The sequence below is a fragment of the Atlantibacter sp. MEI4A-1023 genome (genome assembly GCF_056155425.1).
The window spans coordinates 1555664-1613137 of the sequence record NZ_CM149568.1 but is presented as its reverse complement, the minus strand read 5'-3'; the positions used below and the strand labels follow the sequence as shown (position 1 = coordinate 1613137).

The 57474-nt window shown below is 55.8% G+C and carries 55 protein-coding genes, 5 tRNA genes and 1 other RNA gene (2 of these 61 only partly in view); 16 read left to right on the top strand and 45 right to left on the bottom strand.

The genetic code is table 11. The annotated features are described in order from the left end of the window. Together bioA and ACVV26_RS07815 are read left to right on the top strand one after the other, a co-directional pair. Window positions 1–61, top strand: partial view of an adenosylmethionine--8-amino-7-oxononanoate transaminase gene (gene bioA / locus ACVV26_RS07820; RefSeq protein WP_474800836.1) — the final stretch only. The gene continues 1229 nt to the left of window position 1, outside the view; only the last 61 of its 1290 coding nucleotides appear in the window; the start codon falls outside the window, past its left edge; it ends in the stop codon at window positions 59–61. A 65-nt stretch (window positions 62–126) separates the two neighbouring features. Beyond that, complete coding sequence (locus ACVV26_RS07815; protein ID WP_474800835.1) at window positions 127–603, top strand: kinase inhibitor; 477 nt, start codon at window positions 127–129, stop codon at window positions 601–603. Between the two features lie 87 nt (window positions 604–690). Here the strand turns inward: ACVV26_RS07815 and ACVV26_RS07810 are convergent, their stop codons facing one another. The 8 genes from ACVV26_RS07810 to hutI all read right to left on the bottom strand — a co-directional run bounded on the left by ACVV26_RS07810 (window position 691) and on the right by hutI (window position 8473). After that, complete coding sequence (locus tag ACVV26_RS07810) at window positions 691–1182, bottom strand: Hcp family type VI secretion system effector (protein ID WP_474800834.1); 492 nt, start codon at window positions 1180–1182, stop codon at window positions 691–693. Beyond that, window positions 1183–1446 carry a hypothetical protein gene (locus ACVV26_RS07805; RefSeq protein WP_474800833.1) on the bottom strand — a complete coding sequence of 88 codons (264 nt, stop codon included), beginning with the start codon at window positions 1444–1446 and terminating at the stop codon, window positions 1183–1185. It abuts the gene before it with no gap. Beyond that, entirely contained in the window at window positions 1424–1942 is a 519-nt protein-coding gene (locus ACVV26_RS07800) for a DUF2778 domain-containing protein (RefSeq protein ID WP_474800831.1), read from the bottom strand. The genes ACVV26_RS07805 and ACVV26_RS07800 overlap by 23 nt, the downstream gene beginning before the upstream one ends. Window positions 1943–2179: 237 nt before the next feature. Next, window positions 2180–3700: a histidine ammonia-lyase gene (gene hutH, locus ACVV26_RS07795; RefSeq protein ID WP_474800830.1), complete on the bottom strand. Its 1521-nt coding sequence runs from the start codon at window positions 3698–3700 to the stop codon at window positions 2180–2182. Further along, complete coding sequence (gene hutU, locus ACVV26_RS07790) at window positions 3700–5385, bottom strand: urocanate hydratase (protein ID WP_312981006.1); 1686 nt, start codon at window positions 5383–5385, stop codon at window positions 3700–3702. The genes hutH and hutU overlap by 1 nt, the downstream gene beginning before the upstream one ends. Before the next feature lie 127 nt (window positions 5386–5512). Beyond that, window positions 5513–6250, bottom strand: coding sequence for a histidine utilization repressor (locus tag ACVV26_RS07785; RefSeq protein WP_474800829.1), 738 nt, complete (start codon window positions 6248–6250; stop codon window positions 5513–5515). 16 nt (window positions 6251–6266) lie between these two features. Beyond that, entirely contained in the window at window positions 6267–7235 is a 969-nt protein-coding gene (gene hutG, locus ACVV26_RS07780) for a formimidoylglutamase (protein ID WP_474800828.1), read from the bottom strand. Then, window positions 7232–8473, bottom strand: coding sequence for an imidazolonepropionase (gene hutI / locus ACVV26_RS07775; protein ID WP_474800827.1), 1242 nt, complete (start codon window positions 8471–8473; stop codon window positions 7232–7234). Before hutI ends, hutG begins: the two co-directional genes overlap by 4 nt. A 196-nt stretch (window positions 8474–8669) precedes the next feature. On the opposite strand from hutI, the gene ACVV26_RS07770 reads away from it, so the two are divergent. Continuing rightward, a complete protein-coding gene (locus ACVV26_RS07770) occupies window positions 8670–9977 on the top strand; it encodes a putative acyl-CoA thioester hydrolase (protein ID WP_474800826.1) in 1308 nt (435 codons plus the stop codon). Window positions 9978–10052: 75 nt separating this feature from the next. Here ACVV26_RS07770 and pgl read toward each other — a convergent pair whose 3' ends face one another. Continuing rightward, on the bottom strand, window positions 10053–11048 hold the full coding sequence (pgl, locus tag ACVV26_RS07765; protein WP_474800825.1) for a 6-phosphogluconolactonase: 996 nt from the start codon (window positions 11046–11048) through the stop codon (window positions 10053–10055). A 154-nt stretch (window positions 11049–11202) separates the two neighbouring features. Here pgl and ACVV26_RS07760 point away from each other — a divergent pair, with 154 nt between their 5' ends. After that, a complete protein-coding gene (locus ACVV26_RS07760; protein ID WP_474800824.1) occupies window positions 11203–12021 on the top strand; it encodes a pyridoxal phosphatase in 819 nt (272 codons plus the stop codon). On the opposite strand, the gene modC is transcribed toward ACVV26_RS07760, so the two are convergent. The 4 genes from modC to ACVV26_RS07740 form a co-directional block, all read right to left on the bottom strand. Then, window positions 12022–13080 carry a molybdenum ABC transporter ATP-binding protein ModC gene (modC, locus tag ACVV26_RS07755; protein WP_474800822.1) on the bottom strand — a complete coding sequence of 353 codons (1059 nt, stop codon included), beginning with the start codon at window positions 13078–13080 and terminating at the stop codon, window positions 12022–12024. A 2-nt stretch (window positions 13081–13082) separates the two neighbouring features. Then, window positions 13083–13772: a molybdate ABC transporter permease subunit gene (gene modB, locus ACVV26_RS07750; protein ID WP_474800821.1), complete on the bottom strand. Its 690-nt coding sequence runs from the start codon at window positions 13770–13772 to the stop codon at window positions 13083–13085. Then, window positions 13772–14545: a molybdate ABC transporter substrate-binding protein gene (modA, locus tag ACVV26_RS07745; RefSeq protein ID WP_474800820.1), complete on the bottom strand. Its 774-nt coding sequence runs from the start codon at window positions 14543–14545 to the stop codon at window positions 13772–13774. The genes modB and modA overlap by 1 nt, the downstream gene beginning before the upstream one ends. A 130-nt stretch (window positions 14546–14675) precedes the next feature. Further along, entirely contained in the window at window positions 14676–14825 is a 150-nt protein-coding gene (locus tag ACVV26_RS07740; protein ID WP_125292480.1) for an AcrZ family multidrug efflux pump-associated protein, read from the bottom strand. A 125-nt stretch (window positions 14826–14950) separates the two neighbouring features. Between ACVV26_RS07740 and modE the strand changes: the two genes are divergently transcribed. The 7 genes from modE (at window position 14951) to gpmA (ending at window position 22704) form a co-directional block, all read left to right on the top strand. Continuing rightward, entirely contained in the window at window positions 14951–15742 is a 792-nt protein-coding gene (gene modE / locus ACVV26_RS07735) for a molybdenum-dependent transcriptional regulator (protein WP_474800819.1), read from the top strand. Between the two features lie 77 nt (window positions 15743–15819). Then, window positions 15820–17289 (top strand): molybdate ABC transporter ATP-binding protein ModF, encoded by a 1470-nt coding sequence (gene modF, locus ACVV26_RS07730; protein WP_474800818.1) that lies wholly within the window; start codon window positions 15820–15822, stop codon window positions 17287–17289. A 202-nt stretch (window positions 17290–17491) separates the two neighbouring features. Then, complete coding sequence (gene galE / locus ACVV26_RS07725; RefSeq protein WP_474800817.1) at window positions 17492–18508, top strand: UDP-glucose 4-epimerase GalE; 1017 nt, start codon at window positions 17492–17494, stop codon at window positions 18506–18508. 9 nt (window positions 18509–18517) lie between these two features. Beyond that, a complete protein-coding gene (galT, locus tag ACVV26_RS07720; protein ID WP_474800816.1) occupies window positions 18518–19564 on the top strand; it encodes a galactose-1-phosphate uridylyltransferase in 1047 nt (348 codons plus the stop codon). 2 nt (window positions 19565–19566) lie between these two features. Further along, window positions 19567–20715, top strand: a complete 1149-nt coding sequence (galK, locus tag ACVV26_RS07715) for a galactokinase (protein ID WP_474800815.1) — start codon at window positions 19567–19569, stop codon at window positions 20713–20715. Continuing rightward, window positions 20709–21749, top strand: a complete 1041-nt coding sequence (gene galM / locus ACVV26_RS07710; RefSeq protein ID WP_474800813.1) for a galactose-1-epimerase — start codon at window positions 20709–20711, stop codon at window positions 21747–21749. Before galK ends, galM begins: the two co-directional genes overlap by 7 nt. 202 nt (window positions 21750–21951) lie before the next feature. Further along, complete coding sequence (gpmA, locus tag ACVV26_RS07705) at window positions 21952–22704, top strand: 2,3-diphosphoglycerate-dependent phosphoglycerate mutase (protein WP_125292487.1); 753 nt, start codon at window positions 21952–21954, stop codon at window positions 22702–22704. A gap of 62 nt (window positions 22705–22766) precedes the next feature. Here the strand turns inward: gpmA and aroG are convergent, their stop codons facing one another. Further along, window positions 22767–23819, bottom strand: coding sequence for a 3-deoxy-7-phosphoheptulonate synthase AroG (aroG, locus tag ACVV26_RS07700; protein ID WP_474800812.1), 1053 nt, complete (start codon window positions 23817–23819; stop codon window positions 22767–22769). Window positions 23820–24137: 318 nt separating this feature from the next. Between aroG and ACVV26_RS07695 the strand changes: the two genes are divergently transcribed. Further along, on the top strand, window positions 24138–24626 hold the full coding sequence (locus tag ACVV26_RS07695; protein WP_474800810.1) for a protein YbgS: 489 nt from the start codon (window positions 24138–24140) through the stop codon (window positions 24624–24626). Window positions 24627–24722: 96 nt separating this feature from the next. Next, the gene (gene zitB, locus ACVV26_RS07690) at window positions 24723–25667 is read left to right on the top strand and encodes a CDF family zinc transporter ZitB (protein WP_474800809.1); all 945 of its coding nucleotides are present in this window, start codon (window positions 24723–24725) and stop codon (window positions 25665–25667) included. Here zitB and pnuC read toward each other — a convergent pair. Both pnuC and nadA read right to left on the bottom strand, forming a co-directional pair. Continuing rightward, complete coding sequence (gene pnuC, locus ACVV26_RS07685; protein WP_474800808.1) at window positions 25664–26380, bottom strand: nicotinamide riboside transporter PnuC; 717 nt, start codon at window positions 26378–26380, stop codon at window positions 25664–25666. The two genes, zitB and pnuC, sit on opposite strands and share 4 nt — an antisense overlap. A gap of 46 nt (window positions 26381–26426) precedes the next feature. Further along, window positions 26427–27470: a quinolinate synthase NadA gene (gene nadA, locus ACVV26_RS07680; protein ID WP_474801781.1), complete on the bottom strand. Its 1044-nt coding sequence runs from the start codon at window positions 27468–27470 to the stop codon at window positions 26427–26429. A gap of 363 nt (window positions 27471–27833) precedes the next feature. Between nadA and ACVV26_RS07675 the strand changes: the two genes are divergently transcribed. Continuing rightward, window positions 27834–28394 carry an Ail/Lom family outer membrane beta-barrel protein gene (locus ACVV26_RS07675; RefSeq protein ID WP_474800807.1) on the top strand — a complete coding sequence of 187 codons (561 nt, stop codon included), beginning with the start codon at window positions 27834–27836 and terminating at the stop codon, window positions 28392–28394. A 55-nt stretch (window positions 28395–28449) separates the two neighbouring features. Here the strand turns inward: ACVV26_RS07675 and ACVV26_RS07670 are convergent. From ACVV26_RS07670 to mngA, 19 genes are all read right to left on the bottom strand, one after another. Beyond that, window positions 28450–28574: non-coding RNA, RtT sRNA (locus tag ACVV26_RS07670), on the bottom strand. 30 nt (window positions 28575–28604) lie between these two features. Further along, window positions 28605–28680, bottom strand: a tRNA-Lys gene (locus tag ACVV26_RS07665). Between the two features lie 34 nt (window positions 28681–28714). After that, window positions 28715–28790: transfer RNA gene (locus ACVV26_RS07660), tRNA-Lys, on the bottom strand. Between the two features lie 138 nt (window positions 28791–28928). Then, a tRNA-Lys gene (locus ACVV26_RS07655) sits at window positions 28929–29004 on the bottom strand. 3 nt (window positions 29005–29007) lie between these two features. Further along, window positions 29008–29083: transfer RNA gene (locus ACVV26_RS07650), tRNA-Val, on the bottom strand. Between the two features lie 126 nt (window positions 29084–29209). After that, window positions 29210–29285 (bottom strand) — tRNA-Lys (locus ACVV26_RS07645). 159 nt (window positions 29286–29444) lie between these two features. Beyond that, a complete protein-coding gene (gene cpoB, locus ACVV26_RS07640) occupies window positions 29445–30245 on the bottom strand; it encodes a cell division protein CpoB (protein WP_312984221.1) in 801 nt (266 codons plus the stop codon). 9 nt (window positions 30246–30254) lie between these two features. Continuing rightward, a complete protein-coding gene (gene pal, locus ACVV26_RS07635; RefSeq protein ID WP_161659777.1) occupies window positions 30255–30779 on the bottom strand; it encodes a peptidoglycan-associated lipoprotein Pal in 525 nt (174 codons plus the stop codon). Between the two features lie 34 nt (window positions 30780–30813). Next, window positions 30814–32106: a Tol-Pal system beta propeller repeat protein TolB gene (gene tolB, locus ACVV26_RS07630; protein ID WP_312984223.1), complete on the bottom strand. Its 1293-nt coding sequence runs from the start codon at window positions 32104–32106 to the stop codon at window positions 30814–30816. 132 nt (window positions 32107–32238) lie between these two features. Then, the gene (gene tolA / locus ACVV26_RS07625) at window positions 32239–33501 is read right to left on the bottom strand and encodes a cell envelope integrity protein TolA (RefSeq protein ID WP_474800806.1); all 1263 of its coding nucleotides are present in this window, start codon (window positions 33499–33501) and stop codon (window positions 32239–32241) included. Between the two features lie 39 nt (window positions 33502–33540). Beyond that, window positions 33541–33969, bottom strand: a complete 429-nt coding sequence (tolR, locus tag ACVV26_RS07620; protein ID WP_312984226.1) for a colicin uptake protein TolR — start codon at window positions 33967–33969, stop codon at window positions 33541–33543. A 3-nt stretch (window positions 33970–33972) separates the two neighbouring features. Beyond that, window positions 33973–34665 (bottom strand): Tol-Pal system protein TolQ, encoded by a 693-nt coding sequence (gene tolQ / locus ACVV26_RS07615; RefSeq protein WP_144129014.1) that lies wholly within the window; start codon window positions 34663–34665, stop codon window positions 33973–33975. After that, window positions 34662–35066 (bottom strand): tol-pal system-associated acyl-CoA thioesterase, encoded by a 405-nt coding sequence (gene ybgC, locus ACVV26_RS07610; RefSeq protein WP_125294501.1) that lies wholly within the window; start codon window positions 35064–35066, stop codon window positions 34662–34664. Before ybgC ends, tolQ begins: the two co-directional genes overlap by 4 nt. A gap of 134 nt (window positions 35067–35200) precedes the next feature. Then, window positions 35201–35494, bottom strand: coding sequence for a cyd operon protein YbgE (gene ybgE / locus ACVV26_RS07605; RefSeq protein ID WP_125294502.1), 294 nt, complete (start codon window positions 35492–35494; stop codon window positions 35201–35203). Further along, complete coding sequence (gene cydX, locus ACVV26_RS07600) at window positions 35494–35607, bottom strand: cytochrome bd-I oxidase subunit CydX (RefSeq protein ID WP_064718024.1); 114 nt, start codon at window positions 35605–35607, stop codon at window positions 35494–35496. The genes ybgE and cydX overlap by 1 nt, the downstream gene beginning before the upstream one ends. 13 nt (window positions 35608–35620) lie before the next feature. After that, a complete protein-coding gene (gene cydB, locus ACVV26_RS07595; RefSeq protein WP_312984230.1) occupies window positions 35621–36760 on the bottom strand; it encodes a cytochrome d ubiquinol oxidase subunit II in 1140 nt (379 codons plus the stop codon). 15 nt (window positions 36761–36775) lie between these two features. After that, a complete protein-coding gene (gene cydA, locus ACVV26_RS07590) occupies window positions 36776–38377 on the bottom strand; it encodes a cytochrome ubiquinol oxidase subunit I (protein WP_474800805.1) in 1602 nt (533 codons plus the stop codon). A gap of 662 nt (window positions 38378–39039) precedes the next feature. Beyond that, on the bottom strand, window positions 39040–41679 hold the full coding sequence (gene mngB, locus ACVV26_RS07585) for a mannosylglycerate hydrolase (protein ID WP_474800804.1): 2640 nt from the start codon (window positions 41677–41679) through the stop codon (window positions 39040–39042). Window positions 41680–41691: 12 nt separating this feature from the next. After that, window positions 41692–43614, bottom strand: a complete 1923-nt coding sequence (mngA, locus tag ACVV26_RS07580) for a PTS 2-O-a-mannosyl-D-glycerate transporter subunit IIABC (RefSeq protein ID WP_474800803.1) — start codon at window positions 43612–43614, stop codon at window positions 41692–41694. A 189-nt stretch (window positions 43615–43803) separates the two neighbouring features. On the opposite strand from mngA, the gene ACVV26_RS07575 reads away from it, so the two are divergent. Next, window positions 43804–44520, top strand: a complete 717-nt coding sequence (locus tag ACVV26_RS07575; RefSeq protein WP_474800802.1) for a GntR family transcriptional regulator — start codon at window positions 43804–43806, stop codon at window positions 44518–44520. A gap of 82 nt (window positions 44521–44602) precedes the next feature. Here ACVV26_RS07575 and sucD read toward each other — a convergent pair whose 3' ends face one another. From sucD to sdhC, 8 genes are all read right to left on the bottom strand, one after another. Beyond that, window positions 44603–45469: a succinate--CoA ligase subunit alpha gene (gene sucD, locus ACVV26_RS07570; protein ID WP_474800801.1), complete on the bottom strand. Its 867-nt coding sequence runs from the start codon at window positions 45467–45469 to the stop codon at window positions 44603–44605. Beyond that, complete coding sequence (sucC, locus tag ACVV26_RS07565) at window positions 45469–46635, bottom strand: ADP-forming succinate--CoA ligase subunit beta (RefSeq protein WP_125294508.1); 1167 nt, start codon at window positions 46633–46635, stop codon at window positions 45469–45471. The genes sucD and sucC overlap by 1 nt, the downstream gene beginning before the upstream one ends. Window positions 46636–46744: 109 nt before the next feature. Next, on the bottom strand, window positions 46745–47971 hold the full coding sequence (odhB, locus tag ACVV26_RS07560; RefSeq protein ID WP_474800800.1) for a 2-oxoglutarate dehydrogenase complex dihydrolipoyllysine-residue succinyltransferase: 1227 nt from the start codon (window positions 47969–47971) through the stop codon (window positions 46745–46747). Between the two features lie 14 nt (window positions 47972–47985). Next, window positions 47986–50793 (bottom strand): 2-oxoglutarate dehydrogenase E1 component, encoded by a 2808-nt coding sequence (gene sucA, locus ACVV26_RS07555; protein WP_474800799.1) that lies wholly within the window; start codon window positions 50791–50793, stop codon window positions 47986–47988. Window positions 50794–51014: 221 nt separating this feature from the next. Then, window positions 51015–51731: a succinate dehydrogenase iron-sulfur subunit gene (locus ACVV26_RS07550; protein ID WP_312984242.1), complete on the bottom strand. Its 717-nt coding sequence runs from the start codon at window positions 51729–51731 to the stop codon at window positions 51015–51017. Between the two features lie 16 nt (window positions 51732–51747). Continuing rightward, window positions 51748–53514, bottom strand: coding sequence for a succinate dehydrogenase flavoprotein subunit (gene sdhA, locus ACVV26_RS07545; RefSeq protein WP_312984243.1), 1767 nt, complete (start codon window positions 53512–53514; stop codon window positions 51748–51750). Continuing rightward, the gene (gene sdhD / locus ACVV26_RS07540; RefSeq protein WP_312984245.1) at window positions 53514–53861 is read right to left on the bottom strand and encodes a succinate dehydrogenase membrane anchor subunit; all 348 of its coding nucleotides are present in this window, start codon (window positions 53859–53861) and stop codon (window positions 53514–53516) included. Before sdhD ends, sdhA begins: the two co-directional genes overlap by 1 nt. Further along, window positions 53855–54259: a succinate dehydrogenase cytochrome b556 subunit gene (gene sdhC / locus ACVV26_RS07535; protein WP_167509313.1), complete on the bottom strand. Its 405-nt coding sequence runs from the start codon at window positions 54257–54259 to the stop codon at window positions 53855–53857. The genes sdhD and sdhC overlap by 7 nt, the downstream gene beginning before the upstream one ends. Window positions 54260–54898: 639 nt before the next feature. On the opposite strand from sdhC, the gene ACVV26_RS07530 reads away from it, so the two are divergent. Continuing rightward, window positions 54899–56185, top strand: coding sequence for a citrate synthase (locus ACVV26_RS07530; protein WP_474800798.1), 1287 nt, complete (start codon window positions 54899–54901; stop codon window positions 56183–56185). Window positions 56186–56225: 40 nt separating this feature from the next. On the opposite strand, the gene nei is transcribed toward ACVV26_RS07530, so the two are convergent. Together nei and ACVV26_RS07520 are read right to left on the bottom strand one after the other, a co-directional pair. Then, the gene (nei, locus tag ACVV26_RS07525) at window positions 56226–57017 is read right to left on the bottom strand and encodes an endonuclease VIII (protein WP_474800797.1); all 792 of its coding nucleotides are present in this window, start codon (window positions 57015–57017) and stop codon (window positions 56226–56228) included. Window positions 57018–57026: 9 nt separating this feature from the next. After that, on the bottom strand, window positions 57027–57474 hold the 3' portion of the coding sequence (locus ACVV26_RS07520) for a DUF2891 domain-containing protein (RefSeq protein ID WP_474800796.1). It continues 548 nt past the right edge of the window; only the last 448 of its 996 coding nucleotides appear in the window; its start codon lies off the right edge, out of view; it ends in the stop codon at window positions 57027–57029.

Sequence of the window (57474 nt, the reverse complement as noted above, 5' to 3'; positions counted from 1 at the left end):
GTTGAGTCGGTTAACTGCCGCCGTGGTGAAAGCTGTTAATGACCCGACGCTGTTTCGCTGATCTCGGGCCGAATGCACTACACTTCGTGAAGTGAAATTTCATTCAAAACGCTTAAGGAATCCCCTATGAAATTATTCAGTCGGGACATTACGGATGGCGATAAGCTCCCGCTCCGCCACGTGTTTAACGGCATGGGATACGAAGGCGATAATATTTCGCCGCACCTGGCATGGGATGACGTCCCGCCGGGCACCAAAAGTTTTGTGGTGACCTGTTACGATCCCGACGCGCCGACCGGTTCCGGCTGGTGGCACTGGGTGGTGGCGAATTTACCGGCGGATACGCTGGTGCTGCCCCAGGGGTCGGGTTCGGGCCAGGCGGCGTTGCCGGAAGGTGCCGTGCAGACGCGCACCGATTTCGGCAACGCGGGCTACGGCGGTGCGGCTCCGCCGAAAGGCGAATCCCACCGCTATATTTTCACCGTGTATGCGCTGGATGTGGAACGAATTGAGGTAGATGAAGAGGCCAGCGGCGCGATGGTGGGCTTTAATGTCCATTTTCATAGCCTGGGCAGCGCCTCGCTGACGGCGATTTACGTGTAGTAAAACGCTTATTACTGTGTAAAAAGCAGCTAAAATATTCCGTAAAAAAAGCCGGTTACCTTAAGCGTGGCCGGCTTTTCGATAATATTACCCTGTGGCGCGCTCGTTCCAGGCATCGGTATACTGAATATTCCCATCTATAATGCGCCAGGTGATTTTTTCATACTGCAAGCTAACACTTTCAATATGGTTCATTTTATCATTGCCAGCTAACTTCACATTTGGCACACCGCAATTAACGCCAGTCACCCTGACATTTTCCATTGATACGGTGTAATAGCAAACTTCCTGCCCTGCATCATTAATATGATAGAAACGCATCTCCGCGCTTTTCAATGTCTGCCCCGTTGCCGCAGCCTTGTACAAATAAGGCGTTGAGCTATCCACTTCTTTTTCAAACATCATTGATGAATGCTGGCGTGTTCCCGTTATTTTTCCGGTAGCGCTATCTACAGGCAGATTAATACCGTGGCTCATTCCTATGATTTCAATGCTTCCTTCGCGGTCTTTTACGTCTACCGATCCTTTAACATCCGCGCCGCCGTCATCTTTTAGCCACATATAGGGTGGAATTGGCATTTATTTACTCCTTACTCTACTGATTAACTTCATCGTCAAAATATAAACAGGGGTGATAATTGCTAACATTATAAGCCAATCAATATATGAATAAGCATCGTAAACGGATTCCGCATTAATATCACCGCTAATAAATTTGGCTAATTGTCTTGCAATATCGTTGTCAATATAGAATTCAGGTTGAGGGAAAAAATGCCCCATAATAACGAGTAACATATTGAAGTAACAAACCTTAATAACGCTACAGGCAATGGTTTGAACCATCAGCAACCACCTCAACCCAGCCACGCGCCATAAGAGTGCGCATACAAGGAACTTGTATTAGCGAAGTATTCATCAGCGCATTACGAATCATTGCGAAATCTGAATGATGGGCGATGGTGATGCAACCTTCTGAAACAGTCCCGGGATGCAAACGGAAATTACCTCTCATGACTCCTTTAACCCATGTATAATCATCAATGCCCCAATTGTCTCGCCATAAAGCAAACCAATCCGACTTACCAAAATCCCGTCTACCAATAAGTCTATTTACTCCGTCATGAAATTCTTCTTTCTTTTGGGAGAACCAGTTACCTTCACTACGATCAACGATCCAGTATTTACCTGGCGGTAATGGACCATCGTGGGGGACTGAGCCACAAGCTCCTTTATTTCTGTAAGCGCCTTTTTCCGAGTGCGCCATAAATACTCCAACACCATACAGGTTAAAAGGTGCGTAATCGGCACCGTTTAATATTAACTTTCCGTGTAAAGGCATAGCATATCCAATATTATCAATTTTGATAAACTCTATATTAAAAGCGACTTATTTTAGAAGCCAGATTAACTCGAAATATTATGTGACAGAATGTGATTATTTAATAATTTCGCAAGAGCGTAGTGGCAATTTGGTGCTGTGTGATAAAAATCCGTAATCCCGAGAGATTACGGATTTTTCCACAGCGGCAGAATCTATCTGTCTCTTTACAAACAGGGCCTTGCGCCGCCGTGAGCTTTAAAAGAAATCAGGCAATAACGCCGCCAACCGCCGCTGGCTTAGCAGGGTTATGGCCGCTTCGATATCCGGCGCAAAGTAGCGATCCTGAGCGTAGTAGGTCACTTTATCACGCAGAATATGGCGCGCCTTTTCCAGAATCGGGCTGGATTTCAGCCCCTCACGCAAATCAATTCCCTGGCAGGCCGCCAGCCACTCCACCGCTAACACGCCACGGGTGTTGCTGGCCATTTCCCACAGCCGACGCCCGGCTGCCGGGGCCATTGAGACGTGATCCTCCTGGTTGGCTGAAGTCGGCAGGCTGTCCACGCTCGACGGATGCGCCAGCGCTTTGTTTTCGCTGGCCAGCGCCGCTGCGGTAACCTGAGCGATCATAAACCCGGAATTGACCCCGCCGTTTTTCACCAGGAACGGCGGCAATTGCGACATATGTTTATCCATCATCAGCGCGATGCGCCGCTCAGACAGCGCGCCGATTTCCGCCAGCGCCAGCGCCAGGTTGTCGGCGGCCATCGCCACCGGTTCGGCGTGGAAATTGCCGCCGGAAATCACCTCTTGTTCCTCGGCAAACACCAGCGGGTTATCGGATACCGCGTTGGCCTCCATCAGCAGAACTTCCGCCGCCTGGCGCATTTGCGTCAGGCACGCGCCCATCACCTGCGGCTGGCAGCGCAGCGAGTACGGGTCCTGCACTTTTTCACAGTTGTGATGGGACTGGGAGATGTCACTGTCGTCGGTTAGCACATGGCGGAACAGCGCCGCACTGTCGATTTGCCCTTTCTGACCGCGCACCGCGTGAATGCGCGCATCAAACGGACGACGCGAGCCGAGCACCGCTTCGGTGGTTAATGCGCCGCTGACCACCGCGGAGGCAAACAGATCTTCGGCTTCGAACAGTCCGCGCAGGGCAAATGCCGTGGACGCCTGGGTGCCGTTGAGCAGCGCCAGGCCCTCTTTCGCCGCCAGGGTGATCGGCGTAAGGCCAGCTTTGGAGAGCGCCTCGACTGCGGGTAGCCATTCGCCGTTAACCCGCGCCTGCCCTTCGCCTAACAGCGTCAGGGACATATGCGCCAGCGGGGCCAAATCGCCGCTGGCGCCCACCGAGCCTTTTGCCGGGATACGTGGGTAGACCTCAGCATTCACCAGCGCCTGTAGCGCCTGGATCACCTCCAGCCGGATGCCGGAATAGCCGCGCGCCAGGCTGTTGATTTTAAGCACCATGATCAGGCGTACCAGCGCATCGTCCAGCGCCTCGCCCACGCCCGCCGCATGGGATAACACCAGTGAACGCTGGAGATTTTCCAGATCTTCGCTGGCGATGCGCGTTGATGCCAGCAAGCCAAAGCCGGTATTGATGCCGTACGCCGTGCGGCCCTCGGCGAGAATATCGTTAACGCACTGCACGCTGCGGTTGATGTCGTCAAACGCGCCGTCGTCCAGCGCCAGCGTAACGGGCGCGCTGTAAATCTGGCGCAGATCCGCCAGGCTCAGTTGGCCCGGCGTCAGTCGAAGAGTACGCATTATTTTTTCTCCTGGGTTGCCGGAACCATCGGTAAATTCAGGCCCTGTCCGACAGCGCAGTCAATGGCGCTCGGGTAGCCCGCATCGGCATGGCGCATCACGCCGGTAGCCGGATCGTTGTGCAGGACGCGGGCGATACGCTGGGCGGCCTCGTCGGTGCCGTCGCAGACAATCACCATGCCCGCGTGTTGCGAAAAGCCCATCCCCACGCCGCCGCCGTGGTGCAGCGATACCCAGGTCGCGCCGCTGGCGGTGTTTAACAGGGCGTTAAGCAGCGGCCAGTCAGAGACCGCGTCGGAGCCGTCGCGCATGGCTTCGGTTTCCCGGTTCGGGCTGGCGACCGACCCAGAATCCAGATGGTCGCGGCCAATGACAATCGGCGCGCTGACTTCGCCGCTGCGCACCATTTCGTTAAACGCCAGGCCGAGCTTCTGCCGCCACTCCAGCCCGACCCAGCAGATACGCGCCGGTAAGCCCTGGAAGCTGATGCGTTCGCGGGCCATGTCCAGCCAGCGATGAAGATGCACATCGTCGGTAATCAGTTCTTTAACTTTGGCGTCGGTTTTATAGATGTCCTCCGGGTCGCCGGACAGCGCCACCCAGCGGAACGGGCCGATGCCGCGACAGAACAGCGGGCGAATAAACGCCGGGACGAAACCGGGGAAATCAAACGCGTTTTCCACCCCGCTCTCTTTGGCCATCTGGCGCAGGTTATTGCCGTAGTCGAAGGTCGGAACGCCCTGCTGATGGAAGGCCAGCATCGCTTCCACGTGTTGCGCCATAGACTGCTTCGCCGCCTTGATCACCCGCTCCGGCTCCTGGGTGCCCGCCTGCTGATACGCTTCCCACGTCCAGCCCGCTGGCAGATAACCGCGCAGCGGATCGTGGGCGCTGGTCTGGTCGGTGACCATATCCGGGCGCACGCCGCGAGCCACCAGTTCCGGCAGGATTTCCGCCGCGTTGCCGCACAGGGCGATAGAAACCGCTTTGCCTTCGCCGGTGTAGCGTTTGATACGCGCCAGCGCATCGTCAAGCGAATCGGCCTGTTCATCCACATAGCGGGTGCGCAGGCGGAAATCGATACGGCTTTGCTGGCATTCAATGGTCAGCGAGCAGGCACCCGCCAGGGTCGCGGCCAGCGGCTGCGCGCCGCCCATGCCGCCCAGACCGGCGGTTAATACCCAGCGGCCCTGCAAATTACCGTTGTAGTGCTGGCGTCCGGCCTCGACAAAGGTTTCGTACGTGCCCTGCACAATGCCCTGGCTGCCGATGTAGATCCAGCTACCGGCGGTCATTTGCCCGTACATCGCCAGACCTTTAGCGTCGAGTTCGTTGAAGTGTTCCCAGGAGGCCCAGCGCGGGACCAGGTTGGAGTTGGCAATCAGCACACGCGGCGCGTTGCTGTGAGTGGTAAACACCCCCACCGGCTTGCCGGACTGCACCAGCAGGGTCTGGTCATCTTCCAGCTCTTTTAGCGCTTTCACGATGGCGTCATAGCATTCCCAGTTACGCGCCGCACGACCAATACCGCCATATACCACCAGCGCGTGAGGGTTTTCCGCGACATCGGGATCGAGGTTGTTCATCAACATGCGCAGCGGGGCTTCGGTCAGCCAGCTTTTGGCATTCAACGTGGTGCCTCTTGGGGCGCGAATTTCACCTTCGCGGTATTTATCATGCTGCATGACCAGCTCCTTAAACAGGGTGACAGAATGTAGAGGACTATACTTGTATAGACATTTAAAAAATTTAGCCGTACTTGTGTGATGACCCTGTGCAGATCATCACATAATTAACAAAATGGTTACATCATCAGGACATGAATCGCCCTTGCAGGCGGTAGCGGGAACCGGGGAACAACAGCCGTGCGTGGGAGACAATATGGTTGACCGACCAGGTGCAGCGGCGGATCAGCAGGCACGGCTCGTCGGCATCAATGCCAAGCCAGTCGCGCTCCTGCTGGCTGGCGCGCACCGCCTCGACGATATGCTCGCCTTCGGTGAGCGGCGCGGCCTGCGACAGATAGGCATGCGGCGTGGTGAGGGTGAAATCCTGCGCCAGATAATCCGGGGCCGCGTGGGTATTCACTATCCGATCTTCAATTTGCACCGGTATGTCGTTTTCATAATGCACCAGCAGCGAGTGAAACACCGGCGTGCCTTCCGCCAGGCCCAGCGCCGCCGCCTGACGGACATCGGCGTTGATCCGTTCCAGCAGCAGCACGTCGCTGCGGTGGCGATGGTTACGCGCGGTAATTTCGTCGGCAATGCTGCGGATTTCAAACAGCGCCGACTGGCCTTTGGGCTCGGCGACAAAGGTCCCAACGCCCTGCAAACGCACCAGCAGCCCTTCATCGGTCAACTCGCGCAGCGCCCGGTTAATGGTCATGCGGCTGAAACCAAACTGCTGCACCAACTCCGCTTCGGAAGGGATCCGGTCGTGCGGCTTCCAGATACCGGCGTGAATATTGCTGCTGATCGCCTGTTTCACTTTTTCGTAAAACGGCACCGGTTCCTGCGACGCAGCCAGTCGGGGTTGAGATGAAAACATAGCGAAAGCAGGTTCCTTATGGGTGATTGCCAGCATCAGACCACTGGTGGACGATTTGCCACGCCAGCCGCGCCGCCACTTTTGCGCCGAGACTGTCGCGGTCAAATTCCGGGTTAAATTCTACCAGGTCGACGGCCTGGAGCTTCGGGCTGCGGCACAGCGGTTCCAGCAGGGTTAGCAGTCTGTCCAGCGGAATGCCGAGCCCGGCGGGTGCCGATACCGCAGGCATCTGCCAGCCCGGCAGCGCGTCCAGATCGATGGTTAAATAGAGTTTATCCGCCCAGGCCAACAGCGCGGCAATCTGCGTTGCCGCCGCGGTTTGTTCCGGGCGCTGGCAGTCCGTGTCCCAGATGATGTTGACGTTAAGCCGGGCGGCCTCGTCCAACAGCGCCTGGGTATTGGCAGCGGGATTAACGCCGATACAGGTGTAATTAAACTCACGTCCCTGTTGCTCGCAGTGCAGCGCCAACTGGCGGAACGGCGTGCCGGAGGTCGCCTGGGCGGCGCGGCGTAAATCAAGATGGGCATCGATATTGATAATGGCAATGCGCGCGTCGGGCCAGGCGTCGAGCACGCCGCGCCCGTGGCCGAATGCGGTTTCGTGACCGCCGCCGAACACCAGCGTGCGCATCCCGGCCTGCTGGCACTGTTTTACCGCGTCGCTTAAGGTATCCTGTGCGGCTTCGAGCGCGTCCGGCTCAGCGTGAATGTTTCCCAGATCCACCAGACGGTCGTGGCCGCGATGGCTGGCCATGTTCGCCAGCGCGCTGCGTAACGCATCCGGTCCCTGTTGTGCGCCGGGCCGACCGTGATTGCGCTTTACGCCTTCATCGCAGGCGAACCCCAGCAGGGCGATGCCTTCGGCTTCAGGTTCGAAAACCGTGCGGTGTTGAACGGTTTGAAATACGCGCAGCGCGTTGTCGGCTTCCGCCAGATCGTTGCGCCCCTGCCATAGCGCGGCAGAAGCGGGTTGCCAGAGCGTCACAGGGATTTCCCCTCTAAAAATTGTGCCTCGCCGCGATAAACCCGGCAGTGCAGCGGATTGCGGCAGGGTTCGTAGACCATTTCCACCGGCTGTTCGGCATCCCAGACAATAAAGTCGGCGACGAACCCGGCGGCAAGCTGGCCGTGAGTGTGTTGTTTTCCTAACGCCCGCGCGGCATGGCGCGTCACGCCAGCCCACGCCTCTTCCGGCGTCAGGCCAAACTGCACGCAGGCCATGTTCATTGCCAGATGCAGGCTGCCGAATGGGCTGGTGCCGGGGTTGATATCGGTAGCGACCGCCATCGGCACGTTGTGCTGGCGCAGCAGATCCACCGGCGGGCGTTGGGTTTCACGCAGAAAATAAAACGCGCCAGGCAGCAGAACCGCCACCGTGCCCGCCTGCTGGAGGGCCATTACGCCCTGCTCATCCAGATACTCAATATGATCGGCGGACAGGCCGTGGTATTTCCCCACCAGCGCCGCACCGCCCAGATTAGAAAGCTGCTCAACGTGCCCTTTCACCGGGATGCCCAGCGCCTGCGCGGCGGCGAATACCCGTTTAGTCTGCGCCACGCTAAAACCGACGTTTTCACAAAACGCATCTACGGCGTCGAACAGTTTTTGCTCCCACAGCGCGGGCAAAATCGTCTCGCAAACGCGATCGATATAGCCGTCGGGATCGCCTTTATACTCCGGCGGCGTGGCGTGCGCCGCCAGCAGAGTGGCGCTGATCTCAACCGGGTTGGCCGCCGCCAGCCGTTGCGCCACTTGCAGCATTTTCTGCTCGGCCTCCAGATTCAAGCCGTAACCCGACTTCACCTCAATCGTCGTCACCCCTTCACGCATTAGCGCACTCAGCCGCTGCTGTGCAGTGTGCTGCAACTGTTCGGCAGACGCGGCGCGGGTGGCGTTGACGGTGGCGTTGATGCCGCCGCCCTGGGCGCTGATTTGCTGGTAGGAAACCCCGTTCAGCCGCTGTTCCCACTCCTGGGCGCGGTTACCACCGTAGATCAGATGGGTATGGCAGTCGATTAGCCCTGGCGTGACCAGCCGCCCTTGCAGGTCGATGATTTCGCCAGTGGGGTTATGCAACGCGGGCGTGACGGCCAGGATCGAGCCGCCACGCACAATGAGATCGTGCTGTTCCAGCAGGCCATAAGGCGTATCGACTGACGGGTTGAGCGTCGCGATCCGGCCGTTGCGCCAGATAACATCACCGGGAAGAAGGGATAAGGTCATAATGATCGCTTGTCATGGGTTGTCTATACATTTATTGGCAACCTGGAGGACTTGTCAACCGCGCCGCCGTTCACAGTTCACGAAAGCGCGGATAAAATTAACTTTTTCGCGCTTTAGCTTCCCGTTTTAATCAAGTTAGGTTAAAAAAGCAGGCTATTTCAGCACTCATCCTTTTTTACTCAGCAAGGAGCATCCCTTGAACAGATTTTCGGTTTCTCGTCTGGCGCTGGCTTTTGCCGTTGGCGTGACACTGACCGCCTGTAGCTCAACGCCGCCGGACCAGCGTCCGTCCGAGCAGGTAGCGCCAGGTACCGCCTCTCGCCCGATCCTGTCGGCTAACGAAGCGCAGAACTTCGTCGCGGCGCGTTATTTCTCCGCGATGGACCCGAACGCGGCGCCGTGGTCGCCAGCGAAAATCACCGTTCCCGCCCAGCCTGACTTCGTGGTTGGCCCGGCAGGTACCGCAGGCGTGACCCACACCTCCATTCAGGCGGCGGTGGATGCGGCGATTATTAAGCACACCAGCAACCGTCAGTACATCGCGATTATGCCGGGCACTTATGAAGGCACCGTGTATATTCCTGCTGCGTCCGGCAGCGTGACGCTGTACGGCCTGGGCGAAAACCCGGCGGATGTGAAAATCGGCGCGGCGCTGGATTCCGAAATGGATCGCGCGACCTGGCGTCACACGGTTAACCCGTCAGGCAAATACATGCCGGGCAAACCGGCCTGGTATATGTTCGATAACTGCCAGAACCGCCGCGAGGCCACGGTTGGCCTGATGTGTTCCGCCGTGGTGTGGTCCCAGAACAACGGGCTGCAACTGCATAATCTGACTATCGAAAACAATCTGGGCGACAGCGTGGATGCCGGTAATCACCAGGCGGTGGCGCTGCGTAGCGATGGCGACAAAGTGCAGATCGATAAGGTGAACATTCTGGGCCGTCAGAATACCTTCTTTGTGACCAACAGCGATCTGCAAAACCGTATTGTGAACAACCGCCAGACCCGCACGCTGGTCACTAACAGCTACGTGGAAGGCGACGTGGATCTGGTTGCCGGTCGTGGCGCGGTGGTGTTCGATAACACCGAATTCCGGGTGGTGAATTCCCGTACCCAGCAGGAAGGCTACGTGTTTGCTCCGGCGACTCAGCCGAACATCTGGTACGGCTTCCTGGCGACCAACAGCCGCTTCGTGGCGAACGGCGACGGCGTGGCGCAACTGGGCCGCGCATGGGATATCGAAGCGTCTGAAAGCGGCTATACCGCTAACCAGACGGCCAACGGTCAGGTGGTTATCCGCGATAGCGTGATTAACGAAGGCTTTAACAAAGCGAAGCCGTGGGGCGATGCGCTGGGCTCGAAACGTCCGTTCGCGGGCAACACCGGCACGATGGCGGATGACAAACTGCAGCGCGAGTTGAATGACAACAACTTCAACCGCATGTGGGAATTCAACAACCGCGGCCTGGGTAGCCAGGTGGTTGCCGAGCCGAAACAGTAACAAAAAAGGCGCATGATAAATGCGCCTGATTATTGAGCGGACACGCCACAGGCCTGTCCGCTTTTTTTTATGCCTTTAGCGCGCGTCGATCACTACCCACATCGGGCCCTGGCCCACGGCATAGCGCCCGACATCGCGCAGCAGGCCCTGCGCGCCTTCAATCGCATGAACAGAAATATGGTGCGACTTTTGCCCGGCAGCGATCAGGTATTTACCGCTGTGATCGATATTAAAACCGCGCGGCTGGGTTTCGGTCGGGTGGAAACCTTCCACAGCCAGCACGCTGCCGTCTTCGGATACGCTGAACACCGTCACGATGCTGGCGGTACGGTCGCAGGTGTAGAGGTGGCGGCCATCCGGGGTGATATGAATATCCGCCGCCCAGCGGGTGTCGGCAAAGTCCGGCGGCATAATGTCCAGCGTCTGGATGCATTCAATTTTGCCGTTCGGCGACTGTAGCGCCCAGACGTCTACGGTGCCGTTCAGTTCGTTTACGCTGTAGGCAAACTGATGATTCGGATGGAACGCCATATGGCGCGGGCCTGCGCCTTCTACGGTAGTCAGTTCCGGCGGGGTTTGCGCGGTGAGATTACCATCATCGCTCACGGTGAACAGGCAAATACGGTCCTGTTTCAGCGCCGGCACTAGCAGGGTGCGGTTATCCGGGGAAATGTTCGCCGAGTGGCAACCGTCCAGCCCTTCCACCACGTCAACCACCTCGCCAGGAATGCCGTCGTTAAGCGGCGTTACGCTGACGCAACCTGCGCCGTAGGAGCCGCTGAACAGGAATTTGCCGTGGTGATCGGTAGAAATATGGGTCGGGCTACCGGGCAGTGACGCTTCCGCTTCAAAGTTTAATGTGCCCTCGTCCGGGGAGATGCGGTAAGCGATGACGCGAAATTCGGGGCGCACGCCAACGTAGAGGTAACGCTTATCCGGGCTGATGACCATCGGCTGCACCTGGCCTGGCACATCGACCACCTGCAACAGCGTGAGCTCGCCCGTTGGGTTAAGACGCCAGACGTGGATCTGCTGGCTTTCCGGGCTGGCGGTATAAACGGTTTGTTTCATGAATACTCCTTTCCTCACGTGAGCGTTAAGTCTTCAAAAGGGTAGCGTGTTTTGTCGCAATGTGCCGAAGGCGAAACGGTGATTTTGACCCGGCGCGGTTGCGGTGTACCATCAACCGAACCTTTTATGAACAATACCTGACGGGAATTTGCCCATGCGTTATCGTGTCATCGCCCTTGATTTAGACGGAACCCTGCTCACGCCGCAAAAGACCATTTTGCCGGAATCGCTGGAGGCGCTAAAGCGCGCCCGTGAAGCAGGTTATCAGGTGCTGATTGTCACCGGTCGCCATCATGTCGCCATCCATCCTTTTTATCAGGCGCTGGCGCTGGATACACCTGCTATTTGTTGTAATGGCACTTATTTGTATGATTATCATGCAAAAAATGTCATTTCTTCCAACCCCATGCCCGCCGTTGCAGCCCGGCAGCTGATTGATGTGCTGGAGCAACACCAGGTTCATGGCCTGATGTACGTAGACAATGCCATGCTGTACCAATTGCCGACCGGCCACGTGTTACGCACCGAAAACTGGGCGCGCAGTTTACCGGAACACCAGCGTCCGGTGTTTTTGCAGGTGCCTTCCCTGCGTGAAGCGGCACAGCAGGCCGACGCTATCTGGAAATTCGCCCTCACCGATGCGGATCCCGGCAGGCTGCATGAAGTGGTGGCGCATATCGAAGAAAAATTCGGCTTTGCCTGCGAATGGTCGTGGCACGATCAGGTAGACGTGGCGCTGGCGGGCAACAGCAAAGGCAACCGCCTGGCGCAGTGGGTGGAGTCCCAGGGCATGAGCATGCAGGACGTGGTCGCGTTCGGCGACAACTATAACGACTTAAGTATGCTGGAGCGCGCCGGGCTCGGCATCGCGATGGGCAATGCCGACCAGGCCATTAAAGACCGCGTGAGCACGGTGATTGGCCTCAATACCGAGCCGAGTATCGCCGGGGCGATTTATCAGCATCTGCTGTGATCAGGCGGTAATCGACACGCTTTTGATCTGCGCGTACAGCCACTGGCCCGGTTTGATACTCAATTCATCCCGCGCCCAGGGGCTGATGCGCGCCCACAGCGTCCGGGTGCCAACATCCAGTTGCACTTCCACCTGCCCGTCATCATCCAGCAAATTCACCACTTTGGCCCGCAGCACGTTGCGAATACTGCTGTTGACCGGCGGTTGCAGCACTAAAGACACGTCCGACGCCTGAATGCGAATGCGCAAGGTTGATTGCAAAGGCTTATCAATGCGGTTGACCCAGATATGCTGATCGCCCAGCGCCAGCGCCGTCATCGCGTAGTGGGGATGGTGCTCCAGCACGCTGACTTTCAACACGCTGCTCTGCTGTTCGCGCGGCAGCCACGGATGCATTACCGCGCTGCCCCATACCGATTCCAGGCTGCCAAAGGCTTTCACGCTGCCGTTGTCCAGCACCAGCACGTTATCGGCAAGCTGGACAATTTCTTCCAGCGAGTGGCTGACGTAGAGCATCGGCGTCTGGATTTCTCGCGCCAGCCGCTGAAGATAGGCCAGCAGCTCGCGTTTGCGCGGGATATCCAGCGAGGCCAGCGGCTCGTCCAGCAGCAGCAGTTCCGGTGCGGTTAACAGCGCGCGGCCAATCGCTACCCGCTGTTTTTCACCGCCGGACAGCGAGCCCGGCAAGCGATCCAGAAGCGGTTCAATGCCCAGCAGCGCCACCAGCTTATCGAACTGCCCGGCCATGGATTTCGCCATGCCGTAGCGCAGGTTGCCGCCCACTTTATAGTGCGGAAACAGGCGCGCATCCTGAAACACATAGCCGACCCGGCGCTTTTCCGGCGGCAGAAATATTTTTTGTTCCGTGTCGCTCAATACCCGGTCGTTAAGCACAATCCGCCCGGATTCAGGGCGAGTCAGCCCGCAGATGGCGTTAATCAACGAAGTTTTACCCGCGCCGGAGACGCCGAAAATCGCCGTCACGTCCTGGCCCGGCAGGGTTTCGTTGACGTTCAGGTGGTGGCTGCCCAGGGTCTGGCGAAAGTTAAGTTCCAGCATAATCAGTTCCCCATCCGCTTACGGCTAACGCGGGCCAGCCATTCGGCGATCATCAGCGACATCACCGCCAGGACGATGGAAATCAGGCACAACCGCGCCGCCGCGCTTTCACCGCCCGGCGTCTGGATCAGGGTGTACATGGCGGAAGGAATAGTACGGGTTTCGCCAGGGATGTTGGAAACAAAGGTGATGGTCGCGCCGAATTCGCCGAGCGAACGGGCAAAAGCCAGCACGGTACCGGCAATAATGCCGGGTAAGGTCAGCGGTAACGTGATAGTGAAAAATACCCGCCAGCGGCCCGCGCCGAGGGTGCGCGCCGCCTGCTCAAGTTTTAAATCCACCGCTTCCAGCGCCAGGCGGATCGCGCGTACCATCAGCGGGAATGACATCACGCCCGCCGCCAGCACCGCGCCGCGCCAGCTAAAGGCGAACGTCAGTCCAAACCAGTCGTACAGCCATTGGCCGATAAAACCGCGCCGCCCCATCGCCACCAGCAATAAATACCCGACCACGACGGGCGGGAGCACCAGCGGCAGATGGATCAGGCTGTCGAACAGCGATTTGCCCGGGAAGCTGCATCTTACCAGCACCCAGGCACACAAGATCCCGAAGGGCAAACTAATCAATACTGCAATCGATGAGACTTTGAGGCTCAGCAACACGGCCTGCCATTCGGGTTCCGTTAACATCATTAGTGAGTGGTAAATCCGTATTGTTTAAAGATTGCCGCTGCCTGCGGCCCTTTCAGGTAATCGTAAAATGCGTTTACCTGGGCGTTATTATGCCCGTCGATGATGGCCATGGGGTATTCCACTTTTTTGTGGGAATTCTCCGGGAAGGTGCCCACCACTTTAACGCCTTTACCGGCGACCGCGTCAGAGCCGTAAACGATGCCGAGCGGCGCTTCGTTACGCTCAACCAGCGCCAGCGCGCCGCGTACGTCTTCCGCCGGAGCCAGGCTCGGGCTGACATTATCCCACGCGCCGAGCTTTTGTAGCGCTTCTTTGGCGTAAATGCCAGCCGGGACGTGCTCAGGATCGCCCACCGCCAGACGGCCACCATTCAGCAGGCTCTGCCAGTCGGTTTTCTCGTTAATGGCAATATCGCTCTGCTTGCTCTCTTTGGGTGCAACTACCACCAGGCTGTTGCCCAGCAGCGTTTCGCGGGTGGTGGTGTCGATGGATTTCTTATCGCTGGCGTAGTCCATCCACTTCTGATCGGCGGAGATAAACAGATCTGCTGGTGCGCCCGCTTCAATCTGACGCGCCAGGGTCGACGACGAAGCAAACGAGGAAACCACCTCCACCTGCTTCTCTTTTTTATATTGGGCCGCAATGTCCTGCATCGCGTTGGTCAGGGACGCCGCTGCAAACACGGTGATTTTTCCGTCAACCGCCAGCGCTTGTGTCGCCAGCCCCAGAGACAGTGCAATACCCGTCGTCAGTTTCAACCATTTATTTGCCATGTGCTTCTCCATTGAGCATCGTTATGTAGCCAGCAATATAACGGTGCGCATCAGATTATCAAAGCATTAATCGGCAAAATGTGAAGGGACTTGAGAGAAAACGCCCGGATAAACCGGGCGTTGGGGGGAATCAGTGCTGCTGCTTTGAGCGGTCTTTGTGACCAATAGTGGAGAAGACGTTAAAGACTTCGCCCAGGCCATAAATCAAACCCAGGATGATGGCCATCACCACGGGCACCATGATTACGGCAAACACCAGACTTTTCAACAACTCGAACATGGTAGCCTCCAGAATACAGGGAGCGTTATTTTAACGTCCCTCATAAAAAACGCACTCTCCTTTTTGTGCCATTTGCGTCGCCGTCGGGCTTTCAGTCACAATAGCCGTTTTACCTGGAGCCGGATATGCAAGCGGAAATTCTTCTTACTCTTAAACTCCAGCAACGCCTGTTTGCTGACCCGCGACGCATCGCGCTGCTTAAACAAATAGAACATACCGGATCAATTAGCCAGGGCGCGAAGCTCGCCAACATCAGTTATAAGAGCGCCTGGGATGCCATTAACGAGATGAACCAGCTCAGCGACCAACCGCTGGTGGACCGGGCGACCGGCGGCAAAGGCGGCGGCGGCGCGGTGGTGACAACGTATGGCAAGCGCCTGATCCAGCTCTACGATCTGCTGGGGCAAATCCAGCAAAAAGCCTTTGATGTACTGAGCGACGACAGCCTGCCGCTGGACAGCCTGCTGGCGGCAATCTCGCGGTTTTCACTGCAAACCAGCGCCCGTAACCAGTGGTTCGGCACCGTGACGCACCGCGAGGGTCATTCGGTGCAGGAACATCTCTCCATTTTGCTGGCGGATGGCGTAACCCGTCTGAACGCGGCGATTACCGCCCGCAGCGCGCAACGTCTCGGGCTGGAGACTGGCCGGGAAGTGCTGGTGCTGCTAAAAGCGCCCTGGGTGCAAATTACCCGCGATCCCGCGCAGGCTGCGAACGCAGACAATCAGCTTGCGGGCACGATCGGCGTCGTTGAACACGCTGACGACCAAAGTGAAGTGGTGGTGACTGTAGCGGGTGGGCAACGGGTATGCGCCACGCTGACGGCGCAACAGGTGGCCGAGCTTAAACCGGAAGAAGGCGCTGAGGTGATAGCCTATTTTAATGCCGATTCATTAATCGTTGCCACGCTCTGCTAAAACACAATGCCCGGTTGACAATTCCGGGCGCGCAACGTATCCCTGATGCTTATTTGCTGCAAAAAATGGGATAACACATGTCAGTATTGCAAATTTCGCAAGGCACGTTTCGCATTAGCGATACCCGCACCCTACAGCTTGCCGATATCACACTACGCGCTGGCGAAAGCTGGGCGTTTGTCGGGGCCAACGGCAGCGGCAAATCGGCGCTGGCAAAGGCGCTCTCCGGCGAGTTGCCGCTACTGAAAGGCCAGCGTGAATGCCGTTTCCAGCGCATCGTGCGGCTGTCGTTCGAGCAGTTACAAAAGCTGGTCAGCGAGGAATGGCAGCGCAATAACACCGATTTGCTCGGCCCTGGCGAAGACGATACCGGACGCACCACCGCGCAAATCATTCAGGAAGACGTTCACGATCCTGCCCGCTGCCAGGCGCTCGCGGAACGCTTCGGCATCACGCATTTGCTGGAACGGCGCTTTAAATATCTTTCTACCGGTGAAACCCGCAAAACCGTGTTGTGCCAGGCGCTGATGCCCAGGCCCGATCTGTTGATCCTCGATGAGCCTTTCGATGGCCTGGACGTGAACTCCCGGGAACAGCTTGCCCAACTGCTGGGCCAGTTAAGTCAGGAAGGCCATACCCTGGCGCTGGTGTTAAACCGCTTTGATGAGATCCCGGCGTTTGTGCAAAACGCCGGGGTGCTGGCGGACTGCATATTGACAGAAGTGGGCAACAAAGCGCAGTTGCTGGAACAGGCGCTGATCGCCCAACTGGCGCACAGCGAAAAACTGGCGGGTACCACCCTTCCCGAGCCGGATGTGGCCACGCCGGTGACGCTGGCCCCTGACGCCCCGCGAATTATCCTGCGCGATGGCGTGGTGTCGTATAACGATCGCCCTATTCTGCATAAGCTGAGCTGGACGGTGAATCCCGGCGAGCACTGGCAAATCGTCGGGCCGAACGGTGCGGGGAAATCCACCCTGCTGAGCCTGATCACCGGCGATCACCCTCAGGGCTACAGCAATGATTTAACGCTGTTTGGCCGCCGTCGCGGCAGCGGCGAAACCATCTGGGATATCAAAAAGCATATCGGCTATGTCAGCAGCAGTTTGCATCTTGATTACCGGGTCAGCACCACGGTGCGCAATGTGATCCTGTCTGGCTATTTTGATTCGATTGGGATCTACCAGGCTGTGTCGGATCGCCAGCACAAACTCACCCGCCAGTGGCTGGATATTCTTGGCATCAGCGATAAGGTGGCCGATGCGCCATTCCAGAGCCTCTCCTGGGGGCAACAACGGCTGGCGCTGATCGCCCGCGCGCTGGTCAAGCACCCCACGTTGCTGATCCTCGACGAGCCGTTACAGGGGCTGGACCCGCTCAACCGCCAGCTGATAAGGCGCTTTGTCGATGTCCTGATCGGCGAAGGCGCAACGCAGCTGCTGTTTGTTTCACACCATGCAGAAGACGCGCCGGACTGCATTACCCATCGCCTGACTTTCATGCCGGAAGGTGAAATCTACCGTTATCAATTCGACGCACTGAAATAGCCGATACAGGGGGCTTTACGCCCCCTTTTCAGACTAGCCGCATCTTTCAACGGCTAATCCACTGTTTTAGAATCATTTATTAACGGAATGAATCCGCGTGATATTTTAGTGTAAACGATTCCACTATTTTATCCGATATCACAGTTTACCGCGGTCTGTTATGCTATGGTTAACACATACCATAAGCGTAATGGAGCCAAATATGAGAGTTTTAGTAACAGGTGGTAGCGGTTACATAGGCAGTCATACCTGTGTGCAACTGCTGCAAAATGGCCATGACGTCATCATCCTTGATAATCTCTGCAACAGTAAACGCAGCGTGTTACCGGTTATTGAAACCCTGGGCGGCAAACAGCCAATGTTTATCGAAGGGGATATCCGCAATGAAAGCCTGCTGACCGAAATCCTCCACGACCACGCCATTGATACCGTGATCCATTTTGCCGGTCTGAAAGCCGTGGGCGAATCCGTCGCTAAGCCGCTCGAATATTACGATAACAACGTCAACGGCACGCTGCGCCTGATTTCCGCCATGCGCGCCGCTAACGTAACCAATTTCATTTTCAGTTCTTCCGCCACGGTGTACGGCGACCAGCCGAAAATCCCCTATGTTGAAAACTTCCCGACCGGCACACCGCAAAGCCCGTATGGCAAGAGCAAGCTGATGGTCGAGCAAATTCTTACCGACCTTCAGAAAGCCAATCCGCAATGGAGCATCGCGCTGCTGCGCTACTTCAACCCGGTCGGTGCGCACCCGTCAGGGGATATGGGCGAAGATCCACAGGGCATCCCCAATAACCTGATGCCGTACATCGCCCAGGTGGCGGTGGGCCGCCGCGATTCGCTGGCGATTTTCGGCAACGACTATCCGACCGAAGACGGCACCGGCGTGCGCGATTATATCCACGTGATGGATCTGGCCGACGGCCACGTCGCCGCGATGCAGCAACTGGCGGGCAAACCGGGCGTGCATATTTACAACCTCGGCGCGGGCGTCGGCAGCAGCGTGCTGGACGTGGTCAACGCCTTCAGCAAAGCCTGCGGCAAGCCGGTGAATTATCACTTTGCGCCGCGCCGTGATGGCGATCTCCCAGCCTACTGGGCCGACGCCAGCAAAGCGGACAAAGAGCTGAACTGGCGCGTGACGCGCACGCTGGATGAAATGGCACAGGATACCTGGCGCTGGCAGTCACGCCATCCCCAGGGCTATGCAGATTAAGGAATGCAGATGGAAAAGTTTAACCCGGTCGATCATCCGCATCGTCGTTATAACCCACTGAGCGGCCAATGGATCTTGGTGTCGCCGCACCGCGCCAAGCGCCCGTGGCAGGGCGCGCAAGAGACGCCATCCAGCACGCTGCTGCCATCCCACGATCCCGACTGTTTCCTGTGCCCCGGTAACGTCCGGGTCACAGGCGATAAAAATCCGGATTACACTGGCACATACGTTTTTACCAACGATTTTGCGGCGCTGATGACCGACACGCCGGACGCGCCGGAAAGCCAGGATCCGCTGATGCGGCTGGAAAGCGCGCGCGGCACCAGCCGGGTAATTTGCTTCTCGCCGGATCACAGCAAAACGCTGCCGGAAATGACCGTCGCGGCGCTGGAAGAGGTGGTCAGCACCTGGCAGGCGCAAACCGAAGAACTGGGTAAAACTTACCCGTGGGTGCAGGTATTTGAGAACAAAGGCGCAGCGATGGGCTGCTCCAACCCGCATCCGCATGGCCAGGTGTGGGCGAATAGCTTCCTACCGAACGAAGCGGCGCGGGAAGATAAGCTTCAGCGTGAGTATTTCGCCGGGCAAGGCCGTCCGATGCTGGTGGACTACGTTCAGCGTGAACAGGCGGACGGTAGCCGTACGGTGGTTGAAACTGAGCACTGGCTGGCGGTAGTACCTTACTGGGCGGCCTGGCCGTTTGAAACGCTGCTGCTGCCAAAAGCGCACGTCACACGTATTACCGACCTGAGCGACGAACAGCGCCGCGACCTGGCGCTGGCGCTAAAGAAACTCACCAGCCGCTATGACAACCTGTTCCAGTGCTCTTTCCCCTATTCTATGGGGTGGCATGGCGCGCCGTTTACCGAAGACGACCCCACGCCCTGGCAGTTGCATGCCCATTTCTACCCGCCGCTGCTGCGTTCCGCCACGGTGCGTAAATTTATGGTGGGCTATGAAATGCTGGCCGAAACCCAGCGTGATTTAACCGCTGAGCAAGCTGCCGAGCGCCTGCGTGCGGTAAGCGACATTCACTTTCGCGAGTCCGGAGTTTAATAATGAGTCTGAAAGATAAAACCCAATCTCTGTTTGCTGACGCGTTCGGCTACCCTGCGACCCATACCCTTCAGGCACCAGGGCGCGTCAACCTGATTGGCGAGCACACCGACTATAACGACGGTTTTGTGCTGCCTTGCGCCATTGATTATCAAACCGTGATTAGCTGCGCGGCGCGGGATGACCGCACGGTGCGGGTGATTGCCGCCGATTATGACAACCAAATCGACGAATTTTCTCTGGATGCGCCGATCCTCAGCCATGACTCTCAACAGTGGTCCAACTATGTGCGCGGCGTGGTGAAACACCTGCAGCAGCGCGACCGCAGTTTTGGCGGGGCGGACCTGGTGGTCAGCGGCAACGTGCCGCAGGGCGCGGGCTTAAGTTCATCGGCTTCGCTGGAAGTGGCGGTGGGCACCGTGTTTCAGCAGCTTTACCACCTGCCGCTGGATGGCGCGCAAATTGCCCTTAACGGCCAGGAAGCGGAAAACCAGTTTGTTGGCTGTAACTGCGGCATTATGGATCAGCTGATTTCCGCGCTGGGTAAAAAAGATCATGCCCTGCTGATTGACTGCCGTTCTCTGGGCACCAAAGCGGTGCCGATGCCGGAAGGCGTGGCGGTGGTGATCATCAACAGTAATTTCAAACGCACTCTGGTGGGCAGCGAGTACAACACCCGCCGCGAGCAGTGCGAAACCGGCGCGCGTTTCTTCACCCAAAAAGCGCTGCGTGATGTGAAGATTGAGCAATTTAACGCGGTGGCGAATGAGCTGGACCCGGTTGTTGCGAAACGCGTGCGCCACGTACTGACCGAAAACGCCCGTACCGTTGAAGCCGCAGACGCACTGGCGCGCGGCGACCTGAAACGAATGGGCGTGCTGATGGCGGAATCCCACGCCTCGATGCGCGACGATTTCGAAATCACCGTGCCGCAGATCGATACCCTGGTAGAGATCGTTAAAGCGGCGATCGGCGACGAAGGCGGCGTGCGTATGACCGGCGGCGGATTCGGTGGCTGCATCGTGGCGTTAATGCCGGAAGCGTTAGTCCCGGCGGTTAAAGAGGCTGTCGCTAACCAGTACGAAGCGAAAACAGGCATCAAAGAAACCTTTTATGTGTGCAAAGCATCAGAAGGAGCCGGACAGTGTTAAGAGAAACCACGGCGCTCGCCCCTGACGGGCTGCCTTATCGGCTCACCACCCTGCGCAACAGCACGGGAATGGTGGTGACATTAATGGACTGGGGCGCGACGCTGTTGTCTGCGCGGGTGCCGATGAGCGACGGTACGGTGCGTGAAACCCTGCTGGGCTGCCCTTCCCCGGAAGAGTGGCAAAACCAGACCGCGTTTTTAGGCGCCAGCATTGGCCGTTACGCCAACCGTATAGCCAAATCGACCTTTACCCTGGAGGGCGAAACCGTCACGCTGACCCCAAGCCAGGGCGAGAACCAGTTGCACGGCGGGCCGGAAGGTTTTGATAAACGCCGCTGGCTGATCGAGCGCAAGAATGAATCAGAAGTGGTGTATACCCTCACCTCCCCGGATGGCGATCAGGGTTTCCCTGGTGAAGCGCGCGCCTGGGCGCACTACACCCTGACGCAAGATAACCAACTGGTGATTGAATACCGCGCCACGGTGGATAAGCCCTGCCCGGTAAACCTGACCAATCACGCCTATTTCAACCTGGACGGTGCGCAGGGCGATGTGCGCAATCATCGTCTGCAACTGTTTGCCGACGCGTATCTGCCGGTAGACAGCATGGGCATTCCGACACGCGATCTCACCAAAGTCGCGCTGACCAGCTTTGATTTCCGCCAGCCAAAAGTTATCGCCCAGGCGTTTATGAGCGATGCCGATCAGCAGCAGGTCAAAGGCTACGATCACGCGTTTTTATTGCAGGCCAAAGGCGACCTGTCCCAGCCAGCGGCGCATCTCTGGTCAAGCGATGAAAAGCTGCAAATGACGGTGTATACCACTGCCCCGGCTTTGCAGTTCTATTCCGGGAATTTCCTCGACGGCACACCGGCGCGCGAGCAAGGGAATTATTCCGCCTGGCAAGGTCTGGCGCTGGAAAGTGAATTCCTGCCGGATAGCCCGAACCACCCGGAATGGCCGCAGCCGGACTGCGTTCTGCGTCCCGGCGAAGAGTACCGCAGCGTCACGATTTATCAGTTCACGGCGCAATAACCGCTGAGCCCTCCAAACCCGGAGGGCTTTTTTTCGCCATATCGCTGATATTCTGTTCTTTGCGAGACAAAATCATAACCCTGACGTCACATCCGCCTTACACTCCGCCGCTATTTTCGCTATGTTAGAGAATTAGCGTTGCCGCTGTCGCGAACACGGCAATATAATGATTATCGTTATCATTTAACCCAGGAGTAAATCTATGGCTGTAACTAAGCTGGTACTGGTTCGTCACGGTGAAAGTCAGTGGAACAACGAAAACCGCTTCACCGGTTGGTACGACGTTGACCTGTCTGAAAAAGGCGTTGGCGAAGCGAAAGCGGCGGGCAAACTGCTGAAAGAAGAAGGCTTCAGCTTTGATTTTGCTTATACCTCCGTGCTAAAACGTGCCATCCATACCCTGTGGAATGTGCTGGATGAGCTGGATCAGGCGTGGTTGCCGGTTGAGAAATCCTGGAAACTGAACGAGCGTCATTACGGTGCGCTGCAAGGCCTGAACAAAGCAGAAACCGCAGAAAAATACGGCGACGAGCAGGTAAAACAGTGGCGTCGCGGCTTTGCGGTAACCCCGCCGGAACTGACCCGTGACGACGAACGTTATCCGGGCCACGATCCGCGTTACGCGAAACTGACCGAGAAAGAGCTGCCGCTGACCGAAAGCCTGGCGCTGACCATCGACCGCGTCATTCCCTACTGGAACGAAACCATTCTGCCACGTCTGAAAAGCGGTGAGCGCGTGATTATCGCGGCACACGGCAACTCCCTGCGCGCGCTGGTGAAATACCTCGACAACATGGGCGAAGACGAAATTCTTGAACTGAATATCCCGACCGGCGTGCCGTTGGTGTATGAGTTCGATGAAAACTTCAAACCGATCAAACACTACTACCTGGGTAACGCTGACGAGATCGCTGCGAAAGCCGCTGCCGTTGCCAATCAGGGTAAAGCGAAGTAATCCGCTACTGAATACAAATAAGGCGTGGTAGCAACCACGCCTTTTTTATTTCCGCGATTCGCTTAACCGCGACGCGCTTTCACCGCTGCGGCCAGTTGGTTCAGCAGGATTTCGGTGTCATGCCAGCCGATGCAGGCGTCGGTCACGCTCTTGCCATAAACCAGCGGCTCGCCGCTTTCCAGGCTCTGATTACCTTCTACCAGATGGCTTTCAATCATCACGCCCATAATCGCTTTTTCACCGTTAGCGATCTGATTGCAGACATCTGTACCCACTTCCATCTGCTTATGGAACTGCTTGCTGGAGTTGGCATGGCTGAAATCGATCATCACCTGCGGCGTTAAGCCCGCTTTAGTCAGGCCGGTTTTTACTTCAGCCACGTGCGCCGCGCTGTAGTTCGGCTCTTTGCCGCCGCGCAGAATGATGTGGCAGTCGCCGTTACCGCTGGTGTTCACGATCGCCGAGTGGCCCCATTTGGTCACAGACAGGAAACAGTGCGGCGCGCTGGCCGCGTTGATGGCGTCGATCGCCACTTTGATGGTGCCGTCAGTGCCGTTTTTGAACCCCACCGGGCAGGAAAGACCCGATGCCAGCTCGCGGTGTACCTGAGATTCGGTGGTGCGCGCGCCAATGGCACCCCAGCTCATCAGATCAGCAACGTATTGCGGGGTGATCATGTCAAGGAATTCGCCGGCAGCCGGTAAGCCTGAGTCGTTGATGTCCAGCAGCAGCTTACGGGCGATGCGTAGGCCGTCATTGATCTGGAAAGAGTTATCCATATGCGGATCGTTAATCAGCCCTTTCCAGCCCACCGTGGTACGCGGTTTTTCAAAATAAACGCGCATGACCACTTCCAGCTCGCCTTTAAGGCTTTCGCGCAGGTTCAGCAGACGAGCGGCGTATTCTTTTGCGGCTTTAGGATCGTGAATCGAGCACGGACCAATCACCACCAGCAGGCGATCGTCCTGGCCTTTCAGGATCTGATGAATGGCCTGGCGTGACTGAGAAACGGTTTCAGCCGCTTTTTCCGAGGCGGGAAACTTCTCTAACAGCGCTACAGGGGGTAATAATTCATTGATGGTGTTGATTCGTAAGTCGTCGTTCTGATAATTCATGATCTTTCCAGTGGGGCCCAACAATTTCGAGTAAGTGCAATCCTTCCAATCTATCTCGTCACGTTCGAAGTGTAAACGCGCTTTTACACTTCGGACAGAAAATTCCTGGAAATGACCTAATAAACGCCAGAAAGTAGCGAAAAGCGCGATCGAGTCTACAATTTTTACTTGTAACCACTCTGTTTTTGCCTTTTTCCGAAATTGCATGCTGAGTTATTCCTGAGCTGCAAATTTTTTAACTTAGCTTCAGATTATTGCCAGCACAATCTGACGTAACGTTGGAAGAAAACTTTCCAGCACGATGACTAAAACAGGAGCATGACGATGAACAAACTGACTGCATTGATTCTTAGCGCAACGCTCTCTTTAGCCAGTGGCGCGGCGCTAGCCGCAGAAACGAACGCCAACTCCACTGATAATAACGGCCCGGCCAACGCCGCTGCCAGCGCAGGAGTAGGTACACCGGAAGCGAACCAAAATATCGCTCCGAAAGGTGTTGATAGCAATGACATCAATACCGGCAATAAAAACATGAGCAACTCAGGGACCACCGGCACCAATATGGGGGCTTCCGGCACTGGCACCGGCACCGGCACCGGCACCACCGGTACTGGCACAGGCGGCACCATGCTGCATCCTGACACCAGCAACACCAACAGTGCCACGTCCACCGGCCCAAATTCAGCCGATGAGATCCATAAAAATACCCAGTGTAAGGACGGTAAATGTCCTGACATCAACGACAAAGTCGAAACCGGTCAGGGTGGCGACAACGTCAACCCTAACACTGACGGTACGACTCACTAATTAATAGTGAATGAGACAAAGGAGAGCTTCCGCTCTCCTTTATTTTTGGTAACTTAACCTGATCATTCATGGATGCTAACAAGAAATCAGGTAGCTATGGCCCACTCACATTCGCATTCTCATTCACCCGCTTCCGAAAATAACGGTAACAGCAAAAGGCTGTTGGCCGCCTTTGTGGTTACCGCAGCTTTTATGGTGCTGGAAGTCATCGGCGGTTTGATTTCCGGCTCCCTGGCCCTGCTCGCTGATGCCGGACATATGCTCACCGATGCCGCCGCGCTGCTGTTTGCCTTTCTCGCCGTGTATTTCGCCCGTCGTCCACCGAATAACCAGCATACTTTCGGTTGGCTGCGCCTGACGACGCTTGCCGCGTTTATTAATGCTATCGCGCTGGTGCTGATCACCGTGCTGATCGTGTACGAGGCGTTTGTACGTTTCTGGCATCCGCAACCGGTCGCCGGGAAAACGATGATGGTCATCGCCGTCGCGGGGCTGTTTGCCAATCTTATGGCGTTCTGGATACTGCACCGGGGCAGTGAAGAGAAAAACATGAACGTCCGCGCTGCGGCGCTGCATGTACTGGGGGATTTACTGGGTTCAGTGGGCGCGATTATTGCCGCGTTGGTGATCCTGTGGACCGGCTGGACGCCTGTCGACCCGATTTTATCGGTGCTGGTTTCCTGCCTGGTTTTGCGCAGCGCGTGGCGTTTATTGAAGGAGAGCGTAAACGAACTGCTGGAAGGCGCGCCGAAAGCGCTGGATATCGCAGCGCTGAAGCGCAACCTTAGCCGTTCGATTCCTGAAGTACGCGACGTGCATCATGTACATATCTGGCTGGTGGGAGAAAAACCGGTCATGACGCTGCATGTTCAGGTGATACCGCCCCACGATCACGACGCGCTGTTAGGCCGCATCCATCACTTCCTTGAGCATGAATACCACGTGGAACACGCCACGGTGCAGATGGAATACCAGCCCTGCAACGGGCCGGATTGCCATCTTTACCAGTCAACGCCTGACGCGCATCACCATCATCATTAATTCAGCGCCCGTGAGCCATGCTCGCGGGCCGATTTAATCCACATCCGGCTGCCATTCAGCGCGATAAACGTCAGGATCAGGTATTCCAGCGACATCGCCAGTACACCCTGTAACGCGAAAATCACGACGCTGATAACGTTGATAATGACCCACAGCAGCCAGTTTTCGACGTATTTGCGGGTCATCAGGATCATCGCAACAATCGACAACACCATCATGCAGGAATCCCAGAACGGGAAGGCGTCCGGCTGGAGTTCCGGTTGGATCACGTTCAGGCCCAGCGCCTGCATGATCGAAACCGCAACCCGGGTCAGGAATCCAAACACCGGATCGATATACACGGTCATCAAACCAATCGCTACCACACAGGCGGCCAGCCAGCCCATGGCTTTCGGCATTGGCAGCCAGCGGATTTTCAGCAGCGCTTCGTTGTTATTCGTTTGCCGTGACCAGGCATACCAGCCGTAAATGTTGGCAACGAAGAAGAAAAGTTGCAGCAGCAGGCTGGCGTACAACTGGATCTGGAAGAAAATCACCGCGAACAGCGTGACGTTAATCAGGCCGAAGAAGTAGTTGATGATTTTTTCCAGACTCGCCAGCCAGATGCACAGCAGCCCGGCAATAGTGCCAATCGCTTCAATCCATGACAGAGAATAACCGCCGGTCCCAATTGGAATGTGAACCAGGATATTCTGCACACTAAAAAAGTCCATATTTTCCCCAGAGCGTAGTGTGTTACGCGACGTTCGTTATTCGGTATTAACGACGAAGTGTAGCCGCAAAATCCAACATGCGGTTAAGCGGCACTAATGCCCCTTCCCGCAGCGCGGCATCCACATGGATCTCATGGGCGCTTCCGCCCGCTTCCAACCCTTCAGCGATGGCTTGCAGGCCGTTCATCGCCATCCACGGGCAATGGGCGCAACTACGACAGGTCGCCCCCTCTCCCGCCGTCGGCGCTTCCAGCAACTCTTTCTCCGGGCAAGCCTGCTGCATTTTGTAAAAAATGCCGCGATCGGTCGCGACGATGAGCTGCGGATGCGGCAGCGTTTTGGCAGCGGCGATAAGCTGGCTGGTTGAGCCCACCGCATCAGCCATATCGACAATCGCCTGCGGTGACTCCGGGTGAACCAGCACCGCAGCCTGCGGATATAGTGCTTTCATGCGCGCCAGCGCCTGGGTTTTAAACTCATCGTGAACGATACAGGCACCCTGCCAGCACAGAACGTCTGCGCCGGTCTGCTTCTGAACGTAGTTGCCGAGATGGCGATCCGGGGCCCAGATGATTTTTTCCCCCAGGCTATCGAGATGTTCAATCAACTCCACCGCGATACTGGACGTGACCACCCAGTCGGCGCGCGCTTTCACTGCGGCAGAGGTATTGGCATACACCACCACGGTGCGATCGGGGTGCGCATCGCAGAACGCGCTAAATTCATCAATCGGACAGCCAAGATCCAGCGAGCATTCGGCCTGAAGTGTCGGCATCAGAATAGTTTTTTCGGGGCTGAGGATTTTGGCGGTTTCTCCCATAAAACGTACACCGGCGACCAGCAATGTGGAGGCTTGATGATTTGCCCCAAAGCGCGCCATTTCCAGCGAATCCGAAATGCAGCCGCCAGTCTCTTCCGCCAGCGCCTGGATTTCCGGGTCGGTGTAGTAATGCGCCACTATCACCGCGTCGCGCTCTTTTAGCAGGCGTTTGATTTTCTCTTTATAGAAAACCTTTTCGTCACCGCTTAAAGGGCGTGGCTTAGGCGGAAACGGGTAAATGGCATCTTCGGGTCTAAACATTACGCTCATCATGCAATCTCGTTTTGCTGGCTGAACCATTTGGCGGTTACAAAGCCTGATTCCCGCATAAAATGGCAGGATTGTTTTATATGCTAAACAAGATAGCCGATTGTGCAGCAAAAGTCGTGGGGAAAATGCGCCAGTATGAAAATCAGCCATTTTCAGAGCGATGACGGGTTTATTTTGTTACCCACCATATTTGGGGATGCCTGAAAAGGCGATTTCCAGTCCTTTAAGAATGTTCTGTGTTTAAACATTTAAACATAAAAGTAACAATTTTAGCCGCCCAGGATGAGGTGGCATATTTTACTGAGTAACGGATCGGCTCATCCAGGGAAAAATATGAACGGAAAACTAAAAGGATTAACAAGAATGAAAAAGGTATCTCTGGCGATTTTACTCGCGGGCGGGATGGCAAGTGGCGCGGCACTGGCGGATAACCACACTGTTTCAGTAGGTTACGCGCAAAGCAAAGTAGAAGATTTTAAAAACATCCGTGGCGTTAATGTTCAGTACCGTTATGAATTTGATTCTCCGGTAAGCTTCCTGGGATCTTTCACCTATATGAAAGGCGATGATGACCAGAATTATTATCTCGCCTCTGACTATGTTCAAAACCACGTCGAAGCCAAATATTACTCCCTGTTGGTCGGCCCGGCTTACCGCATTAATGAATATGTTTCTCTATATGCGCTGGGCGGCGTGGCGCGTTCAAAAGCGGAAGGCAATACTACCTGGCATAATGCCGGTGATGGTTACGTAGGCCGCGACGGCATTTCTGAGAAATCCACCTCATTTGCTTATGGCGCAGGGGTGATTTTTAACCCGGTGGAAAACCTCTCGGTTAACGTCGGCTATGAAGGCACGAATGCCGACCTGGAAGGCAGCCGCTCAATCAACGGCTTTAACGTGGGCGTAGGTTACCGCTTCTGATCGGTTTACGCTGCTGCAGATAGCAAAAAAGCGCCTTTAGGGCGCTTTTTTGCACTGGTGGGTCGTGCAGGATGACTCGCTTCGCTCGCCCTTCGGGCCGTCGCCGCAAGCGGCTCCGTTGTCTCACTTCGTTCGACCCGAACCTGCTGCAGGTTCGAATCTTCTGTATCGCAGATAGCAAAAAAGCGCCTTTAGGGCGCTTTTTTACATTGGTGGGTCGTGCAGGATTCGAACCTGCGACCAATTGATTAAAAGTCAACTGCTCTACCAACTGAGCTAACGACCCTTTCGGGAACTGCTGCCGCAGATTATTTTCAGAGTGGTGGGTCGTGCAGGATTCGAACCTGCGACCAATTGATTAAAAGTCAACTGCTCTACCAACTGAGCTAACGACCCATACTGGGTCACATCTGAATGCGGGTAAAACTTTATATTGGTGGGTCGTGCAGGATGACTCAGCTTCGCCTCGCCCTTCGGGCCGTTGCTGACGCAACGTTATCCTTCACGTTTTACTACTGCTATCCACCTGAATATTGGTGGGTCGTGCAGGATTCGAACCTGCGACCAATTGATTAAAAGTCAACTGCTCTACCAACTGAGCTAACGACCCAAGTGGTGGGTGATGACGGGCTCGAACCGCCGACCCCCTCCGTGTAAAGGAGATGCTCTACCAACTGAGCTAATCACCCACTGAGGTACTGATTAATGCGTAAAGTGGTGGGTCGTGCAGGATGACTCGGCTTCGCCTCGCCCTGCGGGCCGTTGCTTGCGCAACGTTATCCTTCACGTTTTGCTACTGCTATCCACCTTGATATTGGTGGGTCGTGCAGGATTCGAACCTGCGACCAATTGATTAAAAGTCAACTGCTCTACCAACTGAGCTAACGACCCACTTTTTGCCACCTCGGGTTTGTTTCATATTCCTCGGCAACGGCGGCATATATTACTGATTTCAGAATCAGGCGCAACAAAAATTTCGATATAGATCACTTAACTGCTTAAGTTTCACACGGTGAGACCAGAAAAACCGCATTCTGGTCGAACCCTGAACTATTGCATTGCACTTAAGCGTTTCTGCGCCTGTTTCGCGCCATCCGTATTGGGATACTTACTGACGACCTGCTGATACACCGCTTTGGCTTTCGCGCTGTCGCCTTTGTCCTGCATGATCAGACCCACTTTGAACATGGCGTCAGAGGCTTTCGGCGATTTCGGGTAATTTTTCACTACCGAGGCAAAATAATACGCCGCGTCGTCTTTCTTACCCTTATTGTAATTCAACTGCCCCAGCCAATAGTTCGCGTTCGGCTGGTAGGTTGAATCCGGGTACTTCTTCACGAAGTTCTGGAATGCCGCAATCGCGTCATCCTGGCGCGATTTATCCTGCACCAGTGCGATGGCCGCATTGTAGTCGGTATTCGCGTCACCGCTCTGTACTGGCGCGCCTGTGCTGGCGGCTGGCGCGTTTGCTGCGCCATCGCCTGAAGGCGCGGCAGTGTTGTTCTGCGCGCTGGTATCGCCGGACTGCGCAGCAGCGCCGCCGTTACTGAGGCTATCGATTTGCAATAACAGCTGCTTCTGGCGCTCCACAACCTGATTCAACTGATACTGGCTTTCCTGAATCTGACCGCGCAGGGAGTCAATATCGTTCTGGTTATCGGAGAGTTGCTGCTGGAGTTGCGTTAAAAGCTGACTGTGAGCGTTAGAAATACGCTCAAGTTGCGTGACCCGGTCTTCAACCGAGCCTGAGCCGACACTACTGATTGGCGCCTGAGCAAAAGCGGCCCAGGGGGCCGCTATGCCAACCAGTAACGACAGACTCATCAGATGACGTCTGAAGTTACTGCTCATGCGATTCTCTTAGTAAACCAGTACGGCACGACGGTTTTTAGCGTAAGCCGCTTCGTCGTGACCCAGTACTGCAGGTTTTTCTTTACCGTAAGAAACGATGGAGATCTGATCAGCAGAAACGCCTTTACCCTGCAGGTACATCTTAACGGCGTTAGCACGACGTTCACCCAGGGAGATGTTGTACTCAGGAGTACCACGTTCGTCCGCATGACCTTCTACGGTGACTTTGTAAGACGGGTTACTACGCAGGAAGTTAGCGTGAGCATCCAGCATTGCAGCGAAGTCAGAACGGATGTCGTACTTATCCAGATCGAAGTAAACGATGTTGTTCTGCTGCAGCTGCTGCATTTGCAGGCGCGCTTGCTCTTCAGAAGACATATTGCCGCTGCCGTTAGCGTCCATACCAGTGCCGGCGCCGTTCAGCATGCCGCCTTCGCTGCCATCGTTGCTTGCGTTCTTGTTAGAAGAACACGCTGCGATTGCCATTACAGGCAGAGCGATCATCAGCCCTTTCAGCACTTTGTTCAGTTGCATTTCAATGATTCCTTTAGTAATCAATTAATTATTATTACAGATACGGCGACCAGGCAGGGAATTTGACCTGTCCATCAGTAGCCGGAAGACGCGCTTTGAAACGCCCATCTGTTGAAACCAAATTCAGCACAGATCCCATCCCCTGAGAAGAGCTGTAGATTACCATCGTGCCGTTAGGTGCCAGACTTGGCGTTTCATCCAGGAACGTTGACGACAGTGTTTGTACGCCACCCGTTACCAGATCCTGTTTAGCAATGTGCTGAGCGCCACCGTTGGAGCTCACCATCACCATAAATTTACCGTCTGCGCTCACGTCAGCGTCCTGGTTCTGAGAACCTTCCCAGGTTACGCGCTGCGGCGCGCCGCCGTTAACGTTAACTTTATACACTTGCGGACGGCCTGCCTGGTCAGAGGTATAGGCCAGCGTCTGGCTATCCGGGAACCAGGTCGGTTCAGTGTTGTTGCTGCGGCCATCGGTGACCTGACGGATCTGGCCGGAACCGATGTCCATCACATACAGGTTCAGGCTACCGGTTTTAGACAGCGCGAACGCCAGTTTAGAACCGTCCGGCGAGAAGGCTGGCGCACCGTTGTGGCGTGGGAACGACGCAACCTGACGCACCGCGCCGTTGGCCAGCGTCTGGATAACCAGCGCGGAACGACCGCTTTCGAAAGTTACATAAGCAACTTTAGAGCCGTCCGGCGACCATGCTGGCGACATCAGCGGCTGAGGTGAACGGTGAACCACGAACTGATTGTAACCGTCGTAGTCAGACACACGCAGTTCATACGGGAACTGACCGCCGTTAGTCTGTACAACGTAGGCGATACGGGTACGGAACGCGCCCTTAATGCCGGTCAGCTTTTCGAACACTTCGTCACTCGCCGTGTGGCCTGCATAGCGCAGCCACTGCTTGTTCACTTTGTAAGAGTTCTGAGCCAGAACGGTACCTGGCGCGCCCGAGGTATCTACCAGTTGATAGGCCACTGTGTAGCTGCCGTCACCGTTCGGAGTGACCTGCCCTACCACGACGGCATCAATACCCAGCGCAGTCCATGCAGCAGGTTGAACTTCCTGTGCGGAACCCGGCTGCTGCGGCAGACGTGAACGATCTAACGGGTTAAATTTACCGCTGTTGCGAAGGTCGGCCGCGACAATGCCGCCAATGTCTTCTGGCGCTGCGCCTGGGCCTGCCCATTTAAAAGGAGCAACACCAATCGGACGCGCGGAATCTACCCCCTGGGTAATTTCAATGCGCACTTCTGCATGCAGCACCGCTGCCCACAGCATCAGAAAACCAAATGCTACTCGTAATGCCTGCTTCATCATTTCTCCCTTACCTGGACGCAACGTCCACGATAATTTAGCAGAATGTTAACAAACCCAAAAACACAAGACGGCTCAAACACTAATTCTTAGCTTAGTGAACATATCCCCGTTTTCACGGGGATAATAGTACTAAGGTTTAAAGTCCAGCGGAGCATTTTTAAACACTTCATAGACATCCTGGCTCGGTGGTTTCGGGATTTTCGCCAGCCTTGCCGCTGCAACAGCAGCCTGGCATAGCGCCGCATCCCCACCTTCTGATTTGATATCAAGCAATAAGCCATCAGGAGCCAGTTTTATCCGTAAGGTACAGACTTTACCGGCGAAAGAAGGATCGTTATAAAACTTACTTTCGATCGCAGACTTTATTTGCCCTGCATAATTGCTGATATCAGCGCCAGACGCGCCATTAGCTTTATTATTTCCTTTACCGGCGGCCGATGCGGTATTTCCTTTAGCTCCACCCCCGGTTTTCGGCGCATTCTTACCTGAGCTTAAATCGCCGAACAGGTCGTCAACGTCAGCCGCTTTCGCCGCAGCGGCTTTTTCTGCTGCGGCCTTGGCTGCTGCCGCTTTTTTCTCGGCAGCGGCTTTTTCAGACGCTGCTTTCTTGTCCGCCGCCGCTTTGGCCGCTGCGGCTTTTTCAGCGGCGGCCTTTTCAGCCGCCGCTTTCTCTGCGGCAGCTTGTTTCGCGGCTTCGGCTTGCGCTTTCTTCTCGGCGTCAGCGGCGGCTTTCGCGGCTGCCGCTTGCGCTTTTTTCTCCGCGTCGGCGGCTGCTTTTGCGGCTTCGGCCTCCGCTTTCTTCTTCGCATCAGCTGCGGCTTTCGCTGCTTCGGCTTCCGCTTGTTTCTTCGCGGCGGCGGCAGCTTTCGCTGCATCCTCCTGCGCTTTCCTGGCAGCATCTGCGGCGGCTTTAGCCTGGGCGTCCGCCTGCGCTTTGGCATCGGCTGCCGCTTTCGCTGCGGCGGCTTCGGCCTGCTTCTGCTGTTCCTGGGCGCGTTTCGCGGCTTCTTCAGCCTGTTTCTGCTGTTCAGCCTGCTCGCGGGCGTTTTCCTGCGCCTGCAAGCGCTCTTTTTCCAGCTCCTTCAACCGCTGCTGTTCAGCCGCCTGCTTTTCACGTAATTCTTCAGCCTGCTGCTGGGCTTGCTTTTCACGCTGTTCAGCGGCCTGCTTCGCGCTGGCGCGCTGCTCCTGCTCGCGATTGTACTGATTTACCACGGCACCCGGATCGACCATAACAGCATCAATTGCCGAGCCGCCGCCACCGCCTGCGCTGGCGTCAATGTTTTCGTCAAACGAGCTCCAAATCAGTATTGCAATCAGGATGATATGCAGCACCACTGAAATGATTATCGCCCGTCTCAGCTTGTCGTTCTGTTCGGTTGCCTTTGACACTCTCGGTTCCCAAAAACTTTTCGCCTGTTAAGCGGATTTTCAGATAGGCTGCGTCATTAAGCCCACAGACTTAACACCCGCCTGATGCAACAGGTTCAGCGCTTTGATGATTTCATCATAAGGGACCTCTTTCGCCCCCCCGATAAGGAAGACCGTTTTCGGATTCGCCTGCAGACGGCGTTGCGCTTCGGCAATCACCTGCTCGGAAGGCAACTGGTCTAAACGATCTTTTTCAACCACCACGCTGTACTGCCCTACCCCGGACACTTCGATAATGACCGGCGGATCGTCATTGGTGCTGACGGTTTGTGAATCCATCGCATCCGGCAAATCGACTTCCACGCTCTGGGTGATGATTGGCGCTGTGGCCATAAAAATCAGCAACAGCACTAGCAGCACGTCCAGCAGCGGAACGATATTAATTTCGGACTTCAGTTCGCGACGACCCCGTCCACGAGTTCTGGCCATGGCTTACCCCTTGGTGCTCTCTGGGTTTGCGAATGCCTGACGGTGCAGGATCGCCGTGAACTCTTCCATAAAGTTGTCGTAGTTCAGTTCCAGTTTGTTAACACGCTGATTAAGGCGGTTGTATGCCATAACCGCTGGGATCGCGGCAAACAGACCAATCGCGGTGGCGATCAGCGCTTCCGCGATACCTGGCGCAACCATCTGCAACGTGGCCTGTTTCACCGCGCCCAGCGCGATAAAGGCGTGCATAATCCCCCACACGGTGCCGAACAGACCGATATACGGGCTGATAGAACCGACCGTGCCGAGGAAAGGAATATGGGTTTCCAGGGTTTCCAGTTCGCGGTTCATCGAAATACGCATCGCGCGCGATGCCCCTTCGACAATGGCTTCCGGTGCATGGCTGTTAGCGCGATGCAGACGGGCGAACTCTTTAAACCCGGCATAGAAAATCTGCTCGGAACCCGCCAGATTTTCGCGGCGTCCCTGGCTTTCCTGATACAGACGGGAGAGCTCGATGCCCGACCAGAATTTATCTTCAAACGCTTCCGCTTCACGCGTTGCGGCATTGAGGATACGCGTTCGCTGAATAATGATGGCCCAGGATGCAATGGAAAAACCAATCAAAATCAACATGATAAATTTGACCAGAAGGCTCGCCTTCAGGAACAAATCAAGGATATTCATGTCAGTCACTGCTTGAACTCCGCGACAATAGACTTGGGAAGCGCACGAGGCTTCATTAAGAGTGGATCAACACAGACGATCAGCACCTCAGCTTCATTGAGGGTTTGTTGTTCTGCATTGACGATCCGTTGCGTGAAAACCAGAGATGTTCCACGCATCGACGTAATTTCAGTTTGAATTTCGAGCATATCGTCGAGTCGGGCAGGCGCAAAATACTCCAGCGTCATCTTGCGTACCACGAAGGCCACACGCTCCGCCATTAGTTCTTGCTGACTAAAGTGGTGGTGGCGCAGCATCTCTGTGCGTGCTCTTTCATAAAAAGCGACGTAACTGGCGTGGTAAACCACACCACCGGCGTCGGTGTCTTCGTAATAGACACGAACCGGCCATCGAAACAGCGTTGTGCTCACTCTACATCCCGGTAATGCAAATAAACGTTGCTACTATACGCAAGAGAAAGGGGGTTTGGAATGGGTAGAGGTAAAGGGTAAGTAAAAATTTATGGGCTTGTGAAAGCCCATAATTCATAACGGTGAAATCGTGTTCAGAGGAAGAAAAACGCCAGACCGGCAATGAGCACGATATCAGCGAGCAGCGGGCAAAACAGCGCTTGCCAGTGGATGGCGCGCGGACGGAAACCGACGCCGTGGATCACCCCGGCGCACACTGCCCACATCAGCAGCAGCCCGTGCCAGACGGTCAAGTCGCTGGTTTTAGCCGCGAAACGCGACGGGTCCCAAAACATACATCCCGCCAGCACTAATGCCATCACTAAGGAAAGGGCCCGTAGCGGGCCCTTATCCATTACCGCATACAGCTGCGCGATAATTTTACTCATCAGTGTTCTTCTTTACCGAGCTTAGCGGCTTCGACATGCTCCAGCGCCAGCGCGGTAATTACACCAAACGCACAGGCAAGAAGCGTGCCGAGAATCCATGCAAAGTACCACATAATCAGCTCCTTACTAGTACAGAGAGGTTGAGTTGGATTCGATGTGCTCTTTCGTGATGCGGCCAAACATCTTCCAGTAACACCAGCTGGTGTAGAGAAGAATAATCGGTACAAACACGATAGCCACATAGGTCATCACGGTCAGCGTCAGCTGGCTGGAAGTCGCATCCCACATGGTCAGGCTGGCGTTCAGCATTTCGCTGGACGGCATCACGAACGGGAACATCGCGATACCTGCAGTCAGGATCACACAGGCCAGCGTCAAAGAGGAGAACACAAACGCCAGCGCGCCTTTCTCCGCACGGGACATCAGTACGGTCAGCAGCGGCAGCAGCACACCCAGCAGCGGAATCACCCACAGAATCGGCGCGTTGTTGAAGTTCACCAGCCAGGCACCGGCTTCACGCACAACTTCTTTGGTCAGCGGGTTGGAATAGGCATGATGATCCAGGGTCGAGGTCACAACGTAACCGTCGATACCGAACACAACCCATACGCCAGCCAGTGCGAAGCACACCATCATCACCAGCGCAGCAACCTGCGCCGTTGCGCGGCTACGCAGATGGATTTCACCCACGGTACGCATTTGCAGATAGGTTGCGCCCTGGGCGATGATCATCGACACGCTCACCACGCCTGCCAACAGGCCAAACGGGTTCAGCAGCTGGAAGAAATTGCCGTGGTAGGTCAAACGCAGGTACTCATCCACCGTAAACGGCACACCCTGCAGCAGGTTACCGAAGGCCACGCCAATCACCAGCGGCGGAACGAAGCTACCAATGAAGATGCCCCAGTCCCACATGTTGCGCCAGCGGGTGTCTTCAATCTTGGAGCGGTAGTCAAAACCGACCGGACGGAAGAACAAAGACGCCAGTACCAGAATCATCGCCACATAAAAGCCGGAGAACGCGGCGGCGTACACCATCGGCCACGCGGCAAACAGCGCGCCGCCTGCGGTGATGAGCCATACCTGGTTACCGTCCCAGTGCGGCGCGATGGAGTTGATCATAATACGACGTTCGGTGTCGTTACGACCCAGGAAGCGGGTCAGCATGCCGACCCCCATATCAAAACCGTCTGTCACGGCGAAGCCAATCAGCAGGACGCCAACCAGCAGCCACCAGACAAAACGCAATACTTCATAATCGATCATTTGACGTCTCCTGTCTTAGCGTGCCGGTTGAGAGTCAACAACAGACTCTTCGTATTGGCGTTGAGAACCCACAGTTGATTGCTCAAAGTGATAGCGACCGGTTTTCAGGCTGCTTGGGCCAAGGCGCGCATATTTGAACATCAGATACAGTTCCGCCACCAGGAACAGGGTATACAGGCCGCAAATCAGCACCATCGAGAAGATAATGTCGCCCGCGGTCAGGGTAGAGTTGGCGACCGCTGTCGGCAGCACTTCACCTACCGCCCAGGGTTGACGGCCATACTCCGCCACAAACCAACCGGATTCGATCGCGATCCACGGCAGCGGCAGGCCATACAGCGCCGCCTTAAGCACCCATTTTTTCTCGCCGATACGGTTGCGAATAACGGTCCAGAACGCCGCCGCGATGATGCCCAGCAGCAGAATGCCGCACGCCACCATAATACGGAACGCGAAATACAGCGGTGCAACGCGCGGGATAGAATCCTGGGTCGCCAGCTGGATTTGCTCTTCGGTCGCATCGGTTACGTTCGCGGTATAGCGCTTCAGCAGTAAGCCGTAGCCAAGATCTTTCTTCACCGCGTTGAACTGGTCGCGAACGCCCTGATCGGCAGAACCGGCGCGCAGCTCTTCCAGCAGTTGATACGCTTTCATCCCGTTACGGATACGTTCTTCATGCTGAACCAGCAGATCTTTTAGGCCGATAACCGGGGTATCCACAGAGCGCGTAGCGATAATGCCCAGCGCATACGGGATCTGGATGGCGAAGTGGTTTTCCTGTTTTTCCTGATCCGGAATACCGAACAGGGTAAAGGAAGCCGGTGCAGGTTGGGTTTCCCACTCTGCTTCAATGGCAGCCAGTTTGGTTTTCTGCACGTCGCCCATTTCATAACCGGATTCATCACCCAGTACGATAACAGACAGCACCGCAGCCATACCGAAGCTGGCGGCAATCGCAAAGGAGCGTTTAGCGAAAGCGGTATCGCGGCCTTTCAGCAGATACCAGGCGCTGATACCCAGCACGAACATCGCGCCGGCAACATAACCCGAAGCCACGGTGTGAACAAATTTCACTTGGGCAACCGGGTTCAGCACCAGTTCGGAGAAGCTAACCATCTCCATACGCATGGTTTCGAAGTTGAAATCGGAAGCGATGGGGTTTTGCATCCAACCGTTCGCGACCAGAATCCACAGCGCAGAGAGGTTAGAGCCAAGCGCCACCAGCCAGGTCACCGCCATGTGCTGCACTTTGCTTAAACGATCCCAGCCGAAGAAGAACAAACCAACAAACGTAGATTCGAGGAAGAACGCCATCAGGCCTTCGATAGCCAGCGGCGCGCCAAAAATATCGCCCACATAATGAGAATAGTAAGACCAGTTAGTCCCGAACTGGAACTCCATGGTCAAACCGGTAGCGACACCCAGAGCGAAGTTGATTGCAAACAACTTGCCCCAGAATTTGGTCATATCTTTATAAATTTGTTTGCCGGAAAGCACATAGACCGTTTCCATGATAGCCAGCAGGAACGCCATACCCAGCGTCAGCGGCACAAACAGAAAGTGATACATAGCGGTCAAGGCAAACTGTAAGCGCGACAGTTCGACTATATCTAACATCTTGACTCCTTGCTCTTTGCATGAAGACGTTGAACGCGGATGCCGTTATCGGTCCCCAAACGCATGCCCCAATACAAATATTGCTTCCATAACATCACCATTTCTCCGTCACAATGTGACAAAGAAGCGAGTAAGGTTGCAAATACGTTAATAAGAAATACAAATTGATCCCGCAAATATATTACGCCGCAATTCCCTTACAATAAACAGGTTTTTGCATAGTGTTATTTGCATTTTTCGACGGTGATCAATTTATAGCGAAAATGAGGTAGAAGCGCCAGATTGATTTGGCGCAAATTTACAAAAAACTCGCGTAACGACCAGCCGTTAAGTATTGATCTCACTCAATTTATGACATTGATGTTAATTATGTTTCACTTGAGAGACCACGGTGATCATATTGTTAATTATTTGTGCCATCGAGGCGGAACGCGTTAATCAGCGGTGATAATTTCAGGAATGGATTATTGGCTTGGGCGATCGGGTAAAAATAAATAGCGGAAAAAGGAAAGAGTGTTAAATACATCACGAAATTTTATTTAAACACCATTTTTATGGATTATTTATAACAATGAATTCACCTTGTTATCATTTAATTAACAAATTTCTTTTATATAAAAAAAGTGACGCCCGATAAATTTACCGTCAGGCGTCGCTTTTTTTTAGAAATGTGATTTTAACGTTATTTTAAATGTCCGGGACTGGCCAGGTTTTAACAGACCCGTTGTCGCGGGTTGAGAGTGCACGCCCGAATACACCACCTCGTTCATCGTCGTTTCCTGCCATTGCACAACAGGGGACGCAAACGCGAGTTGCCCTTCGCAGGTCTCATCGTGGGACGGGTTGTAAACACGCACGATCAGCGCCTCGTCATCTTCCGCTTTTTTCAGCACGCTCAACTGACACTCAACCGGCGACATCGTCATTAGCGAGTAATGCGACGGCGTGTTGAACGGCACACTGTTAAGCTTCATCGCATTCCACGGAATTTTGTTGTAGCACTGCACCGGGGTTAGCCAGGCACGGGCCTGCTGCGCGACGCCCGCCCCTGCCGCCGTTCCGCTATAGCTGAACAGACTAAAGCGGCAATGCAGCTTGCCGCGCATTTGTGAGTCAGGCACCGGCAGCTTGATGCCAGACGGGCGACCTGGACGCAGCAGTAAATCCTCTTTGCCAAGCAGCCCGACGGCGCGGAACAGCGTCAGCGCGAAGGTCTTTTGCCGCTCGCCGATGATCTCCACTTCCCGCAGCCCTTCGCTAAACAGCGCCATACCCTGGCGTTGCGACGCCAGGGCGCAGTAGTTCAGGAAATTCCATACCGGCACCGGCGCTTCCTTCCAGCCTTCCTGCTGCCAGGTTTCCATCGCGCTGTCCTTAACTGGACGCTGGATAGCGCCAAACTGGGTGTCGCATAGCACGCTGTCGCAGTGAAACGGCGTCGGGATCAGCACGCGCAGGCGATGGTCGTCGGCCTGATTATCAATGACGATTTCCACATCCACTCGCCGCTGATGGTGCGTCAGGGTGATGCGGCATTCCGCCTCCACGCGCCCGGACGCTTCACGGCGCGCCCGCTGTGCCAGATTTTGCGGCACCGCCATGACTAACCGTAACACCGCTGTGCTTTGCCAGGCTTCATGAATGACCTCGACCTGATGTTCCCCTTCGGTTGAGTTAATCACCCACTCCTCACGCGCCGGTGAATAATCATATTCATCGCCGTCGTCAGAACCGTCCTCCAGCGTCAACACCCGGTCGTATATCAGCCCGGTTTGCTTGTCGAGCATCTTCAGGGAACCGTCAGGATTGATATCAATGCGCCAGAAGCCGTTTTCCAGTAGGACATCTGTGCGTGCTGGCAACAATTTCTGTTGTCCTTTTTCTGGAATGATCTCCAGCGTCAAAAAACCCATCGCGGGCAATACCTGGCACAGTTGAATGTCGTACTCCATAAACGGCTCATAGTTGCCGTAGTGGACGATTTGCCGGTCCACCAGCCCCGGGTCGATTTCCCGTGCAGCGCGGATGAAATACTCCACCGGGTTGCCCGCGCTGTCGCGCAGTGAAAACTGCGCGGCGCGAATACGCAGCGTAGTATTTATCACTTCCTGACGCGGGTACGGCATCAGATTAAAGAAGGTGAGTTTATCGCCCTGCCCCTCGGGCATGGCATCGACGATTTTGCGCTGGGTAAAGCGCAGCAGGTTGTCCGCCATGTCTTCAGCCAGTTCAAAACGCGCCATGATTTCCCGGTGCACTTTGTCGCTACAGCAGCAGCCGATACTGTCGTGGGCGTGATTTTTTAAAATTTCTTTCCACATCTTTTCCAGCAGGCCGTGGTGATAATCAAACCCCAGATTCCAGGCGATAGCTTTCAGCGGTTCCAGCAGGTTGACGATTTTGTTCTCGATACGCGCATGGGCAATTTTGATGTCCATACGCGTTGAGCCGATGGTGCGGTGGACGCGCATATATTTGCCGTCGATAAACTCGCCCCTGAGCGTATCGAGATTGTCGCGATGCTGCTCAATCTGCTCAAACACCGTTTCAAAACGGCTCATCACAAACTCGCGTTGCGGGTAAATCTCGCGCAGTTTCGCCATCACGCTGAAAATATTTTGCTGCAACGGCATTTGATCGTGGCCGTTAGGCAACAGGATTTCTTTGGTGAATGACGCCTTTTCCAGCACGTCAAAATAACTGTCGAGCCGTTTGCGCAGCCCCGCTTCGTCATCGGGCAGATATTTGCCGATGGCGTAACCGAGCGGCAGCACCTGGGCCACCACTTCGCTCCCCTCTTCGCTCTGCCACAAAAACTCGGTTTTATCACTGCCGTGGCGCTCCGAACAGCCGCGCCAGAACATAGCGCGGGTAATGCCAAAGCCATTGAAAATGTGCGGAAGCTGGCCCGACATGCCAAAAGAGTCCGGCAGGTAGCCAATCATCATCGGCTCGCCGAATTCCCGGCAGTCGCGCAGGCCGTACATCAGGTTACGAACAATCGATTCACCCGCCACGATAGTGGTATCGGTCTGGGTATACCACGGGCCAACGATCAGTTTTCCCGCCTCGACCAGCGCTTTGACCCGCTGGCGGTTCTCCGGTTTGACTGCGAAATAATCTTCAAGGATTGCCGTCTGGCCGTCGAGCACGTAGAACGGATAGTCCGGGTCCTGTTCCAGCCGGGCGAGGATCTCCTCCATATTGTTGACCAGCAATATCCGGGACTCTTCGGTGGTGAAGTACCACTCCCGATCCCAGTGCATATGAGGCGTAATGTGAACGCGCGATACCGCTTTCATCGTGGTTTCCTTTTATTCAGTCTCAGCGCAGACGTCATACTTGCCATGCTTTACCGCATGACGACGCCAGAGCAGTAAAATCGTGGTGGAAATCGCCGTGCCGACCAGCGCCGCGCCGAACCAGCCCGCCGCCGCCATCACGCCGCCAAATCCGCCGTCGTGCAGTAAAAACAGGGAGAAGATCCCCGCGCCAGGTGTCGACAGGCCGATATGCATCGCCCCCACAATGGCACCGGTCGCCATCGACCCCAGCACGAAGGAACCAATAACCCGCAGCGGATCTTCAATCGCCATCGGGATCGCCCCCTCGGTGATGCCCGCCAGCCCCAGCAGCCAGGTGGATTTCCCGGTTTCGATTTCAAACTGTTTAAACAGACGCGGCGCAATCAGCGTCGAGGCGGTGACTGTGAATGCCGATACCATTTTTACCGACGCGAAAATGGCGTACGGGCCAAACACGCCGTTAGCCATCGCCCCCAGGCAGAACGCGTAAGAGGCTTTGTTCACCGGGCCGCCCAAATCGAATGAGCACATAAAACCGATAATCGCCCCGAGCAGCAGCGCGTTGGTGCCTGAAAGGCCGTTCAGCCACTGGGTCAGTCCGTTATTAAGCCAGGCCACCGGCCCGCCAATCACAAACAGCATCAGGCTGCCCGCCACTAACGTGCCGATCACCGGATAGAGATAAAAAGTCAGGAAGCCGTTGAACTGGCTGGACAGACGGATATGGCGTTTGACCCAGCGCATCAGATAACCGGCGATCAGGCCGCCCGCCACGCCGCCGAGGAAACCTGCGCCAATCATGTTGGCGGCGAGCCCTGCCGCAAAGCCGGGCGCTAACGCGGGCTTATCCGCCAGGGAATACGCGGTATAGGCCGCCAGCACTGGCACCATCAGCGTGCCGAGCATACCGCCACCCAGCTTGCGGTACATCCACAGCCACGAGTTCTCTAAATCAAACAGGTGCTGAAGACCGAGGATCTGCGCCAGCAGCACGGCCACCGCCAGTACCGTTCCCCCTGCCACAATCAACGGCACGGCGTAGGAAATACCGCTCATCAGCGCCTGCTTAAGCTCTGCTTTAACGCCGCGCGCGGCAGGCTGCGAAGATGCGGGGCGTTGTTTCACTGCAAGTGGCTCGAGGGCCAGCGCCTGCTGGAGCAGTTCCGGCGCGCGGCGAATCGGCTCGGCAACCGGCACGGATAAACACGGCAGATGCGCAAAGCGTTCGACTTCTTTCACCGCCACTTCTGCGGCAAAGATACAGGCGTGGGCATCATGCAGCTGTTGCGCCGTCAGCCGCCCTTCGATGCCGTTTGCCCCCTGGGTTTCGACATGTACGTTGATGCCCAGTTGGCGTCCGGCTTTTTCCAGGTATTCTGCCGCCATAAAAGTATGGGCGATGCCCGCCGGGCAGGCAGTAACGCAGACGAGGGTTGGCTTCTGCTGATCCGGCTGCGGTGCGACAGGCTCATCTTCCGGCTGCGCATTCAGCAGCGCGAATACCTGTTCCGGGCGCGTTGCCGCCAGCAGTTGCACTCGGACGTCGTCATCCACCAGCCGGGAGGTGAGCCCGGTCAGCAGTTGCATATGCGTGGTGCCCGCTTCCTGGGGCGGGATCGCCAGCAGAATAATCAGGTTCACCTGCTCATCGCCATCCACGCCTTGCCAGGCAAGCGGCTCTGCGAGGGTCGCCAGCGCAAAACTGGCAGTCGTGACTGCCGGCGATTTGCCGTGCGGCACCGCCAGCCCTTCGCCTAATGCCGTTGGGCCCTGGGCTTCGCGCGCCATCACATCAGTCAAAAACAGATCCACATCCTGTAATTTTCCCTGCTGCATCAGGCTCTCCGCCAGCTTTCGTAACGCCTGATCGCGATCGGAAAAGGTTTGACGGAGAAAAATGCAGCCAGGATGGGTTAACGCGGTCAGGTCCATACGTGCCTCGCTCAGAGTGACTCGCGGCGTCAGGTGCCGCTGTTAACTATCCTGACAGATTGGATAATACCTTTATGTGATCAATTTCAATTTAAAGACAATTTGTATTGTATTTGTATTGTTTACTATTGCTCGCAATCTGCCAGAATCGTTAAGTCGTGTGGGAATGGTATTAATTGGGAGGAGGAGATGGCGCAGAAGCCGATGTATCGCCAGATTGCGGATGCGATTGGGCAACAGATTGAACAAGGGCAGTTAAAACCCGGCGATGCGCTGCCCACTGAATCGGCATTGCAGGCGCAGTTTGGCGTCAGCCGCGTCACGGTGCGCCAGGCGCTGAAACAGCTTACCGAACAGAATGTGATTGAGAGTATCCAGGGCAGCGGCACCTATGTAAAAGAGGAGCGCGTCCATTACGATATTTACCAGCTCACCAGCTTTTACGAGAAACTGGCCGACCGGAACGTGGAAACCCACAGCGAAGTATTAACGTTCGAAGTGATTAATCCAGAGCCGCACCTCGCCGGGCAGTTGAATCTCACCGAAACCGATAAGGTATGGCACGTTAAGCGGCTGCGTTTTATTAAGCAAAAGCCAGTAACGCTGGAGGAGACCTGGATGCCGCTGGCGCTGTTCCCGGATCTCACCTGGGAAGTGATGGAAAAATCCAAATATCATTATATTGAAGCGGTAAAGAAGATGGTGATCGACCGCAGCGAGCAGGAAATTCTGGCAGTGATGCCGACTCAGGACGTGGCAAAAGCGTTGAGTATTGACCCGGCGCGCCCGACGCTTGAGAAAGTGTCACGCGGCTTTTTGAAAGACGGCAGAGTGTTTGAATACAGCCGGAATATCTTTAAGAGCGACGATTATAAATTCACCCTGGTCGCCCGGCGCCAGCATTAAAAAAGGCCACCCCAGGGCGGCCAACCATGTCGAATATTTTATTTATTATTCCGGCCCCCGCCGTAACGAGGGGCACGGTATTTTACAGAACTGCTTTCAGCGCTTCGCCGATATCAGCCAGGCTGCGAACGGTTTTCACGCCTGCCGCTTCCAGCGCAGCGAATTTCTCATCCGCCGTACCTTTACCGCCCGCGATAATCGCGCCCGCGTGTCCCATACGCTTGCCTTTCGGCGCGGTCACGCCAGCGATATAGCCGACAACCGGTTTGGTCACGTGATCTTTGATGTACGCCGCCGCTTCTTCTTCAGCGCTACCGCCGATTTCGCCGATCATCACGATCGCTTCGGTCTGCGGATCTTCCTGGAACAGTTTCAGGATGTCGATGAAGTTAGAGCCCGGGATCGGGTCGCCGCCGATGCCCACGCAGGTGGACTGGCCGAAGCCGTAATCGGTGGTCTGTTTAACCGCTTCATAGGTCAGGGTGCCAGAGCGGGATACGATGCCCACTTTGCCCGGCTTATGAATGTGGCCCGGCATGATGCCGATTTTGCATTCGCCTGGGGTAATTACGCCCGGGCAGTTCGGCCCGATCATACGCACACCTGCTTCGTCCAGCTTTACTTTCACGGTCAGCATATCCAGGGTCGGGATGCCTTCGGTGATGGTGATGATAAGCTTAATGCCTGCATCGATAGCTTCCAGGATGGAGTCTTTGCAGAACGGTGCCGGAACGTAGATAACAGAGGCGGTCGCGCCAGTGGCTTCTACCGCTTCACGCACGGTGTTAAACACCGGCAGGCCGAGGTGGGTGGTGCCGCCTTTGCCTGGCGTCACGCCGCCAACCATCTGGGTGCCGTAAGCAATCGCCTGCTCGGAGTGGAAGGTCCCCTGGCTGCCGGTAAAGCCCTGGCAGATTACCTTGGTGTTTTTATCGATTAAAACAGACATTATTTCCCCTCCACTGCGGCAACAACCTGCTGAGCTGCATCCGTCAGACTTTTCGCTGCAATAATATTCAGGCCGCTGTCAGCCAGACGCTGTGCGCCCAACTCCGCGTTGTTCCCTTCCAGACGAACCACTACCGGCACATTAACGCCCACTTCTTCTACTGCGCCGATAATACCGTCGGCAATCAGATCGCAACGGACGATACCGCCGAAAATGTTCACCAGAACGGCTTTCACTTTCTCATCGGACAGAATGATTTTGAACGCTTCGGTAACGCGCTCTTTGGTCGCACCGCCGCCCACGTCGAGGAAGTTAGCCGGTTCGCCGCCGTGCAGTTTAACGATGTCCATGGTGCCCATCGCCAGGCCTGCGCCGTTAACCATGCAGCCGATGTTGCCGTCCAGCGCCACGTAGTTCAGTTCCCACTGCGCAGCGTGTGCTTCGCGGGCATCTTCCTGGCTGTGGTCGCGCATTTCACGCAGATCCGGCTGGCGGAACAGCGCGTTGCCGTCAGCGCCCAGTTTGCCGTCGAGGCACACCAGATCGCCCTGCTTCGTGATCACCAGCGGGTTGATTTCAATCAGCGCCAGGTCGCGCTCAAGGAAAATATTCGCCAGACCCATAAAGATCTTGGTGAACTGCTGAATTTGTTTCCCTTCCAGACCCAGTTTGAACGCCAGTTCGCGTCCCTGATACGGCATCGGGCCGGTCAGCGGATCGAGCGGCATTTTGTGGATCAGGTGCGGGGTTTTCTCCGCCACGGTTTCGATTTCTACGCCGCCTTCGGTGGAGGCCATAAACACCACGCGACGGGTGCTGCGGTCAACAACCGCGCCCAGGTACAGCTCTTTATCGATATCGGTCGCGGCTTCAACCAGGATCTGGTTAACCGGCTGGCCGTTAGCGTCTGTTTGGTAGGTCACCAGGCGTTTGCCCAGCCACTGCTCAGCAAATGCGCGAATTTCTTCTTTGCTGTTAACCACTTTCACACCGCCCGCTTTACCGCGGCCGCCAGCGTGAACCTGGCATTTAACGACCCACGGGCCTGCGCCGATTTTGGACGCTGCCTCTTCTGCTTCACGCGGGGTATTACAGGCGTAACCCACCGGTGCCGGTAAGCCAGATCTGGCAAACAGTTGTTTCGCCTGATATTCGTGTAAGTTCATGTGTTCTATCCATCCTTCAGGTAAACCTGTCGCTGAATCTACGTTCAACGACAGGGCAGGTGATATTTATCAGCCCGCCAGCAACGCCAGCGGGCCTTATGCATTGGCTCTACACGTCCAACAGCAGACGGGTCGGATCTTCCAGCAGCTCTTTAATCGCCACCAGGAAGCCTACGGATTCGCGGCCATCGATCAGGCGGTGATCGTAAGAGAGCGCCAGGTACATCATCGGCAGGATCTCGACTTTACCGTCTACTGCCATCGGGCGATCTTTAATGGCGTGCATACCGAGGATCGCGCTCTGCGGCGGGTTGATGATCGGCGTAGACATCAGGGAGCCGAACACGCCGCCGTTGGTGATGGTGAAGTTACCGCCGGTCAGGTCTTCCACGGTCAGTTTGCCGTCGCGCCCTTTCACAGCCAGTTCTTTAATGCGTTTTTCGATGTCTGCCATGCCCAGCGCGTCAACGTCACGCAGCACCGGGGTCACCAGGCCGCGCGGCGTGGAAACCGCCATGCTGACGTCGAAGTAGTTGTGATACACCACGTCTTCGCCATCGATAGAGGCGTTCACTTCCGGGTAGCGTTTCAGCGCTTCAACCACAGCTTTCACGTAGAAGGACATAAAGCCCAGACGGATGCCGTGACGTTTTTCGAACGCGTCGCCGTACTGCTTACGCAGATCCATAATCGGCTTCATGTTCACTTCGTTAAACGTGGTGAGCATGGCGGTAGAGTTTTTCGCTTCCAGCAGACGCTCGGCCACACGCTTACGCAGACGGGTCATCGGCACGCGTTTTTCAGAGCGGCCAGCCAACTGCGGCTGCGGCTGTGCGCTGGCAGTGGGCTCTGGCGCTTTCTGCGCATCGGCTTTACCGGCTTTCGCCAGGTGTTTTTCTACGTCTTCACGGGTCAGACGGCCGCCGACGCCGGTGCCTTTGATGTCGCTGGCTTCCAGCGAGTGCTCCGCCAACAGGCGACGGATCGCCGGGCTGAGGGCATCGTTGTTTTGTTCTTCGAGTGAGGCCTGCTGACGCTGGGCCGGAGTCGATTCCTTCGCTTCTGCTTTCGCGCCGCTTTCTTTACCTGCGCTGTTACCTTCACGCAGGCGACCCAGGATCTGGCGAGAGGTCACGGTGGTGCCCTCTTCTTCCAGCACTGCGTCCAGAATGCCGTCCGCCGATGCCGGAACTTCCAGAACCACTTTGTCAGTTTCGATTTCTACCAGAACCTCGTCGCGGGTTACCGCATCACCCGGTTTTTTATGCCAGGTGGCGACAGTTGCATCGGCAACGGATTCAGGCAGGTCAGGGACAAGAATATCTACGCTACTCATTATTTATCCTTTAATTAATCGACGTTCAGCGCGTCATTGACCAGATCTTGCTGCTGCTTCTGGTGAACGGACATATATCCTACCGCCGGAGAGGCGGAGGCCGGGCGGCCTGCGTAACGCAGTGCAGAACCAAACGGAATCACTTCGCGGAAATGGTGCTGGCTGCAATACCAGGCGCCCTGGTTTAATGGCTCTTCCTGACACCAGACAAAATCATGTACATGCGCGTATGGCTTTAAGACTTCCTGTACAGCCTGGACCGGGAAAGGATAAAGCTGTTCGATACGCACAATGGCGACATCTTTCTGATCGTTCTTACGGCGCTGTTCCAGTAAGTCGTAATAGACTTTACCTGAACAGAGCACCACGCGTTTCACTGCTTTCGGGTCCAGCTCGTCAATTTCGCCAATTGCCGGCAGGAACGCGCCGTTCGCCAGTTCGTCAAGCGTCGAGACGGCCAGCGGGTGGCGCAGCAGGGATTTCGGCGACATCACCACCAGCGGGCGGCGCATACCGCGCAACGCCTGGCGGCGCAGCATGTGATAAACCTGTGCCGGGGTGGACGGTACGCACACCTGCATGTTCTGCTCAGCGCACAGTTGCAGATAACGTTCCAGACGCGCGGAGGAGTGCTCCGGACCCTGGCCTTCGTAACCATGCGGCAGCAGCATCACCAGACCGCACATGCGGCCCCATTTCTGCTCGCCGGACGAAATGAACTGGTCAATAACCACTTGCGCGCCGTTGGCGAAGTCACCGAACTGCGCTTCCCAGATGGTCAGGGTGCGCGGTTCTGCGGTGGCGTATCCGTATTCAAACGCCAACACCGCTTCTTCAGAGAGCACGGAGTCCCAGACGCGGAACGGGCCCTGGCCATTATGCACGTGCGACAGCGGCGTCCAGGTCGAGCCGTTGGTCTGGTTGTGGATCACCGCGTGACGGTGGAAGAAGGTGCCGCGACCTGAGTCTTCGCCTGACAGACGAATCGGAATGCCTTCATCAACCAGAGTTGCATACGCTAGCGTTTCCGCCCCGCCCCAGTCGAACGGTTTTTCGCCGTTAGCCATCAGCTGGCGGTCGCCGTAGATTTTGGCGACGCGGGACTGCATTTCAATCGTGTCCGGCACAGTGCTGATGCGTTTTGCCAGCTCTTGCAGGCGCTTCATGTCGACTTTGTTCGGGTACGCTTCGTCCCAGTCGTGGTTGAGGTACGGCGACCAGGTGAACGAATGCATGTTCATTGGACGCCACTCTTTCACCACGCACTCGCCAGCATCCAGCGCATCGCGGTATAGGTTAACCATCTCGGTAGCGTCTTCCAGCGTCGCAACGTTTTCCTGCTCCAGCTTGTCAGCGTAGATTTTGCGCGGCGTCGGGTGTTTTTTGATTTTCTGGTACATCAGCGGCTGGGTTGCGCTCGGCTCGTCGGCTTCGTTATGGCCGTGACGGCGGTAGCACACCAGGTCGATGAACACATCGCGCTTGAAGGTGTTACGGAAATCCAGCGCCAGACGGGTCACGAAAGCCACCGCTTCCGGGTCATCCGCGTTAACGTGGAAAATCGGTGCCTGAACCATCTTGCCGATGTCGGTGCAATACGGGGTGGAACGCGCGTCCAGCGGGTTAGAGGTGGTAAAGCCCACCTGGTTGTTGATCACGATGCGAACGGTACCGCCCACTTCGTAACCCCGCGCTTTGGACATGTTCAGGGTTTCCTGCACCACGCCCTGGCCCGTCACTGCGGCGTCGCCGTGAATGGTGATCGGCAGGACTTTATTGCTGCTCGGCTCGTCAAGGCGATCCAGACGGGCGCGCACCGAACCGATCACCACCGGGCTAACGATTTCCAGGTGTGACGGGTTAAACGCCAGCGCCAAGTGAACCAGGCCGCCTTCGGTTTCGATATCTGACGAGAAGCCCATGTGGTATTTCACGTCGCCGGTGCCGAGGTGTTCTTTATGTTTGCCCGCAAACTCGTCAAACAGGTCCTGCGGTTTTTTACCCAGCACGTTAACCAGCACGTTAAGACGACCGCGGTGCGCCATACCCAGCACCACTTCACGCGTGCCGCTGTTGCCCGCGTGGCGAATCATCTCTTTCAGCATCGGGATCAGCGCGTCGCCGCCTTCCAGCGAGAAGCGTTTCGCGCCAGGGAATTTCGCGCCCAGATAACGCTCAAGGCCTTCGGCTGCGGTCAGCTCATTCAGGAAGCGTTTCTTCTCTTCCGCTTTAAAGCTGGCGTGGCCGGTCACAGATTCGATGCGCTGCTGGATCCAGCGCTTCTCTTCAGTGGAGGTAATATGCATGTACTCTGCACCGATCGAGCCGCCGTAAGTCTGTTTCAGGGCGTCGATCAAATCGGCGAGTTTCATGGTGTCTTTGCCGCCGGCAAACGAGCCGACGTTAAAGGTTTCCTGCAAATCCGCTTCGCTCAGATTGTGGAAAGCAGGATCCAGGTCCGCAACACGCTCTTGCTGCCACAATCCCAGCGGATCGAGGTTGGCGTGCTGGTGGCCTCTGAAACGCCAGGCGTTAATCAGTTGCAGGACTTTGACCTGTTTTACGCCGGCGTCAGGGTCGGCGGCTGAGGAGGTGTAACGTGAGGCATCCTTCGCCAGGCGGCGGAAATAATCACGTGTTTTGGAATGGAATTGATCCGGTTTAGCCCCGGTGCCAGGCAGCTGCTGGAACATGGAGCGCCAGTGGGCGTCCACTGAATCAGGATCGGTTAAGAAGTCTTCATAGAGCTGTTCTATCCAGCTCTGGTTCGCACCAGAGAGATAAGAAGAGTCCAGCCAGGCTTTCATTGCGCCGTTCTGCATCGTGATCCCTTAAGCATCTTATGCTTATTTCGCCATGGATAACTACAACGTACTGGGTTTGTACGTAGTACCAGGGTTCACTTTTTGGGCTCTTAGTGGCCCGGTAAGGAACCTTTAAAAACTGTCAACGCGGCAGTTTTTAAAGGTTTCCTGCACTGGCGGAAAGCATAGCGCTAACCGCCCATTTTGCCCGGTAAACACCGCTTACCGGGCGCGTTTTGTTATGCGCTGCGTTGCAACAGCATGGTCTTGATATGACCAATTGCCTTGGTCGGGTTCAGCCCTTTAGGGCAGACACTGACGCAATTCATAATGCTGTGGCAGCGGAATACGCTGAAAGCATCGCTCAAATTATCCAGACGGTTATCGGTTTCAGTATCACGGCTGTCAATCAGGAAGCGATACGCAGCAAGCAGACCTGCCGGGCCGATAAATTTATCCGGGTTCCACCAGAACGATGGGCAGGATGTCGAGCAGCAGGCGCAAAGAATACACTCATAGAGTCCATCCAGTTTTTCGCGCTGATCCGGCATCTGCAAATGTTCGCGAGCGGGTGGATTTTGTCCATTATTCAACAAGTAAGGCTTAATCTTCTCATATTGAGTATAGAATTGCCCCATGTCTACCACCAAATCACGCACCACCGGCAAGCCCGGCAGGGGACGGATCACAATCTTCTGTTTTCCATTGCCCAGCGCGGAGATCGGCGTGATGCACGCCAGACCATTTTTGCCGTTCATGTTCAGGCCATCGGAACCACATACCCCTTCACGGCAGGAGCGGCGGAACGCGAGAGTCGGATCTTTTTCTTTCAACTGGATAAGCGCATCCAGCAGCATCATGTCGCGCCCTTCTTCCCCTTCCAGGGTGTAATCCTGCATATGCGGCGCGTCGTCTACATCCGGGTTGTAGCGATAAATAGAAAATTCAAGTTTCATCTGCCTGTCTCCGCGATTAGTAGGAACGCACTTTCGGCGGGAACGCCGGACGCAGTTTCGGCTCCATATTAACGCTACGGCGCGTCATGGATTCCGTCTCTGGCAAGTACAAGCTGTGGCACAACCAGTTCGCATCATCACGTTCCGGATAATCGAAACGGCTGTGTGCGCCACGGCTCTCGGTGCGGAAATTCGCAGATACCGCCGTCGCATACGCGGTTTCCATCAGGTTATCCAGCTCCAGGCACTCAACGCGCTGGGTGTTGAATTCGCTGGAGGTGTCGTCCAGACGGGCGTTTTGCAGACGTTCGCGGATCGCTTTCAGTTGCTCCAGGCCTTTCGCCATGGCATCGCCTTCGCGGAATACCGAGAAGTTATGCTGCATGCATTCCTGAAGCGCTTTACGGATAACCACCGGGTCCTCGCCGCTGCGGTTGTTGTTCCAGCGGTTGAGACGGGCCAGGGACGCGTCGATGTCAGAGTCGCTGGCATCACGCAGTGCGCCCTGTTCGGCGATGGATTCCTGCAAATGCAGACCCGCCGCGCGGCCAAATACCACCAGGTCGAGCAGCGAGTTGCCGCCCAGACGGTTGGCGCCGTGCACCGATACGCAGGCGATTTCGCCTACCGCAAACAGGCCCGGAATCACCACGTCTTCGCCCTGCGCGTTCACGGTCAGCGCCTGGCCGGTTACTTTGGTCGGAATACCGCCCATCATGTAGTGGCAGGTCGGGATAACCGGGATCGGCTCTTTGACCGGGTCAACGTGCGCGAAGGTGCGCGACAGTTCGAGGATGCCCGGCAGTCGGGATTCCAGAACCTCTTTGCCCAGGTGGTCGAGTTTCAGTTTGGCGTGCGGGCCCCACGGGCCGTCACAGCCACGACCTTCACGGATTTCGATCATGATGGAACGCGCCACCACGTCACGGCCCGCCAGGTCTTTGGCGTTCGGCGCATAACGCTCCATAAAGCGTTCGCCGTGTTTGTTCAACAGGTAACCGCCTTCACCACGGCAGCCTTCCGTCACCAGAACCCCCGCGCCCGCGATACCGGTCGGGTGGAATTGCCACATCTCCATGTCCTGCACAGGCACGCCTGCGCGCAGCGCCATGCCGACGCCGTCGCCGGTGTTAATGTGGGCGTTGGTGGTGGACTGGTAAATACGGCCTGCACCGCCGGTCGCCAGCACGGTTGCGCGGGCTTTGAAGTAAACCACTTCACCGGTTTCGATGCACAGTGCGGTGCAACCCACCACCGCGCCATCCTGGTTTTTCACCAGATCCAACGCATACCATTCGGAGAAAATAGTGGTGTGGTTTTTCAGGTTCTGTTGATACAGGGTGTGCAACAGCGCATGGCCGGTACGGTCAGCCGCCGCTGCGGTACGTGCCGCCTGCTCGCCGCCGAAGTTTTTCGACTGGCCGCCAAACGGACGTTGATAGATACGGCCATCGTCCAGACGGGAGAACGGCAGGCCCATATGCTCCAGCTCAAGAATCGCTTCCGGGCCGGTCTTACACATATATTCGATCGCGTCCTGGTCGCCGATATAGTCGGAACCCTTGACGGTATCGTACATGTGCCATTCCCAGTTATCTTCATGGGTATTACCGAGTGCAACGGTAATGCCGCCCTGAGCGGATACTGTGTGGGAACGGGTCGGGAATACTTTAGAGAGCAGCGCACAGGTCTGGCCGCTCTGGGAAATTTGCAGCGCCGCGCGCATACCTGCGCCACCGGCACCAATCACAACCGCATCAAACTCTCTGACTGGCAAATTCATTAGACACCCCACACCACAACGAATCCATAAATGACGTAAACCAACAGTGCGATCACAATCGCTAATTGCAGCAGCATACGCAGCGCCAGAGGTTTAACGTAGTCGGTCAACACCTGCCACATGCCAATCCAGGCATGGATCAATACTGAAAACAGCGCCAGCAGGGTGAACACTTTGGTGAAAGCGGAAGAGAAGAAGCCGGTCCAGATCGCCCAGGTCAGGTCGCCGGTCACAGCGAAGAAGCCAACCATGTAGATGATGTACAGCGTCAGGACGATGGCAGTCGCACGAACCAGAATGAAGTCATGTACGCCATTGCGTCCTAATGCGGAGGCGTTGCTTACCATACGAGAACTCCTGCGAGAAGTGAAAGCACGACAGTAATGATGAAAGAAATGTTTGCGGTACGCTTACCGGTCTCGAAGGTCTCTTCCAGGTAGCCGACATCCATCAGCATGTGGCGAACGCCGCCGACGACGTGGTACGCCAGCGCGGTGAGAATGCCCCACATAATGAATTTAACAAAAAAGCTACCCATGATGGCTGATGCCGTCTGGAAACCTTCAGGAGAGGAGAGCGAGACCCCCAGCAACCAGAGCAGAATGCCGACAGCCACAAATGTGATCACGCCGGATACGCGATGGAGGATGGAAGCAATTGCGGTAACAGGAAACCGGATCGTTCGCAGATCCAGGTTAACAGGTCTTTGTTTTTTCGCGTTTTTTATCATGAATAGCGCCCACATGCTGTTCTTATTATTCCTTCCTCCGGGTCTGCAGGCGGGTCAGACAGCGTGACTTTCTATAACTCTGCGTCATGCAAAAACATCAACTTCCTGTTTTAAAACGACGGGTTACTACGCTGGGTGGCTCTCGGTGCAGGGTATTCCGGAGACCTGGCGGCAGTATAGGTTGTTCACAAAATCATTACAATTAACCTACATACAGTTTGTCGGGTTTTAGTCGAAACAGTGACCACGATCACGATACAAACATTATTTTAAAATTTAATCATCTGATTTGACAAATATTAAACAAAATTGTTACAACCATCACCGAAGAAGTCATATAATTCGCAAAAGTTATGAGGTCACACTTTCACCTGACAATAAGTTATGTAACAGTGATCGGTATTGACCAGAGTAATTTAGCCCGGTATTAGTGATATATAGATTTTATGAATACTGACTGCTAACTTCCTGATTTACTGTAATTTCGCCCTAATTCGAACCGTTGTCTGCAAGCCACTGAGCGCTCTGTACCCTGGTTTCTCCCTCTGAAACAGAGATGTGCGCCATACAACAAACTGACAACATGACGGTTAGGCATGAAAGTAATGGGGTTGAGTAGCGGTCTTAAGCAATAAGGCGCTAAGGAGACCGTAAATGGCTGACAAAAAAGCGAACATCACCTATAACGGTGACGCTGCTATTGAACTGGATGTGCTACATGGCACACTCGGTCAGGATGTAATTGATATCCGTAGTCTTGGTTCTAAAGGTGTTTTCACGTACGACCCCGGTTTTACCTCCACCGCATCTTGCGAATCCAAAATCACTTTTATCGATGGTGACGAAGGCATCCTGCTGCATCGCGGTTTTCCGATTGACCAGTTAGCCACCGAATCCACCTATCTTGAAGTGTGCTACATCCTGCTGTACGGCGAAAAACCGACCCAGGCTGAGTACCAGGAATTCAAAACCACCGTCACCCGCCACACCATGATCCATGAGCAGATCACCCGTCTGTTCCATGCGTTCCGTCGTGATTCCCATCCGATGGCGGTGATGTGTGGTATCACCGGTGCGCTGGCGGCGTTCTACCACGATTCCCTGGACGTGAATAACCCGCGTCACCGTGAAATCGCCGCGTTCCGTCTGCTGTCAAAAATGCCGACCATGGCGGCGATGTGTTACAAGTATTCGATCGGCCAACCTTTCGTTTACCCGCGCAACGACCTCTCCTACTCCGGCAATTTCCTTAACATGATGTTCTCTACGCCGTGCGAGCCTTACGAGGTGAACCCGGTGCTTGAGCGCGCTATGGACCGTATCCTGATCCTGCACGCCGACCATGAGCAGAACGCGTCGACCTCTACCGTGCGTACCGCGGGCTCTTCAGGCGCTAACCCGTTCGCCTGTATCGCTGCGGGCATCGCGTCCCTGTGGGGACCGGCGCACGGCGGCGCGAACGAAGCCGCGCTGAAAATGCTGGAAGAGATCAGCTCCGTTAAGCACATCCCGGAATTTATCCGCCGCGCCAAAGACAAAAACGATTCGTTCCGTCTGATGGGCTTCGGTCACCGTGTTTACAAGAACTATGACCCGCGCGCGACCGTGATGCGTGAAACCTGCCACGAAGTGCTGAAAGAGCTGGGCACCAAGGACGATCTGCTGGAAGTGGCGATGGAACTTGAGCACATCGCGCTCAACGACCCGTACTTCATCGAACGTAAGCTGTACCCGAACGTCGATTTCTACTCCGGCATTATCCTGAAAGCCATGGGCATTCCCTCTTCCATGTTTACCGTTATCTTCGCGATGGCGCGTACTGTGGGCTGGATTGCACACTGGAACGAAATGCACGACGACGGCATCAAAATCGCCCGTCCACGTCAGCTTTACACCGGCTACGAACAACGCGATTTCAAATCCGATTTGGAAAAACGTTAATTCTTGCCGATGTGAAAAACGCGCCTCCGGGCGCGTTTTTTTATTGCTGGCATCCAGGACACCAGTAAAACGGACGCGAAGAGAGCGTCGTCTTTTCAATGATTCCCCCGCAGCGCCGACATTTTTTCCCGGCCCGATGAAACACTTCAAAACGGAACAGCACCCCGTGGTGCTTGTTTTCATCCCCCTGCCCGCGCGTCTGGTAAGAGAGGCGCGGTATCGAAAGACAGGCGGCGGCGAGCGCCTTGAGTTGAGGCGCGGTTAATTCCACCGCCTTACGGCGCGGCGCAAGCTGGGCCTGCCAGAGTATTTCTACCCGCAGATAGTTGCCCAACCCTGCCAGAAACGCCTGATCCAGCAGCAAGCCACTGAACTGGCGGCGGCAAAAACGCGGGCTCAACAGCCGCGCTTTAACCTCTTCTACCGTTAACGTCATATCCAGTACGTCCGGCCCGACCCGCTGTAAAAACGCATGCGCCGCAACGCCGTCCGCGTCCAGCATCTCAATATCGGACGCGCTGTAAAGCAGCACGGCGGCGTCTTCGGTTTCCAGCCGGACGCGCAGGCTGCGGGTGGTTTGCGGGTTCTCCCCCGCCTTCACTACGCGCCACACCCCGTAAAGCTGGTTGTGGCTGTAAAGCGTCAGGCCGTTAGAGAAGTGCGTGAGCAGCGCTTTGCCGCGCGTTTCCAGCCGCTCCACCCGCTGGCCCACCAGCGCCGTTTCGTAGCTTTTCAGTTCGGTAAAGGCAAACCAGACGTGAGTCAGCGGCTTGCCTGCCACAGCCTGTTCCAGTTTGTCCGCCGCGCGGCGAATTTCCGGGCCTTCTGGCATGGGATATCCTTACTCCAGCGCCAGCAACGCGAAACTGGCCAGCCAGTGGCCGCCGCTGTAGTGGCTACCCACCACGTGTTCTACGCTTGCCGCCAGATGGCGCGCCACCGCATCCTTAAGCGGCTGCTGCGCCGCATGGCTTTCCGGCAAGGCGTTAGCGATACGCTTCATGCACCAGGCGCGGCTGAGATTCAGCCCGTCGAGGTGGGCGATTTTTGGGTCGGTACGATCGCTCACTTCTGCCGGGTTCATCAGCGCGGCAACCGACGCCACATCCGGCAGGAAATCATCAAACCACCCCGGGAAGTTATCCGCGACGTTGCTCATCAGCAGGGCTTCGGTCAACGCGCCGGAAATATACTCGTCGCCGCCCGGCTCATAGTGCGCCGGGTACTGTTTATCGGTGCGATAAAAGCGGTTAGCCGCGTCAAGAATGGCATGTTCAAGGGCGTTATCG

Excerpts from the sequence above, each read along its gene's own strand:
- ACVV26_RS07815 (WP_474800835.1), top strand. The coding sequence starts at position 127 with ATGAAATTATTCAGTCGGGACATTACGGATGGCGATAAGCTCCCGCTC.
- ACVV26_RS07810 (WP_474800834.1), bottom strand. The coding sequence starts at position 1,182 with ATGCCAATTCCACCCTATATGTGGCTAAAAGATGACGGCGGCGCGGAT.
- ACVV26_RS07805 (WP_474800833.1), bottom strand. The coding sequence starts at position 1,446 with ATGGTTCAAACCATTGCCTGTAGCGTTATTAAGGTTTGTTACTTCAAT.
- ACVV26_RS07800 (WP_474800831.1), bottom strand. The coding sequence starts at position 1,942 with ATGCCTTTACACGGAAAGTTAATATTAAACGGTGCCGATTACGCACCT.
- hutH (WP_474800830.1), bottom strand. The coding sequence starts at position 3,700 with ATGCGTACTCTTCGACTGACGCCGGGCCAACTGAGCCTGGCGGATCTG.
- hutU (WP_312981006.1), bottom strand. The coding sequence starts at position 5,385 with ATGCAGCATGATAAATACCGCGAAGGTGAAATTCGCGCCCCAAGAGGC.
- ACVV26_RS07785 (WP_474800829.1), bottom strand. The coding sequence starts at position 6,250 with ATGTTTTCATCTCAACCCCGACTGGCTGCGTCGCAGGAACCGGTGCCG.
- hutI (WP_474800827.1), bottom strand. The coding sequence starts at position 8,473 with ATGACCTTATCCCTTCTTCCCGGTGATGTTATCTGGCGCAACGGCCGG.
- pgl (WP_474800825.1), bottom strand. The coding sequence starts at position 11,048 with ATGAAACAAACCGTTTATACCGCCAGCCCGGAAAGCCAGCAGATCCAC.
- ACVV26_RS07760 (WP_474800824.1), top strand. The coding sequence starts at position 11,203 with ATGCGTTATCGTGTCATCGCCCTTGATTTAGACGGAACCCTGCTCACG.
- modC (WP_474800822.1), bottom strand. The coding sequence starts at position 13,080 with ATGCTGGAACTTAACTTTCGCCAGACCCTGGGCAGCCACCACCTGAAC.
- modB (WP_474800821.1), bottom strand. The coding sequence starts at position 13,772 with ATGATGTTAACGGAACCCGAATGGCAGGCCGTGTTGCTGAGCCTCAAA.
- modA (WP_474800820.1), bottom strand. The coding sequence starts at position 14,545 with ATGGCAAATAAATGGTTGAAACTGACGACGGGTATTGCACTGTCTCTG.
- ACVV26_RS07740 (WP_125292480.1), bottom strand. The coding sequence starts at position 14,825 with ATGTTCGAGTTGTTGAAAAGTCTGGTGTTTGCCGTAATCATGGTGCCC.
- modE (WP_474800819.1), top strand. The coding sequence starts at position 14,951 with ATGCAAGCGGAAATTCTTCTTACTCTTAAACTCCAGCAACGCCTGTTT.
- modF (WP_474800818.1), top strand. The coding sequence starts at position 15,820 with ATGTCAGTATTGCAAATTTCGCAAGGCACGTTTCGCATTAGCGATACC.
- galE (WP_474800817.1), top strand. The coding sequence starts at position 17,492 with ATGAGAGTTTTAGTAACAGGTGGTAGCGGTTACATAGGCAGTCATACC.
- galT (WP_474800816.1), top strand. The coding sequence starts at position 18,518 with ATGGAAAAGTTTAACCCGGTCGATCATCCGCATCGTCGTTATAACCCA.
- galK (WP_474800815.1), top strand. The coding sequence starts at position 19,567 with ATGAGTCTGAAAGATAAAACCCAATCTCTGTTTGCTGACGCGTTCGGC.
- gpmA (WP_125292487.1), top strand. The coding sequence starts at position 21,952 with ATGGCTGTAACTAAGCTGGTACTGGTTCGTCACGGTGAAAGTCAGTGG.
- aroG (WP_474800812.1), bottom strand. The coding sequence starts at position 23,819 with ATGAATTATCAGAACGACGACTTACGAATCAACACCATCAATGAATTA.
- ACVV26_RS07695 (WP_474800810.1), top strand. The coding sequence starts at position 24,138 with ATGACGATGAACAAACTGACTGCATTGATTCTTAGCGCAACGCTCTCT.
- zitB (WP_474800809.1), top strand. The coding sequence starts at position 24,723 with ATGGCCCACTCACATTCGCATTCTCATTCACCCGCTTCCGAAAATAAC.
- pnuC (WP_474800808.1), bottom strand. The coding sequence starts at position 26,380 with ATGGACTTTTTTAGTGTGCAGAATATCCTGGTTCACATTCCAATTGGG.
- nadA (WP_474801781.1), bottom strand. The coding sequence starts at position 27,470 with ATGAGCGTAATGTTTAGACCCGAAGATGCCATTTACCCGTTTCCGCCT.
- ACVV26_RS07675 (WP_474800807.1), top strand. The coding sequence starts at position 27,834 with ATGAAAAAGGTATCTCTGGCGATTTTACTCGCGGGCGGGATGGCAAGT.
- cpoB (WP_312984221.1), bottom strand. The coding sequence starts at position 30,245 with ATGAGCAGTAACTTCAGACGTCATCTGATGAGTCTGTCGTTACTGGTT.
- pal (WP_161659777.1), bottom strand. The coding sequence starts at position 30,779 with ATGCAACTGAACAAAGTGCTGAAAGGGCTGATGATCGCTCTGCCTGTA.
- tolB (WP_312984223.1), bottom strand. The coding sequence starts at position 32,106 with ATGAAGCAGGCATTACGAGTAGCATTTGGTTTTCTGATGCTGTGGGCA.
- tolR (WP_312984226.1), bottom strand. The coding sequence starts at position 33,969 with ATGGCCAGAACTCGTGGACGGGGTCGTCGCGAACTGAAGTCCGAAATT.
- ybgE (WP_125294502.1), bottom strand. The coding sequence starts at position 35,494 with ATGAGTAAAATTATCGCGCAGCTGTATGCGGTAATGGATAAGGGCCCG.
- cydX (WP_064718024.1), bottom strand. The coding sequence starts at position 35,607 with ATGTGGTACTTTGCATGGATTCTCGGCACGCTTCTTGCCTGTGCGTTT.
- cydB (WP_312984230.1), bottom strand. The coding sequence starts at position 36,760 with ATGATCGATTATGAAGTATTGCGTTTTGTCTGGTGGCTGCTGGTTGGC.
- cydA (WP_474800805.1), bottom strand. The coding sequence starts at position 38,377 with ATGTTAGATATAGTCGAACTGTCGCGCTTACAGTTTGCCTTGACCGCT.
- mngB (WP_474800804.1), bottom strand. The coding sequence starts at position 41,679 with ATGAAAGCGGTATCGCGCGTTCACATTACGCCTCATATGCACTGGGAT.
- mngA (WP_474800803.1), bottom strand. The coding sequence starts at position 43,614 with ATGGACCTGACCGCGTTAACCCATCCTGGCTGCATTTTTCTCCGTCAA.
- ACVV26_RS07575 (WP_474800802.1), top strand. The coding sequence starts at position 43,804 with ATGGCGCAGAAGCCGATGTATCGCCAGATTGCGGATGCGATTGGGCAA.
- sucD (WP_474800801.1), bottom strand. The coding sequence starts at position 45,469 with ATGTCTGTTTTAATCGATAAAAACACCAAGGTAATCTGCCAGGGCTTT.
- sucC (WP_125294508.1), bottom strand. The coding sequence starts at position 46,635 with ATGAACTTACACGAATATCAGGCGAAACAACTGTTTGCCAGATCTGGC.
- odhB (WP_474800800.1), bottom strand. The coding sequence starts at position 47,971 with ATGAGTAGCGTAGATATTCTTGTCCCTGACCTGCCTGAATCCGTTGCC.
- sucA (WP_474800799.1), bottom strand. The coding sequence starts at position 50,793 with ATGCAGAACGGCGCAATGAAAGCCTGGCTGGACTCTTCTTATCTCTCT.
- ACVV26_RS07550 (WP_312984242.1), bottom strand. The coding sequence starts at position 51,731 with ATGAAACTTGAATTTTCTATTTATCGCTACAACCCGGATGTAGACGAC.
- sdhA (WP_312984243.1), bottom strand. The coding sequence starts at position 53,514 with ATGAATTTGCCAGTCAGAGAGTTTGATGCGGTTGTGATTGGTGCCGGT.
- sdhD (WP_312984245.1), bottom strand. The coding sequence starts at position 53,861 with ATGGTAAGCAACGCCTCCGCATTAGGACGCAATGGCGTACATGACTTC.
- sdhC (WP_167509313.1), bottom strand. The coding sequence starts at position 54,259 with ATGTGGGCGCTATTCATGATAAAAAACGCGAAAAAACAAAGACCTGTT.
- ACVV26_RS07530 (WP_474800798.1), top strand. The coding sequence starts at position 54,899 with ATGGCTGACAAAAAAGCGAACATCACCTATAACGGTGACGCTGCTATT.
- nei (WP_474800797.1), bottom strand. The coding sequence starts at position 57,017 with ATGCCAGAAGGCCCGGAAATTCGCCGCGCGGCGGACAAACTGGAACAG.